This window comes from Asticcacaulis sp. P2_C5, from assembly GCF_056404555.1.
Genome location: NZ_JBFUDU010000001.1, coordinates 805,102 through 859,016 on the forward strand (window position 1 = coordinate 805,102; position 53,915 = coordinate 859,016).

Below are 53,915 nucleotides of genomic sequence, written 5' to 3' on the forward strand. Positions count from 1 at the left end.
GTCCCTATGATATCCAGCTGACGGCGCAAAAGACCTCGAAGCAGCCAGCCCGCGCGGTGCAGATCTATGTCACGCAGGTGACGGGCGGCTTTAGCCTCTACCTGTTCGACGTCTCCGACCAGAAAAAGCTGGAACAGTCGCTGGTCCAGGCGCAGAAGATGCAGGCCATCGGCCAGGTCGCCGGCGGCATGGCGCACGACTTCAACAACCTGCTGACCGGGTTCAAGTTCCGCAACGACCAGCTGTTGCTCAACCATCCCCTGGGCGACCCGTCGTACGAAGACCTGAACGGCATCCGCCAGATCATCGCCCGTGCCGAAGACCTGGTGCGCAACCTGCTGGCTTTTGCCCGCAAGCAGACCGTCAAGCGCGTGACCTTGAACGCCGGCGAAATGGTCAGCGAGGCGGAGGTCCTGCTGCGCCGCCTGGTGCGCGAAGACGTCAAGCTGGAAACCGAATACGGCCGCAATCTGCCCAATGTCCATGTCGACAAGGGCCAGATGGAAATGGTCATGATGAACCTGGTCGTCAACGCCCGCGATGCCATGCGCGCCCAGGGCGGCGGCAAGGTCAGTATCCGTACGTCGTCCCTGTCCCAGGCCGATGCCATTGCGCGCGGCTGGGCCGAGGCGCCGGTCCAGGGGGCCGCCCTGATCGAGGTGTCCGACACCGGCCCCGGTATCCCGCCCGAGATCATGGGCCAGGTGTTCGAGCCGTTCTTTACCACCAAGCCGCTGGGCGAAGGCACAGGCTTGGGCCTGTCGACGGTGCATGGCATTATCAACCAGGCCGGCGGTCATATTGTTATCGATTCCAAGCTGGGCCAGGGCGCGACCTTCCGCATCTTCTTGCCGGTGTGGGTCGATGAGGGTAAGGGCGACGCACCGGTGGCGCGCGAACCTGCCGCCAAGCCGGTGCCGAAGGACCTGTCGGGCGTCGGCCGCATTCTGTTCGTCGAGGACGAGCAGATCGTGCGGGGCATCGCGGCGCACCTGCTGCGCCAACGCGGCTACGAGGTCATCGAGGCCTGTGACGGCGAGGAGGCGCTTGAGATCATCGAGGCGGAGAATGGCAAGTTCGATCTGCTGATTTCGGACGTCATCATGCCGGGTCTGGACGGGCCCTCTATGCTGAAGCGGGCGCGGCCGATGATCGGCAATGTGCCGGTGATGTTCATCTCGGGCTATGCCGAATCGGAATTCTCGGACCTGTTGGAAGAAGAAAAGAACGTGTCGTTCCTGCCCAAGCCGCTCGACATAAAAACACTCGCGGAACGCGTCAAAGAACAACTCGCCGCCTAGGAAAATCCCGGTCTTTGGCCGTCTAGTGCGTCGGCTGCGCTGGCAGGTACCAAGTGTACCTGCGGCGCTTGCCTCCTGCTATACGTCTCAAATCTCGGAATTTTCCGGACGGTTCTGTACCAATATTTTGCCCACCCCGTTTACGGGGAGGGGGGCGCGAAGCGCCGGGCGGGGCTCTTGACAATGCATCCTTTGAACGCTGACGACATTATCGCGCAACTCAACCTCCAGCCCCATCCGGAAGGCGGCCACTATGCCGAGACCTTCCGCGATCCACGCTTGATCAATGGCCGCGCGGCGTCATCCGCCATCTATTATCTGCTCCGCAAGGGCGAAGTCTCGCATTGGCACCGTGTCGATGCCGTCGAGGTCTGGCACTGGTACGCCGGCGCGCCGCTGCAACTGGGCATTCACGATCGCGGCGTTACCGAGGTCATCGTTCTTGGTCCGGACATCACGGCAGGCCAACGCCCGCAAGGTATAGTCCCGACCGGCGCCTGGCAGGGCGCCGAATCAATGGGTGACTGGACGCTTGTCGGCTGCACTGTAGCGCCGGCCTTCCACTTTGCCGGCTTCGAAATGGCGCCGAAAGGCTGGACGCCCTAGCACGCGGTTCCGCCCTTGACCGGCACGGTCTGGGTCATGCCCTTATAGGTCACGGTCAGGCTGCCGGACATGTCGACGCTGTCGGACTCCGGATGCTGTTCACCCATGGTCAGGTCCTCGACGATCGACAGATTGCCATCGCCTGACGCGAATAGCCGTTTGCCGGTGCTCTTGGCTTCATCGAAACTGTTGGACGTCAGTCCTACGCGCACCACCTGGCCATCGAGCTTGAGGAAGCCCTTGGCGCCGGTATCAACGCCGTCTTCCAGGAAGATATAACCCACCGCGTCGTCGCCCTTGGCCAGCATGGTCGTGCAGCCCTGGATATCGGTCTCGCTCTGGTCGATCGCGCCCAGCGTAAAGCTTGCCGGTGCTGCGGACGACGCCGCGACATCGGTTGGTTTGGCGGCCGGCGTGCATCCACTCAGGGCCAGTAACACAACACCGGCCAATCCGACAAACTTCATGGGAAACCTCCGCTTTTCGTCAGCCTAACACGGCGTCGACGGAGCGGCAATGCGGGACAAACGCGCGATCAGGCGGTCCTTTTCGACGGTATAGCCTTTGTAGTCGATCTCGTCGGGCGACAGATCGTTCAACTGGTCGATCAGGGTGCGCGCCAGTTGCGGACCTTCGAGATGGCTTTCCATCGCCTCCATCGGGTCGATCATGATGCGGATGGTGAACAGGATGTCCCCGCCCGGCAGCTTGCGCAGGGTCTGGCGTTCCAGACGGAAAAAGACGCGATCGGCGATGGCGCCGTCACCGAAGCGGCGGTCTATATTGCCGGACTCGGGATGATACAGGACGTCATCGCCGTACAGCGACCAGTTCCAGCGAATAACCGGGACCTGCAGATTGTCGAACATGCGGTTGATCAGGTCGTTATTGCGTGTGCCGGCGCCAAAACCCGGCACCGGGCCATGGACCTCATGCATCGGCTTGCCGAACTTGTCGCGCAACCGCCAGGACGACGGAAAGCACAGGCAGGCCGCTGCCAACCGCCAGCCGGTCTCGTCCTTGCGCATCAGGACCAGGTCGTCCTGGACCAGTTGCGACGCGGTCAGCAGGGGCGGGACGAAATCGTCGAGGCGCACGCGCCGATAGGCCTGGGGCAGGGCGATAGCGTTGCCGTCGAGGTGATAGATGTCCGGATAACGCTCCAGCAGATGCGGCACCAGCAGGTCGAGCACTTCGCGCTGGGCATCCTCCGTCCCGGGTTCGGCGGCAAAGGCCTCTTCCGGATGCCGGGCCAGGACGCGATCCTTTTCGTCGAGATGAGCGCGCAGATTCTGATCGACATCGATCCAGTCATCGGGATCGAGCGGTTTCAAGCCGATGGTGAAGAGCTTGGACGAACCGTCATAAGGGGTGTGCATGACGATTCCATAGCACGGTTGCAGCGCACAAAAAATCCGGCGCAGAGAACTGAGCCGGATTTTGAAACTGTGTGTCTTCCGCAGCTTACTTCTTGAGGAAGCCCGAGAACTTGTTATTGAAGCGCGAGATGCGACCGCCGCGGTCGAGCAGGGTGCCCGTGCCGCCGGTCCAGGCCGGGTGCGTACGCGGATCGATGTCGAGGTTCAGGACAGCGTTTTCCTTACCGTAGGTCGAACGCGTCTTGTAGGTCGAGCCGTCGGTCAGGGTGACGGTGATCCAGTGATAATCGGGGTGGCCTTCTTTTTTCATCTTGTGTTCCTTCACGTCCGCCAGCATTTGCGCGCACGCCGAATGGGCTAAATAATTGAAGGGCGGCTCATACATGATGGCGCGTTGCAGCGCAAGCCTTTCCTCTGTAAACCCCTGCCATGAACGAATCCTCCCCGCAAAGCGAGACCACCCATAGCGATCGCCCGGGCGCCGGCGCCGAACTGATCGGCGACATGCGCGCAGCGGCGGCGCGGCGCGGCAAGACGCGTAACCTGCGGCCGCTGGCCCGGCTGGGGCCTTACCTGTGGCGGCAGAGGGGCAATGGCCTGCTGATGCTGCTGTTCCTGATGATCTCGGCCGTCGCCACACCGTCCATGACCTTTGTGGCGCGCGAACTGATCGACAAGGGGTTTGCTTCGGGCCATATCGCCGAGCTGAACAAGTGGTTCCTCATCATGGGCGGTGTTGCGGTGGTCATGGCCATTGCCACGGCGCTGCGCTACTTCTTTATTACGCGGATGGGCGAACGCATCGTCGCCGACCTGCGCGAAGACGTTTTCGCCCATATCCTGCGCCTCGATCCCGGCTTTTTCCTGCAGATTCGCACCGGTGAGGTCATTTCTCGCCTGACGGCTGATATCCAGATCATCGAGAACCTGGTGGCGGCGTCGATCTCGATTGCGCTGCGCAACCTGCTCAGCTTCTTTATTGGCCTGGTCATGATGATGGTGGTCAGCCCGAAACTGACCGGCCTGGTCTTGCTGATCTTCCCGTTTATCCTGATCCCGCTGATCACCTTCGGGCGCCAGGTCGGGCGGGTAACACGCGAAACCCAGGACATGTTCGCCCGCGCCGTCGGCTTTGCCTCCGAATCGCTCGACGCGCTGGAAACCGTCCAGGCCTTTGTCCGCGAACGCTTCACCCAGTCGCGCTTTAACGACAGCGTCGAGGCGACCTACAAAAAGTCGGTCGGCCGCATGGCGACACGGGCCACCATGACCGCCATGGTGATCACCCTGGTCTTCGGCGGCACGTCCTTCGTCCTGTGGCTGGGCGCCCAGGACGTCATGCATGGCGCCATGTCGAACGGCAAGCTGATCCAGTTCGTCCTGCTGTCGATCTTCACGGCCGGATCGGTCGCCAATCTCAACGAAACCTGGGGCGACGTGCAAAAGGCCGCCGGCGCCATGACGCGCATCGACGAACTGCTGCATTCCGAACCCAATATCAAGGCGCCGGAACACCCGGCGGTCCTGCCCGTACCGGCGCGCGGCGAGATCAGCTTCGGCGATGTGCGTTTCGCCTATCCGTCGCGGCCGGACCAGATCGTGCTGGATGGTTTCAGCCTGACCGTGAAGGCGGGCGAGACCGTCGCCCTGGTCGGGCCCTCGGGTGCCGGCAAGTCGACCGTGTTCAAGCTGCTGCTGCGTTACTATGACTATGAGCAGGGGACGATTGCGCTCGATGGCGTCGATATCCGCACGGCAGATCCCAAGGCAGTGCGTGAACGCCTGGCCCTGGTCGCCCAGGATACGGCGCTGTTTTCGGGCTCGGCCGCCGACAATATCCGCTTCGGCCGTGAAGCGGCGACCGACGAAGAGGTGCGCCTGGCGGCCGGCAAGGCCCAGGCGATCGACTTTATCGAGAGTCTGCCGGAAGGCTTCGACCACGCCCTGGGCGAACGTGCCAAGTCGCTGTCGGGCGGCCAGAAACAGCGCCTGTCGATCGCGCGCGCCCTGGTGCGCAATGCGCCAATCCTGCTGCTCGATGAAGCGACCTCGGCTCTGGATGCGGAGAACGAACGCCTGGTCCAGGCGGCGCTGAACGAAGCCATGGCTGGACGGACCACCCTGGTCATCGCCCATCGTCTGGCCACCGTGTTGAAAGCCGACCGTATCGTGGTGATGGAGCATGGCCGCGTGGTCGATATCGGCACCCACGACCAACTGGTGGCGCGCGGCGGTCTGTATGCCCGGCTGGCGGCGTTACAGTTCCACGGCTAGAGGGTCTTTCTTACGAAATCCACGCTGCGCGAATTTTTTACCGCAGCCGTGTCGATTCCGGCCATCCCCGTTCGATGTGTTGACAAGGCCGACCGCGGTGACATGGTGTCATCGGGCGCCGACATCGAGGAAGTTCGCTATGAAAGTTTTGGTCATTGTCAAAGCCACCCCTGAATCCGAAGCCAATGCCCCGCCGTCACGCGAGATGATGGAAGCAATGGGCAGGTACAACGAAGAACTCGTCAAGGCCGGCATCATGCTGGCCGCAGAAGGTTTGAAACCGTCCTCGGCCGCGGTGCGCATGCATTTCGACGGCACGTCGCGCACCGTCACCGACGGTCCGTTCGCGGAAACCAAGGAACTGATCGCCGGCTTCTGGCTGTGGCAGGTGCGCAGCATGGAAGAAGCCGTCGAATGGCTGAAAAAATGCCCGAATCCGATGTTAACCGCCAGCGATGTCGACATCCGTCCGCTCTTCGAGGCCGAGGATTTCGCGCAGTGGGACATGGGTGACGAGCTAAACCAGCGCCGGGAAAAGTTTGAACAGAGCCAACGCGACCAGGTCGCTTCGGAAGGCTGACCTTTGGCGTGACGACGGCCCATCGTACCATCGACGCCATCTGGAAAATGGAGGCCGCCCGGATCACCGGCGGCCTCGCTCGGATGGTGCGCGATTTGGGCTTGGCCGAAGACCTGGCCCAGGACGCGTTGATCGCGGCGCTCGAGCAATGGCCGGTCAAGGGCATCCCGTCCAATCCGGGCGCCTGGCTGATGGCGGCGGCGAAGAACAAGGCGATCGACCGCTTTCGACGCGACGCGCGATTCCGCCGCAAGCTCGAAGAGATTGGCCGTGACGCCGAAACCTTCCAGGAGCCAGAGGTCGAGCATGAGACGGTCAGTGACGATGTTCTGCGGCTGATCTTCACAGCCTGCCACCCAGTCCTGGCGCATGAGGCGCAGATCGCCCTGACCCTGCGCATTGTCTGCGGCCTGACACCTGCGGAGATTGCCCGGGCGCAGTTGGCGTCGGAGACGACCATCCAGCAGCGCATCGTCCGTGCCAAGCGCCGGCTGGGCGAGGCGGGCATCGGTTTCGACGATCTTGCCCCGGAAGACGGCCCCGCGCGCATGGACGCGGTGTTGCAGGTCGTCTACCTGATCTACAACGAAGGCTATGCCGCCAGCACTGGTGAATCGTACCTGCGGCTGTCCCTGTGCGACGAAGCGCTGCGGCTCGGCCGGATGCTGGTCGCCATGGCAAAGGACCAGTCCGAGGTCCACGCCTTGCTGGCCCTGATGGAACTGCAAGCCTCGCGCGCCGCTGCCCGGGTTGATGCCCATGGCGCGCCTGTGTCACTGCCCGAGCAGAACCGCGCCCGTTGGGACCGGCTGCAGATCGCACGCGGGCTGAAGGCGTTGGAGATGGCCAAGGCTCTGCCGGGCGCACCGGGTATCTACTATCTCCAGGCGGCGATCGCCGCCTGCCATGCTCGGGCGCTGACGCCGGAAGCCACCGACTGGCCGCAGATCGCGGCGATCTACAACCTGTTGTTCGACATGACGGCGTCTCCGGTGGTCGGTGTCAACCGCGCCGTGGCGGCCGGCATGGCCTACGGCCCGGAGGCGGGCCTGCGCCTGCTGGCGCCGTTGCAGACCGAAGCGGCGCTGAAGGACTATTATCCGCTATGGGCGGCGCGCGGCGAACTGCTGAACCGGGCCGGCCAGCCAGAGGCGGCGAGGGCGGCGTTCAATATTGCTGCCAAGATGACGCGTAACCACCGCGAACGCGAGGCCCTGCTGCGCAAGGCGGCAGGTTGTGGGTGAAGAATGGCCGCTATGTAGCAGCGTCTGACGCGCTTCCACCCTCACGCGCGTAACGGCGGCGCAGCCACCGATTCAGAGGATCACCTACGAATCGCGCCGCTGCCCAGGCCGCCAGCGCCGACAGCGCGAAGAACAGCGCCAACATGGGCAGTTTCCAGTCGTCGGCCATGGCCGCCCTTGGGACAAGCTCAAGCATGATGCCGAGCACGACAATATGAAACAGATAGATTTCGTAGCTGTGGTGGCCGAGCCAGGCCAGGGGGGCGCCTATCCGGCGCGAGATCTGGCCGGCAGGAAGCTGTGATGCGGTTACCAGGAAAACGGCCGCAGCAACGCCCAGGAAGGTTGCGCCAAGCGCCTCATTGCCGCCGATGCCGCGCATATAGATCCAGCCCATGATGAGACTGGCCAGCACGGCACACACGACCCGTATCGTCTGGCTCAGTTTCAATCGGCTGGCCACAATGGCTGCAAGACATCCGTAGGCCAGCATATCGATACAGGCCAGGTTGCCGTACATGAAGAAGAGCTCATTGTCCCTGTGCAGGCCGCGATAGACGGGCCCGACAACAAAGCAAAGACCTGCCAGGGCGGCGAGCATCCAGCCACGGCGAAATACAAGCAGGACCAGGGGATAGAGCAGGTAGAAGACTTCTTCGACCGACAACGACCAATAGATGTTCATGGCGTAGTTGAAATAGCCGACCTGCTGCATGAGGATATTGTGCCAGAAGGTGAGCACCGACAGGTCCCCGATGACAAAGTAGCCATTTCCGAGGTTCTCACCCTTGACGATGTTGGAGAATTTCGAAAGCCCGGCAATACCCAGGACGGTAATCAGCACCAAGGCCAGAACGATGAGCGGATAGAGGCGAAAAAAACGGAGCTTATAAAAATGCGCGACATCGATCTTAGCCAGCGATCCGTAGCGGCTGACCATTGTGGACGTAATGAGAAAGCCGGAAATCACAAAAAATACGGAGACGCCGTAGTTGCCGTTATAAAACAATGCGCGCAGGATCGGCGCGGGAACCCATTGCGCCAACGGACTGGCCACCAGCTTGTAGGCGAGTGTGTAATGCAGCAGCAGGACCACAAGGATGGACATGCCGCGCAACAGGTCGACATAAAGGTTGCGGCCTTCGCGTCCTGCATCTGGCGCAGAGGGTGAAGTCATCGAGTATAGGTCCTCTCCGCGCCCGGTCTTCCGGGTCGCCATGCGGCTATGTTGCAGGTCTTGGTGCGCCTCGCAAGATATGGCAGTGCGGGCGGCAAAATCGCCCGCTATACTGGACATTTCCGCACGCGACCGTACGTAACAGGTCGACAATGGCGGAATTTTCCGCTCCGGATGGCACCGCAAGGGGTGTATAAGCTAGTGAGTCAGACCTTCCGCCATGGGAAGGCAGTGATGGGGGCATCATGATCAGAGCGAGATTTTTGTGGCTGGCCGGCGTGGTCATCGTCGTGGCCGGCGGGGCTATTATGGCCAGTCAGCACCTATCGAAGAAGCCTGCGCTGGTTACGCCTTCGACCTTGGCTTCCGCGCCGGCGATGGACGCTGACGAGGTGAAGCGCGAGGCCGTCTGCCGCCGCGTCGGCCGGCCGGTGATTCCGGCCGCGGATCGTCCAACGCCTGAAGAGGCCGTGGGGTTGAAGGACTGCGACGCGGAAAGCCTCTACTATGGCGAAGGGACGGCGCCCGACTACGTTAAGGCGCGCCAGTGCGCCGTTCTGGACAGCGAGCGCGGCGAGAACGATTTCTTCTTCGGCAACACCATCCTGATGCAGCTCTACGCCAACGGACAGGGCACGCCCCGCAATAACGACCTGGCCACTGCCCTGGCGTGCTCGGACGATATACCGCACGATGGGAAGACCGACCGGGTCCTGCGTCTGCAATCCATGGCGGCGAAGCCCGTCCATTTCGATATTTGCGACGACGTCGTCACCGACTACGGCATGGCGGCCTGTGCGGCCCGCGATTCCCGTGTGGCCGACAGCGCGCGCAATCGCAAGATCGACGCCCTCATGCAGGGATTTCCGGCCGCCGCCGCGCCCCTGTTTGCAGACGTCAGAACCGCCTTCGACGCCTATGTCGAATCCCATGCCAATGACGAGGTCGATCATTCCGGGACGATCGGCGCGCTGATCACGGTCGGGGAACGCGACGGCGCCCGCGACCAGTTCGTGAAGGACCTGACCCGCCTGGCCGATGGAACCTGGCCGCCGGCCAGCAGTGACGACGCGCAGGCGGCGGACAAGGCGCTCAATCAAGGCTACGCTAAGGCGCTCAAGGTCTGCCCGGGAGATGCGGAATTTCCGGCCACCATAACGCCCGACATCATCCGCGCGACGCAAAAGGCCTGGTTGATCTATCGCGACGCCTATGTGAAATTCGCGACCGTCGCCGCGCCTGCCGTCACACAGGATGCCGTACTTGCCCGACTGACGAAACTCAGGACGGCGGAACTCGACAGCCTGGAATGCGGTGAAGATCGGTAGGCAGGAAGCGGAGAACGTTCGTCATGACCAAAACCAGGTTTGCACTTCTCGCATCGGCCATCGCCCTCATGGCGGGTGGCGCCGTTGCGGCGACCCAGGCGATCTGGAACTGGGGCACGGCCGACGACGAATATGCCACCGATCCAGGGTTTGCCGAGAGCAAGGCCATCTGCCGCCGCCTTGGCCATCCGGTCATCCCAGTTGCCGACCGCCCAACCGCGGCACAGACCGCCGCGCTGAAAGGCTGCGACTCCGAAGCGCTCTACTATGGCGAAGGCATGGCGCCCGATTACGTAAAAGCCCGCCAGTGCGCCGTCCTTGAACAGGGCAGCGAAGAGGGTTTCTTCGCCGGCACGACCATCCTGATGCAGGTCTATGCCAATGGCCAGGGGACGGCCCGCAATATCGACCTCGCGACGGCCCTGGCGTGCGAGATCGAGGGGGCGCCGATGGAGAACGACGGCCGCGTGCTGCATCTCCAGGCGCTGGCGGCGAAACCCGGTCCCTTCGACGTCTGCGACGATATCACAAGTGGCTATGCCGGGGGGTTTTGCGCCTTACGCGAATCGACCCTGGCCGGGTTTGACCGCGAGACAAAGATCGCGACCGTGGCGCAGCGCTTTCCGTCCGCCTCCGCGCCCCTGTTTACCGAAGTGAAAACGGCCTTCGCAGCCTTTGCGGAAGCCCATGGTGGCGGCGAAGTCGACCTGTCCGGCACGGCCAGGGGCGCGTTTGTGGTCGAAGAAGAGGATCGTGAACGCGATCAATTCCTGAAAGACCTGACGCGCCTCGCCGACGGGCAATGGCTGAAAGCCGGCCATGCCGAAGCGGTCTCGGCCGATGCTGCGCTCAATCAAAGCTATCGCAAGGGCCTGACAGCCTGCGTAGAGCGCGACGCCAACTACAGCACGGTGCGCGCCGAGGATATTCGCACGACGCAAAGGCTTTGGCTCGTTTATCGCGACGCCTATCTGCGGTTCGCGGCGGTCGCCGCACCGACGGTCACACGCGACGCCATCCTGACCCGGCTGACCAACCTCAGGACGGCGGAACTCGACAGCCTGCCGTGCGAGTAGGTGTTCGCTATTAAGCGCTGTTGTCGACACGTTCGTGCACCCTTAGCCTCGATTTCGGCTACTCGGCCAGCTTCCAACATCGGTGGGAGGCGGGGCGGCCATAATACAGAACGCTTGACCGAGACTCGGGTTGGCAAGGTGGCAGCGAATAGGCTTCTCGAAAAAGGCTCCAGCCGGTTTGTCATAGGCATTGGCAGGACGTTGGGCAATTGTAGTTCGCCCGGTCGAGAATCGGGGTGGCAGCGGAAGTGACTCTGAGCCCTTTGTTTCTTTGTTTTGCCGATTTTCGTCGAATACATTAGAGTGCGGCGGACATGCTACTCAAATCACGGCAAAGTTCGTCAGTCCTTACCGGATCGCGATGCCGCAGCACGCGATCGAGAGAACGTATTGCCGCGATTTCGAGGCATTCGCGGTGCGTAACCAAATATTGAGCGGCCTTATTCCAACTGCTGACTTCGATTTCCTTCTCCACATCGGCGACGACAGGTTCAATGGGGGGCGCCATCTCCGACTCGCGCGAAAAACTTGTGAAAAAATCTGGCATTGCCGTTCTAGACACAAACTGCACACATTCGTCGCTGCGCGCGGAAGTAAATGAGCAGCGAATGAGGAAGTTTGAAAACATTCCCCTTTTTGATCGCGTGACAGCTCTGGTATTTTTCGTCGCGGAAAGTTCCATGACGCTGTCGGTGTCACGCGACGGTTTAGCCCAAAAAAATATCGCGAACGTGTTGGCACAGGGCATCTCATACCTCATGAAAGGGATTGTCATGCTGGTCTCCAATTACTTTGAAGGGTCGAACGTCGACGCTAAGCGCGCAATTCCCACGACGGGATCACCTTCGTCGATGGAATGTATTTCCGGAGTTGTTTCGAACAATGAGACGGCCCTCTTGGCATGAGTAACAGCGCCGATCAGTGAAGCTCTAACTACAGCCTCACCTTCATCCGTCAATTCCGCGAACCGCGGCGCAGGGGCCAAAGACGCGGTCCTGCGTATTAAAAAAATGATTTCCAAAGCCTGCAGGCTCTTTTGCATATTTGTTTCCGATACCCCCGAGAGCAAAGCCAGGTTCGACTGGTTGGTCCTTGGATATTCGAGATTTGCTCTTTGCACATCTTGTCCTCGGCCGCCGCGCTCTTCGATCAAGCCGAGATAGGTCTCTCGATCCTTGTTCAAGAATATTTTCAGATAATAGAGCCAGGCGATGATTCTTTCGGTGTCAGTGTGCTCCAGATGACTGCGAACCGACTGCAGGCCGTTCTCATATGAAGTAATGGACTCGGTCTTGTACTCGAATTTATTCCAAGTAAAATTTCCACACCGCCCAATGGTTGCCAAACAGGTCAACAAATGGCCCATTTGTGCCTTGCTTCTTCCGAGATGCGCAAATGCATCAAAATAATCGATGTCTTTCATCTGATCCTCACTTACGAAGGTCCCGCTAGGAGCGGAAATCGCAACTATCCCACTATGAGACGCTCTCAGGCATATTGAACAGAATTCTTAGGGTCGTATTCTTTGAAACTATGTATTTCGCGCAACTCGCTACGTGCTTCCGGCAAGCAAGTCAAAAATTCGTCCGACTATTTACAAGCTGAAAGTGGACCAATTCTCGAAAAATAACACTTCACACTGAATTGAACCGTCTCACAAAGGAGTTATCCATTCCGGGAGACGAGACAATGTCCAAACACTTTCCCACTTCGTCGAGATCCATCAGCGCCTTTGGCGCTTTCAGTTTACTCGCTGAAGCGTATCATGCCTTACGTGTCACGGCTGAGCCGTTCAAGCACTGTCACACGATCACAAATTACATGAATATTTTAGGTGAATTGTCTGAGCTTGAACTCGCCGGCCTATTTGCATGGACGGGAATCCTTATGACATCGCTGATGGCGGGGATGTTGCTTGCCTTCAATGTGTATAGGTCGCACAGATTTGCTGTTACCAAAAAAGTGATGAGGGGCAAAATTATTCCGTTACCGAAAGCTACGCAGCTGGCCCCATCCGCGCGCTTCGCCCGACAACCCGGCAAAAGCCACACAGCTAAAAAGTGAACTTCGCAGTTTGGAGCTTTCGGAGCTTCTGGAGCTTCGGTGACAACATGGTATCAATTGCGTAATCTCGCGTGGTAATATTTTCGCGGCGTTCGCATTGTCGCAACGGCCAACTACGTGCGTAACCCGCCTCCCGAACGTCATTTCAGCGCTGTCCACGCCTAAAGTGACGGCGTGGTTTGATCACTCTCGACGTTATCAGCCCAGCCCCAATTATACGTCCGCTATCGCCCACCCAATCAGAACACGCCCCTGACGACGAACTTGCAGACATTATCCAAACGGCACAACTCACGCGCTCGGGCGATAACAACGGCCGATCCTCCACGTGCTATCAAAATTCCGTCGACAATCATCTGCGAGCCTATTGCTGAATATACATAAATCCCGGCTGCGGGCTCCTGCGGGCTGTGTCCTGCAGCGATCCTGTACCAGGCCCCCGCCTCGACGATCGAGGCCTTAACGCCCACGCCAGCTTCGTACATCTTGCCTAACTGGAACTGAGCGTTGAAATAACCTTGATGCGCCGCTTTTTCCGTCCAGATGAACGCCTGTTTCCGGTCCTCCGAACCGCACGAGCCCCGGGCCAGGTCATCGCCCAGTCGGGTTTGCGCATCGACATTTCCCTGCGCTGCCGATTGCTCCATGTAGGTACGCGCTTCGGTGCAGGGTTGAGCGTCCATCAGGATGATGGCCAGTTTGACCTGAGCCTCTGCGTCGCCGCCGTCGGCAAGTTTGCGCAGCCAGGTCTGATGGGCGGCGCTCTGGTTGTCGGCCTGAGTGAGTTCGACCAGATGCCAGCTTGCCTGACGACTTCCGGCATTGGCGGCGCGTTCATAGTCCGGGATCAGCGCGCCGACCTCTGCTTCTGAAACCGCCATCATCTCCTTGCGCCGCGTTTCCGCATATAGCGCACGACCGGGATCGTCTGCCCCAGCGGCTGTGCCACCGTTGCGCCGGATGTCGTCAGCGGCCTCCTGTGTCGGATCGAACAGGGCGATGGCCGCTGCAACGCCGGCGACTGTATCGCCGTCCATCGGATCATGGCCGCAAACGGCTTGCCGCAGCACCTGTCCGGCACCGCCCGGAAAGGCCCATTCGGTGCCGCCTGCGCGATTGGCCTCGCCGATGGTCTCGCCCGATTTGGAAATCTGCGTCCGGCTGAGCCGGTCCATGTACGGCCGATCATCGGCGCAATTGACAGCAAAGGCCGAGCGCTCGTATCTCGGCAACCCGCTAAAACCAGGATCGCGCAGGACCGTAATGATCCTGACCTGAACCTTATCGCTGTGGCTGCGGTCGATACTGGCAGGATCGATGAAGATGCCTTCGCCAGACGTGAAATCCGCCCCGGCAAAATGCAGTGGTGCGACGTCCAGTGCCGGATCAATCACCGGCGCCGGCGGGCGCGGCGCCTTTGCCGGCGTCTTGGCAAGACACCCTGAGGCCAGGCCAGCGACAGCCAGCCCGATCCCGATCAAGCCAGCCGCCTGGATCAAAGTCTTGCGCATATACGAAAGTCCCCCGTCTATCTGAGAAGGTTGGCACATGTGCCACCACCTGATGACAACCTAGCGCAGCTTCAGCGTGACCGGAAGGGAAGATATGCGATGAAGAAATGGGGTCAGAGTCGGGTGTTGACTCGATATGCAATGTGCCATTCGGCCTCAGACCGATTATTAAAAAAAGCTGGAGATACGACACCGCCTCCGTGACGGCGCGCCCGTTGGGAAGTGTAGTTCGCCACGTCGAAAATCGGGGCGGCAGCGGGAGTGAGTCGGACCCATTTGCTTCCAATGGGGAGAAACTCGCAGTGTCGGTCACTTCGTAAGACCTGGCGCACCAGCCTGCATTCTCTCCTTGCGCGCCCCTGCAAGCTGTTGCACTAATAAAAGTAACTATCATAAGGGAGAAAAGCATGAACCGCCGCGAATTGTTCAAGGGCGCGAGCGCGCTGGGTTTGGCCGCATCGACTCCGGGTTTCGTGTCGCGCGCCGTCGCCGCGACAACCTCACAGTCCATAGCAGCCCCCGTTGCCTCGCCTCGCGAAGTACTGTTGCTCAATACGGGCTGGCGCTTCTTTGCCGGCGACATCCCCTTCCCGCCGATCATGGGGCATGACGACACCTATAATGCTGCCAAGGCCGGCGCGGCGCGCGCAGCGGCTTCGCCCAAGTTCGACGACAGCGCCTGGCAGCCGGTCTCCCTGCCGCACGATTTTGTCAGCTTCCAGCCGATCGAGGAGAGCGGCAATGTCGATCAGGGCTACCGCCGCCGTGGTGTAGCCTGGTATCGCAACATGTTGCGCTTCGAGCCGCAGGACGACGGCAAGCATATCGAGCTGCAACTGGACGGCGTCGCCACCTTCGCCACCGTGTGGTTCAACGGCACGCTCGTCAACCGCAACTGGAGCGGCTATAACTCGATCTATATCGACCTGACGCCCTACGCCACCTACGGCGACCAATTGAATTCGCTTGTGGTGCGCGTCGATGCCGAAGCCATGGAAGGCTGGTGGTACGAAGGCGGCGGACTTTACCGCGACGCCTGGATCGTCAAGCGCAATCCGGTGCATATCAAGACCGACGGCGTCTTCGCGCATCCGGTAAAGGACGAACATGGCTGGCATGTGCCGGTCGAGGTCACGATCTACAATTCCGGCGACAAGACCGAGACCGTCCGCGTTCATACCGAGATAGGCGACGAACAATCGGGCGACGCAAAATCGCCGGCAGGCGCGCGTCCCGCCGTGACAAAGCAGGTCAGCGTCGCGCCGCTCGGTTTAACCGTGGTCAACTACGATATACCTTTTGCCAATCCCCAATTGTGGAGCGTGGACACGCCGCACCTTTACCAGGTGACGACATCGCTCACGAGCGTGACCGATGCAGTGCTTGACCAGGTTACCACCAATGCCGGATTCCGAACCCAGCGTTTCGATGCGCAAAAAGGCTTTTTCCTCAACGACCAGCCGGTGAAACTCAAGGGCGTATGTCTGCACCAGGATCATGCCGGCGTCGGAAGCGCCGTACCGGATGGCGTGAACGACTTCCGTCTGCGTCGCCTGAAATCGCTTGGCTGCAACGCCATCCGCTTCTCGCACAATGCCCAAAGCAAGGAACTGATGGAGGCGTGCGACCGCCACGGCTTCCTGGTCATGGCCGAGAACCGCAATTTCAACGCCTCGCCGGACTATATGGCTCAGCTTGAATGGCTGGTGCGGCGCGACCGCAATCACGCATGCGTATTCCTGTGGTCGGTGTTCAACGAGGAGCCGATGCAGGGTACCGCGGCCGGCTATCAAATGGTCCGGCGCATGAGTTCTGTGGTCAAGTCGCTCGACACCACGCGCCCCGTCACCGCAGCGATGAGCGGCGGCCTGTTCACCCCGCTTAATGTGTCGCACGCTGTCGATATCGTCGGCATCAACTACCAGCAGAGCCAGTACGACCCCTTCCACGCGGCGCATCCGGACAAGCCGATGTTCTCATCCGAGGACAGCTCCGCTCTCATGACGCGCGGTGCTTTCGTGACGGATCAAAAGGCGCAAGTCCTCGCCAGCTATGACGACGAAGCTGCCGGCTGGGGCGAGACGCACCGCGACGCCTGGAAGCAGATCGATACGCGCGATTTCGTCGCCGGCACCTTTGTCTGGACCGGGTTTGACTACCACGGCGAGCCGAAGCCGTTCTCGTGGCCGTCGAACAGTTCCTATTTCGGCATCATGGACCTGTGCGGATTCGACAAGACCGCCGTCCACATCCACCGCGCGCAATGGATCCAGGACAAGCCTGTGCTCGGCCTCGTGCCGCACTGGAACTGGGCCGGCAGTGAGGGCAAGCCCATCATGGTCATGGCCTGCACCAATGCCGAGGAGGTCGAGCTGTTCGTCAACGGCAAGTCGGCCGGTCGTCAGAAGACCGATAAATACGACATGAACCGCTGGACCGTGCCCTATGCGGCCGGCCGCATCGAAGCCCGGGCCTATAAGGGCGCAAAGGCGGTCTCGACGGTCATCAATGAGACCACCGGCGAGCCGGTGGCGCTGCGCTTGACACAGGACCGGCCGGCGCTCATTGCCGATGGCCGCGACGCCCAGCCGATCATGGTCGAAGCCGTGGACGTCAAGGGCCGCACTGTGCCGCTCGCCAATCACATGATCACCTATGAGATCGCGGGCGGCGCCATCATCGGCCTCGGCAACGGCGATCCGGTCTCGCTTGAGCCCGAAAAAGGCAACCGCCGTTCGCTGTTCAACGGCCTGGGGCAGGTCATTGTGCAGTCGATCGAGGCGCAAACCGGAACGCTCAAGCTGCGCGCTACGGCGCCCGGGTTGAAGCCGGCGGAACTGTCGATCCCCGTCAAGGCAGGGCCCATTCCGCCGTCGCAACCGACGCGGGCCTGAGCCTATCCGCCGGTCGAGTTCCGGTCGGTTGGGGGGCTGTTATGCCTATGAGGCTGGACAAGTGTAGTTCGCCCGATCGAGACCTGGCGGGAGCGGAAGGAACGCTGACCCCTTTGTTTTTCGCTGACCCAAATGGCCTTAGTATTTTGATTTCGTTATGAAATAACCTGTGGGGCAGCAGTGTCTCTGACCCCATTTTTGTGACACCACGTGGCTCCCCAAACCGCACATACTTCATCCATGGCCAAATCAACGTATCGATGGCAGCTATTATGTCTTTGCTGAGTGCAATTAAGCTCTAACGAATTATTCGCACGTAAATGCTATTATGTATTCTGACTCTCCAGTATATGGATCGGCGGGCATGGAATTAAATTTTTTCCCTCCGTATTCTAATACTGTGTCACCCTCCCAGGTTTTTACACCATTCACAGTAGCTGCAGACATCCATATATTGTTGTCATCCGCTTTAATATATTTTCCTTCATATTCTAAAATAATGGGTTTATTTTTTACAATATCAAGCCATATGTTGGAGCGCCATTTCCCCCCCTCTAACCAATACAAGAGGACGTAAACATTTTGTTTGCAAGTATTGTAGGCGACAACATGTCCGGTGAATTTGCCGCCTGGTGACGGGATAATTTTGTGTCTCTTAGTGACTATAACAGTATCAGCTGATTTTGTGTCCGAAGTCGAATTAACTGTGGGTGTAGACGTAGAAGGTGCATTTGAGCAATGGTTCGCTCCGTAGATAATAAGTGCCATAAAAACAAATCCACCAACTAATTTAGCGAACCAAGAATTACTGGAAGTTTGTGCAACATCTAATTTGGATTTATTTCGCTTCCGGCTGTTGTTTTGCCTCTGTTGCTCTTCCTTATTTTGGCGCTTTCGTTTCTGCTCTTCGTCTCTCTGCTGTTCTCTCTCCTGCTCAGCTTTCCGTTTTTGCTGAGCATCTTTTTCCGCCTGCTTTAGACGTTCGCGTTCCTTCGCCCTCTTTTGACGTGCCCTGTCGTCTGCGTCCGCACGTTGACGCCTCTGAAATTCCGAGCTGGCTCTGCAGTTCCAGTTTAGGCACTGGCCACCAACCAATTCCCGACCGCAAAAAGCGCAGTGATCACGTCTAATCGCCATGAAACCCTTCCTCAGCTATCACAAACACTTCACATTGCTTCTAAACTTGGTACAGTAACGGCGTTCTCTCTGTTTACCACAATTTTTTGCAACTTTCCGTAACAGCGTCGATCCAACGACCAAACCCGTCACCCGTAACCCTTAGGCGTATGTGCTCAAGGTTGCGTTAGGCTGGGCAACGCATGTGACACTGCTCAAAAAAACATAACAACTTTGGCGTGGTTTATTGCGATGCTGGCCGCTCAAAGTCGATACAATCCACAACGGCGCCCACCGCTGCCCCAGGAGTTTCATTGACTCCGGTTGGGCCAAAATTAACTGTATATCACAGCGCGCCCTGTCAGCACGCTACGCATAATTGAGGGGAGTAATAGGTCCCCGTAATCCAGATAACCGGGCGTTATATCGTTGCGCTCGACGCTACGATGATTAATGCTTCAGAACGGGGGCTCATTTCGAATTGTTGAGATCATGATCCAACTTCTTGACCTGGCTTCACTGTATTGCGTGTCTGCAACATTTTGACCTTGTCGGTCGGAGGAAAGTTAAGAGGGAGCGAGATGTCCAACCATATTGTCAACCAATCTGTTTTCGAATTGTTTGACGGTGGCGCTGTCACAACCTTCTCTGTCGAGTAGAAGGTCGATATCATACTCAATCGCGAACATGTCAGTCGCCAAACCATAGATATTTAAAAGCCCCGACACCACTACTGGGCCGTACATGTGATTAATCGAATAGGCGTAAGCATCTGCCATCTTTGGCTTAACTTCGATTCTGTCGGTAACAATTTCTTTGAAGGTGCGCTCTACATATATCCGATTTCCAAATCCTGGTGTGTAGTTTGTTGATGCGAGTACTTTTCCCTTAGTTTGAAAAACAATCGGTTTAGCTCCAAGTGACCGAGGACATTTGGAGTAAAAACGTCTCACATAGATAACCGTAAAGGTATCAAGAGATTCGCGCGGAAGGCTGGTCCAATCGCCCTCATAAATCGCATCCATTCGATCTTGAGATTTATATGTTTTTTCAAGTGCGGGCGCTGCTCTGCCCGACGCTTTAGCCTGACGTCGCGACGACGCAAGGCTGCGTCCTACGGCCAAGTCAGACTCTGTCGCACTTCGAAACTCGGCCGCAGTTAACTCCGCTAGACTAATCGGCGTTTTCCAATTGCAGCTCTTATAAGTACTTTCCTCATCCGAGTTCATTGCTTCGACCAAAACAAATTTCTTAGGCTTAAATGCCATGTACTCTGCTGCGCAAGCTATTTCTGTCTCCGTTGCCTTCTCGTCGCTGCAATATCGTTGTCCATCTGTCATTGCCACTAGGGAAAAGCACCGGTGTCCATCCGAGAAGCACGGCTGGCGGCTGTTGTTATCACGATGGTATGCGGATGTGTGACCGTCGTAATAATGAAGTAGTAAGGTGTCGCTTGAAATGCTCGCCCCGATTAGACCAAAATTCTTGAATTTATGACTATCATCAGGTGATTGCGTAATGCTAAAATACTTACCATTTAGCGAAGATGTATCTGCAACCAAATATCCAGAGGAACTAAAATTGGTTTGTTTTGGCAGTTCGCTCGTTATGAAATCTGATATGCCACAAAAGGACGCTGTGGATTGCCTCTTCATCTTTTGCATTGCGTCAAAAGCATTTATCTGAGATTGCCTAGGGCGTGTCTGATCCGTTTCATCTTCGATGTATTCATGACCTGCTAACTTGCAATACTGACGCTCAATCGTGAGATCGTTGGCAGGGACATACCAGGAGCACGATGTGTATTTGCGTTGTTCTGTCTTGCGCGACGGGTTCCGACGCGGCGTAGGTATCTCCCATGGTGCATTCGTCTGTGTCTGTTGTTTTGATCCATGCCTTACACGGGGGTTTATCGGAAGCCCATGGGGTCTGGCGGCGGTTCCGAAGCCAACAAGTGTAATGCGATGGGCGTTTGCCAAAGCTTCATCTAAAGGCAGGGACGTGCATACAAAAGCGCAAAGCAAAGCTGTCGTGAGTAAGCGAGTTCTATAAAATCTGATATTTGACATGGAGCCCCCGCACAGGTGATTGCGAATTATACGAATCTTACCATCCAAAAAAAACGCCTGACACTACTAGCGGACGGCTAGCACGCCTTAAGCAGTTTGTGAAGCTCAACCCCGAATAATCAGTTCCGAATGGGGTCAGCAGTTCCGGGTCAGCAGTTCCGAAATGGGGTCAGAGTCACTGCTGTCCCACAGGATATTTTGCAATAAAATCAGAATATTAGTGCCATTTGGCTCTTCGGTTCCGGCGGCGGTCCGGTTTCTCCTTTGAGTAATTCCAAGAGATCGCGCCGCAGAAACAGGTTTAGCTGCAAGAGGCGAGCGATTTGTTGCATCGTCAAATTAACGCGGGAGCTGAACTTGAGGAAGGCGACCAATAGGCAGACGCATAGAGAAGGCGGTGTCAAACCTGCAGAAAAGGGGTCAGAGTCAGTTGTTGACTCGATATGCAGGTTTGCCTCCGCTGCTAGCCGATGGCCCACACCACGTCGCCCGGCCCGTCACGTTGCTCCGGGCGTTCGTCGCAAAAATCGACGCACTGCGTCGATTTTATCCGGTTTGCGTTTACGCAAACCGGCGCTTCTCACCCTTTAAACGCCACAGTCGGCAGGCCCGTATGCCCTCTTAACCACGACTTGGGCAGTTCAAATAAGGTTCCGGCCAGCTTGTCATCGGCGTCGACCGGCGGCTGGGCGGCTGTGGTGCAGAAGACCCGGTCGAGATTGGGCCCGGCAAAGGTCAGGCTGGTCGACTGTTTCGCCGGCACCATCACATCGAAATCGGCCGTCCCGTCCGGCAGATAGCGCGTCACGCGGCCGCCATTGTAATGCGACACCCACACGCCGTCCTGGGCATCGACCGCAATGCCGTCGGGCAGGCCGACCCCATCGCCGAACTTGGCGAAGATCTTCTTGTTCGACAGGCTGCCGTCAGGCGCCACATCGAAGGCATAGACCAGGCGTTCCGCGGTTTCGTTGTGATACATCCGGCTGCCGTCACGATTGAAGCCCGGACCGTTGGTGCACAGATAGGGCGCGTCGACCATATGCACGCTCAGATCGGTGTCGATGCGGTACAGGGCGCAGTCCTTCTTGTTGAACGGCATATGCATGGTACCGGTCCACAGACGGCCCTGCGGATCGACCTTGGCGTCATTGAGCCGGTTGTCAGTCTTGTCCGCCTCGATGGTGAACAGGGGCGTCAGGCTGAACGGCTCCAGGGTCAGGGCATGCACCGTGCGCAGGATGGCGACCAGGAAGCCGCCGCTTTCGCGTAGGACGATCCAGTCGATCAGGTCGGGCATGTCCCAACTGGGCTGGCTGCCGTCGCTGAGGCGATAGGCGTGCAGCTTCTTGCCGCGGATATCGACCCAGTAGAGCGTGTTGTCGCGCGCCGACCATAGCGGGCCTTCGCCCAGTATGGCGCCGGGCGGGCTGATGGCGACGGGGGCGTCTTCGGCGCGGGCGAGGGCGGGCATGGCAGCCAGGGACAGGGCGCCTGTGAGGGCAGAGCGGCGGGACAGGATCATGGCGGTTTCCTCTCGATTTTTGCCGAAAGAAGGCGCGCAAAGCTTTCATCTGTCAAGATTTTTGCCTGATAATACAAATGGATGATTTATATTAGAAAAGAAGGGAGTGCCCCCTCCGTCGGCTTCGCCGCCACCTCCCCCGTAACGCTTCGCTACGGTGGAGGACTGGCATTGTTTAAGCTCACGTGATTTGGTGGTTCAACTTCTAAAATCTGTGCCAATCTGTGAAAATCTGTGGGGAATCTCTTTCTTTTTCAATTCCTTGGCAGACCGGCTATACCGGAACTGTGTCCATATGGTCGGATCCGTGCTATCTGGACCGGGGGAACTGTCACATGTCCGATCCTGCCTTTATTGCTCTGCTGCAGACCATTGTCGCCGGTGATACGGCGGCTGTGCTCGAGCGTCTGCAAGACCTGCAACTCGTCCTTGCCAAGGCCACTGAGACGCACTTCTTTGACGACATAAAGCACTACATCTATGCCGGCGATACGGCACTGCATATGGCGGCGGCGGCGTTTCGCAGCGATATTGCCCAGGCGCTGATCGACCGGGGCGCGGACCTGGCCGCGCGTAACCGGCGTGGCGCCCAGCCGCTGCACTATGCCGCCGATGCCCATCACTGGGACCCGGACGCCCAGGCCGCGACGATATCCTGCCTGATCGCGGCCGGCGCCGACCCGAACGCCACCGACAAGAGCGGTGTCGCGCCCCTGCACCGTGCCGTCCGCACGCGCTGCGCCGCCGCCGTGGAGGCACTTTTGGCCGGAGGCGCCGACCCGCTGCGCAAGAACGGCAATGGCTCGACGCCCCTGCACCTTGCCATGCACAACACAGGCAAGGGCGGTAGCGGCACGGAGCGCGCTCACGACCAGCAGCGCCGGATCGTGGCGCTGTTAGACCTGTGACCCGACAAGAGCACGGCTGGACCTGACCAGGGCGCCGGCCATGGTTTCCGCCGGCACAGCGACCTGGCCCAGTATCCACGGTTCCAGCAGCGCAAACTGAGCGGCGGCGATCTGTGCCGCCAGCAGGCCGTTCGGCAGGCTGCCGGCCGCCGGTAAACGCGCCTCGATCAGGTCGGCCAGGGTCCGGTGCAACACCTTGCGCGTCGGCTCAACGAACAGGACCCGGCCCAGCGTATGGTTCTCGCGAAAATGATGCACCCACCACAGCAGACCGGGCGTCTGCCCGATCACGCAGTCCGCCAGGGGCGTGAAGGGCATGACCAGGGCCGCGCGCAACAGGTCGAGTTTGGTCGGGAAATGTTCGTAGAAGGTCGAGCGGCCGATGTGCGCGCTCGCAACCACATCGGCGACGGTGATGTCTTCATAGCCGCGCTCAAGCAGCAGCGAACTGAAGGCGCGGACAATGCCGTCTTTGGTCTTCTGCTGACGGTAATCGCGGCGGGTATCGGCAGACATTCGGTGCTCAGTGTCCGGAAAGCGGACAAACACCATGCAATGTTTGGCAGCGAAATGCACGGCCTTTGCTAGCCATGGACGCTTTCCATCCTGAAGGAGACCGCCATGTCCAAACCCACCGAAGATCTGCCCAGACTTAATCTGAACGGCCGCGTTTACGGCATCCTGTTGGCGCTTTCGACCCTGCTGACCGTGATCGTGCTGGCCCATCACCCCGTGTCCGGCGACCACAGCTCAACCGAGGTCAATCGCCTGGTGCACGGCGGGTTGATCGCCCTGATCCTCCTGACCTGCACCGGCATGTCGGGCTTTGCCTGGCGCCTCGGCGTCGAACATCCGGCCGTCATGGCGGGCTGGATCGCCTATCTGCTGGGCACGCTGTTCCTGATCATCGCCGGCCTTATCAATGGCTTTGTCGCGGGCGATGCGGCCGAGTTCAAGGCGCTGCTATGGGCGTTCAACCAGACCTTTGCCCGCACGGGCCTGATCCTGCTTGGTTTTGCCCTGGTCATGTGGGGCCATGCCCTGCTGCATCATCGCGGCCTGGCCCGCCCGATCGCCGTTCTGGCCATGGCGATTGGCGGCATCTCAGCCGTCTATGTGCTGACCAAGTCGGGCACGATCGATCTGCCGGTCCTGTTTTTCGTCATGACCGGCCACGTTGCTTGGAACCTGACCGTGGCCTTCTGGATGATCCTTGGCTTAAAGCGGCCTACTTCGCCAGCTTGAGCTTGTCCATCAGGTGCTGATACAGCTCCATATTGGCAGCGACCAGGTCACCGGTGATCAGCGGTGAGCGCTCGTCGTCGATGGAACTGAACGTGCCGCCGGCCTCGGTGATCAGCAGCAGTCCCGCCGCCATATCCCATGGCTTCAGACCGCGCTCCCAGAAGCCGTCGAACTGGCCGGCCGCGACATAGGCCAGGTCGAGGGACGCGGCGCCATTGCGGCGGATACCGACCGTGCGCTGCATCATCTGGTGCAGTTCCTTCAGCGCCTGGGCGTGGCCGGCCTTGCCGATAAACGGCAGGCCGGTGCCCAACAGCGATTCGTCGAGCATCTTGCGCGCCGATACGCGAAGGCGGCGGTCATTGTGATACGCACCCTTGCCCTTTTCGGCCCAGTACAGGTCGTTGGTGATCGGGTTGAAAGTCACGCCGGCGACGATTTCGGCGTCGCGCTCCAAGGCCACCGTGCAGGCAAAATGCGGAATGCCGTGCATGAAGTTGGTCGTGCCGTCGATCGGGTCAGCGATCCAGCGGTGGGTCTTGTCGCTGCCGAAGGTCTCGCCGGTTTCCTCGCCCAGAAAGCCGTAGCCCGGACGCACGCGGGTCAGTTCTTCCAGCAGGGCGGCTTCGACGCGCTTGTCGGCGGCCGTGACGAAATCACCGGGGCCCTTTTTCGATACCTGGAGCTCGGTGATTTCGCCGAAGTCACGCGCCAGGCCCTTGCACGCCTTGCGCACTGCGCCGACCATGACCTGTATGAGGGAAGATTGAAGTACGGTGACCATGGCGGCGGACCTTAGCTGGATTTACAATGTGGGGAGCGGTGCTATCAGACCGCTAGTCGTTCTTGATATTACTTTTCGTCTTGACCTTCTGACCGTTGACGGGCTGGGGCGCGGACGAAGACGACGAACTGCTGGCCGACGTCACGGTGTTGTTATATTCGTAGCTGTTCGTCTGCGACGCTTCGCTCGAACTGCCTTCCTGAGCGGGAATGCCATTGATGGTGAGGCTTTTGCCGCCGCTGCGGAAAGCCGTCGACGGCGTTGGATTGTCGGCCGCCATGGCCATCTGGGCCCCGACGGATAATGCTAACAAGACAAGGGCTGCACTCAACTTTTTCATCGTCGCCTCCTGTGGTCTGCCGGATCGGCCTCGCCCTATAGCACGACTGAGGGCCAGCCGATACCGGCCAGTTAGGAGACCTCAGGCTCAGTCGGCGCGCTTCATATATTCGCCGTCGGCGGTCGAGACGACGATCTTTTCACCGACCCCCATGAAGGGCGGGATCATGACGCGCATGCCGTTGGAAGCCTTGGCGGGCTTGTAGGACGAAGAAGCGGTCTGGCCCTTGATGGTTGGTTCGGTCTCGATGACCTCCAGGATAACCGTGTCGGGCAGGCTGATCGAGATGGGGCGCTCTTCGTGGAATTCGAGGATAACGACCATGCCGTCGTGCAGGAATTGAATCTGGTCTTCGCCGACCCAATCCTTGTGCAGGCTGATCTGCTCGTAGTTTTCCTGATCCATGAAAACCAGCATGTCGCCGTCTTCGAAGAGATAGAGGTGGTCCTTTTGCTCCAGCGTGACGCGCTCGACGGTTTCTTCGGAGCGCAGGCGTTCGTTGAGCTTGGTGCCGCTGATCAGGTTTTTCAATTCGACCTGGGCGAAGGCGCCGCCCTTGCCTGGCTTGACGTGGTGCGACTTGACGACGGACCAAAGGCCGCCCTGATATTCGAGCACCATGCCGGGCTTGATCTGATTGACGTTGATTTTCATGGATATACGACTTGTCAAAGAGGAAATTCGGTTGGCGGCGTTACTACGTGTAAAGCCCGTGAAAGGCAAGGGGAACTACGCCAGCGCCGCCTCGACCGCGGCCACGGCATGCAGCGCCGTGGTGTCGAACAGCGGCACAACGCTGTCGTCCGGTCCTATCAGGAGGCCGATTTCGGTGCACCCCAGAACAATGGCCTGCGCGCCCTGGTCGGCCAGCCGTTTGATAATGCCGATAAAGGCTGTTCGTGACTCAGGCCGAACCTGGCCCAGGCACAACTCGTTATAGATGACGCGGTGAACCAGGGCGCGGTCGTCATCATCGGGAATAAGGACCGTCAGACCATGGTGGATCAGGCGGTTGCGGTAGAAATTCTGCTCCATAGTGAAGCGTGTTCCCAGCAGCCCGATCTTGGTCAAGCCTTGGGCGGCGATGGCCTGCGCCGTCGGATCGGCGATATGCAGTAAGGGGATCGTCATAGCATCCTCGATCGCGCCTGCGACCTTGTGCATGGTGTTGGTCGCCAGAACCAGGATCTCGGCTCCGGCGCCTTCCAGCACGCGTGCGGCATCGGCCAGCAGACGGCCGGCGGCGTCCCAGTCGCCGTCGCGCTGCATCTGTTCGATGTCGTGGAAATCGACACTGTACAGGATGATTTTGGCGCTATGCAGCCCGCCCAGCCGCGCCTTAACACCTTCATTGATAAGGCGATAATAGGGAATGGTCGATTCCCAGCTCATGCCGCCGATCAGGCCGATCGTCTTCATCATGGTTTGCCTTTGGCCTACTCCGCATCAAACGCGGCGATATCGTCGATCAGTCCCTTGACCGAAGCGGCGATGATCTGCTGGCCGTGCTCGACGGTGGCCAGCGATGAGTCCGAGCCGATGCGGCCGTCGGCAAAGCGTGAGCGGTAATCGAGCGCGTCGCGGATCGGGCCATTGGGCGCGATTTGAGGCTCCATGGCGTGCGATTTGACACGATCGGGATAGGCGGCGAAGGTAACGGCGATTTCCGACGGCGTGGCGTGGGTGCCGTGGCCGGTCGGATACAGCCGGGCGCACAGGCGGGCAATGCCGGGCAGGTCCCACCAGTTGCGCAGTTTCAGAATGAAGGGGCACGGTTCCGCCGCATAGGAATAGTCCGAATAGATCTCCGAAAACGCCGCCTCGATGCTGGCGACATTGCCGCCATGGCCATTGAGGAAATAGATGCGGTCGAAGCCATGCCGTGCCAGGGAATTCACCCAGTCGGAAATAGCGGCCATAAAGGTCGACGGGCGCAGTGAAATGGTTCCGGGAAACCCGAGATGATGCTGCGCCATGCCGATATTGAAGGTCGGTGCGATCAGCAGGTCGCCTTCTCTTTCAGCGGCGTGGGAAATGATCTCCGGACACAGCCAGTCGGTGCCGAGCAAACCCATCGGCCCGTGCTGCTCGTTGGAGCCGATCGGAATGATTACGGTGCGCGACGACTTCATCCGCGTTTCGATTTCGCACCAGGTGGAAAGGGCCAGCATCATGGCAAATGTCTCCATTGTCGCAATTTGCAACGTCATTAACGCGCCTGCGTACGCGACGCGACTGATTTTTCGCATTGGTCTTATGGACTTCGGATTCGCCATTCCCTAAGGTCGCGCGCAATGAAAACCCCTTGCGACACAGCGAGGGTGAGACCGAGGAAATACCGTCATGTCCGATACCTTTTTCCGCGTTCCGGCTGAGTTCGTGCGGCCCGGCACCCTGACCGCCGACGGCCTGGCCGCCCAACGCCAGCGCTTTGCCGCCGATCCTGAACATTACTGGAAGTCCCTGGGTGATGCCCTCGACTGGATCGAGCCCTACAGCAAGGTCAAGGACGTCTCGTACGATCGCGCCGACTTCCGCATCCGCTGGTATTATGACGGCATTCTCAATGTCTCGGCCAACTGTATCGACCGCCATCTGCGCACCCGCGCCGATCAGACGGCCATTATTTTCGAAGGCGATGATCCGGGCGTCAGCCAGCATATCACCTATGCCGAACTCAGCGTGGCGGTGAACAAACGCGCCAACCTGCTGAAAAGCTATGGTGTCAAGAAGGGCGATCGCGTCACCATCTACATGCCGATGGTCCCGGAAGCCGCCTATTTCATGCTGGCCTGTTCGCGCATCGGCGCCGTCCATTCCGTGGTCTTTGGCGGTTTTTCGCCCGACAGCATCGCTGGCCGTATCCTCGATTGCCAGTCCGATATCGTCATCACGGCCAATGAGGGCCTGCGCGGCGGCAAGACGATTCCGCTGAAGGCCAATGTCGACCTGGCCCTGCTGCAATGCCCCAATGTCCGAACCGTCCTGGTGGTCGAACACACCCAGGCCCCTTACCTGACCCACAATGGCCGTGACGTCAGCGTCGCAGAGGCTCTGAAAACCGTTTCGGCTGACTGCCCGCCCGAGCCAATGAACGCCGAAGATCCGTTGTTCATTCTCTATACCTCCGGCTCGACGGGCAAGCCGAAGGGCGTGCTGCACACCACGGGCGGCTATCTCGCCTGGGCGGCCTATACGCACAAGACCGTCTTCGATTACCAGGACGGCGACGTCTTCTGGTGCACGGCCGATATCGGCTGGGTGACCGGCCACTCGTATGTGCTATATGGTCCGCTGGCCAATGGCGCCACCACTTTGATGTTCGAAGGCGTGCCCAACTACCCGACCGTCAGCCGCTTCTGGCAGGTGATCGACAAGCACCAAGTTAATATCTTCTACACGGCGCCGACAGCCATCCGCGCTCTGATGCGCGACGGCGAAGCGCCGGTGAAGGCGTCGTCGCGCGCCTCGCTGCGCCTGCTGGGCTCGGTCGGCGAACCGATCAATCCGGAAGCCTGGCTGTGGTATCACCGCGTCGTCGGCGACGAGCGTTGCCCCATTGTCGACACCTGGTGGCAGACCGAAACCGGCGGCATACTGATCTCACCTGTACCTGGTGCGACCCCCACCAAGCCCGGCTCGGCGACCCAGCCCCTGCCGGGCATTGTACCGTCCCTGGTCGATGCCGAGGGCAATGTCCTGGAAGGCGCCACCGAAGGTAATCTGTGCCTCGACGATTCGTGGCCGGGCCAGATGCGCACGGTCTTCGGCGATCATGCGCGTTTTCTGGAAACCTACTTCTCGACCTATCCCGGCAAGTATTTCACCGGTGACGGCTGCCGCCGCGACGCGGACGGCTATTACTGGATCACCGGGCGCGTCGACGACGTGCTCAATGTCTCGGGTCACCGCCTGGGCACGGCCGAGGTCGAAAGCGCCCTGGTCGGCCACAGCGGCGTCACCGAAGCCGCGGTCGTCGGCTATCCGCACGACATCAAGGGGCAGGGCATCTGGTGCTATGTCACGCTGAAACAGGGCGTTGTCGGCACGGATGCGCTGAAGCTGGAACTGCGGGCTTGGGTGCGTCAGGAAATCGGCCCTATCGCTACGCCGGACGTCATTCAGTGGGCGCCGGGTCTTCCCAAGACGCGTTCGGGCAAGATCATGCGCCGTATCCTGCGCAAGATCGCCGAAGGCGCGTCGGATCAGTTGGGCGATATTTCCACCTTGGCCGATCCATCAGTCGTGGCTGATCTTATCGAAGGCGCACGGGGACTGGGCTAACTCTACTGTGACGGGCTGCAAATAATCATCTTCCTCCGCGCCCTTGCTCTTGTACCAAAGTACACGTCGCTGCGGGTGCTCGGAAGCTAATCATTTTCACCGCGTCACAGCGAGTTATCCCTACGGTGGAATAAAGGTGGCCTTTATCGGTCGTTTGTAACGCGTCTTTGGTTCCTCACGCCGGACTTATCTTCGTGCGCCTATACTGACGGTTTCGCTGTTACAGGAGAACCGTTATGGACAAGGTACGCGACGACAGTTTTACGACCGGCAGCCGCATCCCCCAGGAGCCGGACGAGGCGCGGGCAGGAGACGATCCGCAGGCGACGGCAGCAGCCGACGTCGCGGCCGATACCGGCAATACGATCCAGGCGCCCGACACTTCGGATGAGCCCAATGCCGTCGATGCCGTGACCTACGTAGGAAAGCGGGTGTTTTCGCCGCACGAACTGAACCAGTCGGGCGAGGACAAGGAATATTTCCACCCGGACAAGGGGCATAAATTCGATGCGCCTAAAGACGCCAATGATCACGCCCTGACCCCCGACATAGAGGTCACGCCGGACAACACGATCAAGAAGATCAGCTAGTTTCATCCTGAATCCAGTTGGTCTACAAAGCCGGGACTCACCACCCCGGCTTTTCCATGCTCAATCCGCAATCTCCACTGGCCCGCCTGATGACGGCACCCGTACGTCCGGGCCGCGTGACGTGGATCGGCCTGCGCCCGGCCCGCCAGTCACCCATGGCTTCTGTCGAGCAAGCCAGTTTGTCCACCGCCCAAGGCCTGATCGGTGACCGCTATTCCGGCCGCAGCGGCAGCCGCCACGTCACCCTGATCCAGGCCGAACACCTGACGGCGATTGCCGCCTTTCTCGGCCTGGATGTCGTCCTGCCCCAACAGCTTCGCCGCAATATCGTTGTCTCCGGCCTTAACCTGCTGGCCCTGAAGGACCGACCATTCCGCCTTGGTTCCGCCCTTCTGGAAATGACGGGCGATTGCCATCCCTGTTCACGCATGGAGGAGATCTTCGGGCCCGGCGGTTACAATGCCGTGCGCGGCCATGGCGGCATTACCGCCCGTGTTCTGGAAGACGGTGAGGTCCGGGTGGGCGATGTTGTAACACCGGCCGCAATTCGAGCATAATAAGGCCGGATTCACGCAGCACTCTGATTACCATAACAGGGGCGAATCGTATGAAACACTGGCTTGTGGCTATGACCCTCATGAGCTGTCTGGCGACAGTTCCGGCTTTTGCCGATCCTGCCGGCGATGTGAAAGCCGTCGTCGATCAGGCAGCGCAAAAGTTCCTTGCCGCCAATCCCCAGTCGGTCGGTTTCTCGATCGGCATCGTCAAGGATGGCCAGACCTACGCGTACAATTATGGTGTTACCACGCCAGGCGGCACGATGGCGCCGACCGCCGATACCCTGTATCCGATCGCTTCGGTCACCAAGACTTTCACCGGTATATTGTTGGCCCAGGCGTCTCTGGACGGCAAGCTGAAGCTCGACGACGATGTGCGCACCTATCTCGACGGCGACTATCCCAATCTGGCCGTCGAGGGCCACGGCATACGTCTGTTCGACCTGGTTGATCATCGCTCGGGTCTGCCATTTATCCTGCCTGATCGTCCGGAAACGCGTCCGGATTTCGTCACCGACATTCCGTGGTCGAGCCGGTTGGCCGACATCTACAAAACCTATCACCGCAAGGATTTTTACAACGATCTGCACAAGGTGACGCTGAAGTTCGAGCCCGGCTCGGCGTTTCAATATTCCAACGCTGCTGCCACCCTGGCCGGCTATATCGTCGAGCGCGTCTACGCGAAACCATACGAACAGGTGTTGAAGGACAAGGTCCTGCTGCCGCTGGGCATGACCGCGACCACCATCACCGTAAGCCCGGCGCAGTCGGCGCTTCTGGTCCACGGCTACGACGGCAAGGGCGACCTGATGCCCTATGTGCCGGACGAGTTCCAGGGCGCCGGCGCGCTGAAGTCCAGTGTCAACGATATGCTGAAATATGTATCCTGGCAGATCGCCGAGACCGATCCGGCGGTTCAGCTAGCGCACAAACCGTATTTCACCTCGGGCAGCTATGCCGCCGGCCTGAACTGGCAGATGCTGAGCGCGCCCGGCAAGCGGATCATCTGGCAAAGCGGCGACTTCGAGGGCTTTCACAGTTACTGTGTCGAGGAGCCGGAACGTCATCTGGGGCTGGTGCTGCTGGCCAATCAGGCGGACCCAAAATCAAGCCAGGGCCATGGCGCCATGGTCAATGAGATCCTGCACGGGCTCGACCCGGAGGCCATGTTGTTGCCCTAAGGCACATCATCGAGCGCATAGGGCCGGAAGGCCGGGCGCTGTTTCAGCCGTTCGTAATAGGCCATGACCGCCGGCCATTCGGTGTGCTGCATCGGTGTCTTCAGCCAGCGATGGACCGACAGGCCGATGGCGATATCGGCCAGGGTGAAGGCATCTGCCGCCACATGGCCGCCGGTCCGGGTCAGTTGTCCGTCCAGGATACCAATGGCTATGTTCCATGCCTTTACCGACTCGGCGACGCGCACCGGGTCATTGTCGGACGAATTGCGCGCGAGGGCCGGAAAGGCATAGCGCCAGGCCGTGTTGAGATTGGTCGCCTGCCAGTCCAGCCACTGATCCACGCGGGCACGCGCCATGGGCTCGGCCGGATAGAGATGCGCGCCGTAGCGATTGGCGAGATAGCGGACGATGGTGTTCGATTCCCACAGCACGAAATCACCGTCGCGGATTACCGGCACGAGGGCATTGGGGTTGAGCGCGATATAGTCCGGGACATAGGTGTCGCGAAACCCCGAGCCCCAGTCTTCGCGCACAAATGGCAAGCCCAGTTCGTCGCAGGTCCAGGCGACCTTACGGACATTGATCGACGACAGCTTGCCGAGCAGGGAGATCATGCGGCGCGGCATAATCCCGATCCATGCGCCTCGCAACCCTTATCCGAAACTTATCGTCCTGGAGCGTTACAACCACGTCGTCCTTAGGGGCGAAGGTTTACAGTGGGCGAGTCCAAAGGAGGCCGCCATGCCCACCGACATTCATTATTTCGTTTTCGACAGCCTTTCCGACTGGGAGGCTGCCTATGCCATAGCTGGTATCAACACCGGCCAGTACCAGCGTGAGCCCGACGCCTGGCGCATCCGAACGATGTCGCCGAAGGGCGAAGAGGTTACGACCGCCGGCGGGTTGCGTATCCGTCCCGACCTGTCGATGATGGCCGATTTCGATCCCGCCGACTGCCGTCTGCTGATCCTGCCGGGGGGTACGGCGTGGGATAAGGGCGAGCATGGCGATATGGCTGCCCTGGCCGGCAAGGTGTTGGCCGCCGGCGGTGCGGTTGCAGCCATCTGCGGCGCCACTGCCGGCCTGGCGCGCGCCGGTTTGCTGGATACTGTCAGGCACACCAGCAACGCCAAGCCCTATCTGGCGGCCACCAATTACAAGGGCGGCGCCCTGTATCAGGAAGCTCCGGCAGTGACCGACGGGCGGCTGATCACGGCTTCGGCAACGGCGCCGGTCGACTTCGCCTATCACATCTTCCGCGAACTCTACCTGTTCACGCCGCAGGTCCTGGATGCGTGGTACGGCCTGTTCCGCACCGGCAAGGCGGAATATTTCGCGGCCTTGTCGAAAGCGGCCTGACCTGCCTACGCCGTCGTCATCTCGACGTCTTCGAGCACGTCCAGCGGAAACTTGCGCTGGGCCGCGGTGCCGAAATCGTGGGCGACAAAACTGGTTTGCTCACTGCTCAGGTGGTGGATCTCTATGCCATCATAGGTATCACGCGTCAGTCGTTGAACGGCGCGGCGCGCGACATATTCATCCAGAACGAGGGCGCATAGCGCGTCCCAGTCCGTCGGCGTCAGCCCGATAACAATGTCCTGGCGGCTGAACTGCCGAAAGACTTCGAGCGTATGATCGATACGTTGCTTGACGGTATGCATGGCGTCCTCCCAAGGCTCACTGCAGACTATCGAAAGGGTTGTAAGTAATCAATTCCAAGTGTTTGGTTGATCAGGTGTTAACAGCCCAGGTTCAAGGTGCGTCAGAGGACGCGTTCCATCTCGCCGCGCTTGACCGCGCCGTACCATGCCCACAGCAGATGCGCGGTTATGGAACGGTAGGGCGACCAGATCTTCGCCCGTTCCGCCGAGTATTTTTCGTCCGGCCTGGCGTCCAGCCGGTCAAGCCAGCCCAGGGCCTCCCGCAAGGCGACGTCGCCAACGGGAAACAGGTCGAGGCGCCCTTCCGAAAACATCAGATAGACCTCGGCTGTCCAGCGGCCTATGCCTTTCAGTGCCACCAGCTTGGTCGCCGCCGCCTCGACATCGAGGGCGGTCAGGGTTTCGGTGTCGAAGTCACCGGCGTGCATGGCCTGGGCCAGCGCCCGGGCATAGCCGATCTTTGGCCGCGACAGGCCGTAACCGCGCATCAGCTCGTCATCATGCGCCAGCACGGCCTGCGGGCTGACTTCACCCGACGAGGCATGCAGACCGGCATGGAGGCGTGCGATGATCGTGTCCGCAGCCTTGACCGAGAGTTGTTGTTCGACAATCAGCCCCAGCAGGGCGGGAAAGCCGCGTTCCCTCAGTCGGTACTGGATATGGCCGAAGCGCTCACACAGAGGTGCGAGTTTGGGGTCGGCGGCGGCAAGGGCCTTGAGGTGCAGGGGATCGAGTGGGGTCATGAGGACGGTGTATCGCCGGATTCGCCGTAAATTGGCAGCAGGCCGTAACCTGATCAAACCGAGGTCTCTTGTCGGTGCTCGGCTACAACTATTCAAAACATACTGAGTTTACAGTAATTTTTATCGCGGAAAGCGCCGAAAAGTCGGAAAGACGCGGAAAAAGGAGGAGTAAACATTCTTGCCCGAAGGGCTGCCATTCCAACACATAGGCATGCTGCACAGAATGAAGGCGCTTCGCGCGGAAGAGGCTAAACCCAAAATTTTTGCGTCTTTCCGACTTTTCGGCGCTTTCCGCGTTAAAAATTACTGCAATTTCAAAATATTACGCGGCAATCAATGCAGCCCATAAACGGCTTGCACCGTCACAGGCAGACCTACGACTTGATACAGCCCACCTGAACGACGCGGTATTCCCGCCGCAAGGTATCCGCGACGATACCGTAATTGGTCTTGGTGATCACCGCTTCGCTTTCGAAGTCGGGCTTGCCTTGCGCCGTACCCGCCAGGGCGCCCAGGGTCTGCGGCGTCGAGGTATAGATCCGCCCGCGGCGCGGCTTTTCCTTGATGGTCACCCCGATCAGGTGCGAATTGTCGTCCAGCACCGGACCGCCCGACATCTGGTTCAGATCGCCCTTGATGCCATGTGTCCGGCCGGCCTGGGCCCAGGCCAGGACCGTTTCGTTGCGCTCGCCGCGCTTCGACTTTTCCAGCACCATGGTGCCGATCAGCCGCGCCGTGGCCTCGCCCGGCTGCCCCGCCGGGTAGCCCGGCATGAAACCGCGGACACCCGGCTTGACGCTGGTCGGATCGACCATGCCGAACGGCCGTCCGCCGCCCGAGGTCGTGACCAGGATATAGGGCGCCTTGTCCAACGAATTGGCGTCGGCTGCGGCTTGGCTGGCATTGAACGGCACGCCGAGATTGCCACCGATATTGATGAAGGGGTGCGGGCAATTGGCCACGCTATGGCGCGCCACGACCCACTGGCCGGGAGCAATCGCGAAGCCGGTGCCGGTCATTTCCTTGCGGTCGTCGAACGGCAGGTTGATGATGGCGCCGGCCGAGAAGGGCGTAAAACTGGCGAACAGCGACATCTCACCAACGCCCGGCGGTGGCGGGGCTTCCGGAAGTTCGGAATTTTCATGCCAGTTGTTGGTGACAAGCACCAGGGCAGCAATACCGCCAGCATAGAGGAGCCAGTCGAGCTTCATGGCCCAGTTTCCCCTTAACCGGCGACGGCGGCGGCAAGAACCAGGGCGGCGGCCAGCTTGGCCGAAACCAGCAGGACGGCGGCGGAGACTTCGCCATCGTTGATCCGCGCCGGCAGGCCGGCCAGCAGGAAGTCGATCAGGCGGAAGACGAGAAGTTGCAACAGGATGGTGGCGCCGCCCCACAGGACGATTTCGCGCAAGGAGGTCGAGGCGGCCATCGAGGCGGCCAGAGGCAGGGCCAGGCAGATGATCACCCCGCCATAGGCAACGGCGGCAGCCGAATTGCCTTCGCGGATCTGCTGGATTTCCTTGTACGGCGTCAGGATCGAATAGACGAAGGCGCCGACGAACAGCATGAACAGGGTCGCCCCGGCATGCAGCAGCGTAATCAGGAAACCGTTGGCAAAAGCCTGGATCTCGGGACGCAGGATTTCGGGTGACAGGAAGTCTAGGTTGAAATTATTCGTCATACGTCTGCAGGTCCCCTGGCACTTTCTGTACGAGCCTGATGACAGGCGGCTCATTCATGAGGGATTGTCCCTGCAAGATCAAGTCCAACCCTTAGGGACTGTGGACAATATTTCAGTTGCAACCAGAAAAGCCAAAAAACGCAATACCTTGGTTAGTCGACCATGCCTGCGGCGAGATGCGCGAAGGGCAGGCTGTCATGAAGATCGCTGTCTTCGTTTGAGCCAGTTTCCGCAAGCTCGTCCGGCTTTTGCCGGCGCAGGGTCGAGGCCCGTTGCTTCTCGCTCTCCGACTTGAGCTGGCCACAGGCCGCCAGGATATCGCGGCCGCGCGGCGTGCGTATGGGCGAGGCATAGCCGGCCTTGTTGAGGATAGAGGCAAAGACCTCGATCGTCTTCCAGTCCGAACACTGATAGTCGGTACCCGGCCATGGATTGAACGGGATCAGATTGACCTTGGCCGGAATACCTTTCAGCAGCTTGATCAGGGCGCGCGCTTCGGCCGGGCTGTCATTGACGTTCTTCAGCATGACATATTCGAAGGTCACGCGGCGGGCATTGGACAGGCCCGGATAGGCGCGGATGCCGGCCATCAACTGCTCGATATTGTATTTCTTGTTCAGCGGCACCAGGACGTCGCGCAGGTCGTCATTGGTGGCGTGGAGCGAAATGGCCAGCATAGCGGCCGTGCGGTTGCCCAGGCCTTCCAGTTCAGGGACGACGCCCGAGGTCGAGACCGTGATGCGGCGGCGCGACAACGAGATGCCTTCTGGGTCAGAGATGATGTCGATGGCGCCGGCGACATGGTCGAGATTATAGAGCGGCTCGCCCATGCCCATGAAGACGATATTGCTGAGCTGACGGTCTTCCTTGGGCGACGGCCATTCGCCGAGGTCATCGCGCGCCACCTGGACTTGGGCGACGATTTCGGCGGCGGTCAGGTTGCGCACCAGCTTTTGCGTGCCGGTATGACAGAAGGTGCAGTTCAGCGTGCAGCCGACCTGGCTGGACACGCACAATGCGCCGGCGCGGCCGACACCGGGAATGAAGACGCTCTCGACCTCGATGCCGGGTGCCATGCGGATCAGGTATTTGCGTGTCCCATCGCGGCTGATCTGGCGTTCGACGATTTCCGGCCGGGCCAGGGTGAACCGATCGGCGAACAGCGCGCGTTGTTCCTTGGCGATATCGGTCATCAGGTCGAAATCGGTGACGCCGTAATGGTGCATCCAGCGCCACATCTGCTTGGCGCGCATGCCGACCTTGCGCGCCTCGACCACGCCGGACTCCGTCAGGACCGTCTTCAGGCCTTCCATGGACAGGCCGGTAAGGTTGACGAGGGCAGCTGGTTTTACAGACAGGTCGAGCGTATGGGCCAAGGATGCGGCTTTCGAAAACGGGTATTTAAGGAATGGCGGTTCCTATACACGAACCACTGCGCAATGTCTAACGCGGCAGAGATTGACCATCGGACAGACCTTGCACTACATTGCGGTTCTCATAAGTGTTGCCCGGGGGCTGCCATGAAATTGTTTGTAAAATCACTTGTTGTTGCTGCGATTGCGACGCTGGGTCTGGTCGCGGCAGCGCCGACGATGGCGGGGCCGGCAACTACCGCCCTGAGCCAGTGCCTGGTCCGTTCGGCCACGCCGCAGGACAATATTGTGCTGGTGCGCTGGGTATTCATGATGATTTCCAAACACCCCAAGGTCGCCGATCTGGCCGCGATTACTCCGGCCGAGGACGAAGCTATCAATCGCGAAATGGGTGGTCTGTTCACCCGCCTGCTGGTCGAAAGCTGTGGTACCGAGACGGTGGCGGCCATCAAGGCCGATGGCGACGATGCACCGGGAAATGCTTTCGGCGTCATGAGTGAAAAGGCGTTCAACGATCTGACCAATGATCCGGCGGTCAATGAGGTGTCGACTCAGTTCGTGAAATATGTCGACCTGAACAGGTTCGCCCAGATTATCATGACCCAGCCCTCGAAATAGGCGGCCGTGCCCGGTGCACGGACCGCCCGGTTGTTATCCGACCAGATATTCCCGTACCAGTAACCGCGCGCGATGCAGCCGGGCCTTGACGCTTTCGCGTGTCAGGCCAAGGCGCGTCGTTATCTCGTCGATCGTCAGTTCTCCGACATCGCGCAACAACAGGACATCGCGATAGTGGGTGGGCAGGGACTGGATCGCTGCCGCCAGGTCCAGACGCAATTCCGCTTCGGGCCATTCGGCGAACCGCGTATCGTTTTCCAGAGCCGCTATATCGACAAAGAGCATGCCCTGCCGCGCCAGTTTCAGGCAGGCGCGCTGGACCACCTGGAACAGCCAGCCGGAGAAGGCGCCCAACTTGCGCAATCCACCGATCCGGCGATAGACGACCCACAGGGTTTCCTGGACCGCGTCCTCGGCATCCGACGAAGACTTGCAACTGCGCCGGGCGTAGCGGCGGATGTCGCCATCAGCCTGCGCCATGACGGCCATTATGGCGTCATGGTCACCGGCGACAGCCGCCTCCATCAAGTCGCTCATTCGCGTCCCTTCAGCCTGTTGTCTAGCTGCCGGCCGGCGAGGGCGCACATCGGACAGAAACCGACAAACCCGGTCAGGACGATCATAGCACCGCTGGCGCAGAGCGCGTAGGCCATCCAGCCCTTTAACAGCCCAAAGCCACCCAAAATCAGCAATAGGCCGAGCACAATGCGCGCAACACGCTCCCACGCCGGTACATTCCTGGCATAAACCATGACAAAACCTCTCCCTATCGCGCCACAATCGGCCGTCGATACAGGTAAGAGGCGCGCAACCACAGAAACGGTTCTAATTAATTTATTACGCCTCATGTTTATCCAAAAACGGGGCCGCCCGTGCGGTGGCGTCCACTTTTTGGCATGAGGCTTATCTCCCAATATATCTTTCAGGCTTATGAAACCAGATCAGGACGCCGCTCATCGCCACAGCCGAGATCAGCGAGTAGGCGACGGCATGCCAGTTCAACACCACAATCGACACCGACAGGATCAGGGCGTCGCACATCATCTGGGTCTTGCCGGCATTGATGCCGCGCCGCTTTTGCAGGTACAGCGCCAATACACCCGTGCCACCGGCGCCGGCGCCGTGACGCGCCAGGGCCAGTATGCCCATGCCGATAATGGTCCCGCCGAAGATGGCGGCAAACAAGGGATGGACGCCCGACAGATTGAACATATGCGGCGCCAGGCTGGCCAGGCCCATAATCGCCAGGTTGACGATCACCGTCTTGATCATGAAGCGCTTGCCCATGGCCGGCCAGGCAAACAGGAAAAACGGGATATTGATCAGCATGAACAGCACGCCGACCGGCAGGGGCACGACGTAGGAGACCAGCAGGGCAATACCGGCCACGCCACCCGTGACCAGCCCGGCCGATTTCAGAAAGACAATCCCCAGCACGACAAAGGCGCAGCCAATCGCAAAGGCGTAGATATCCTCGATCAGGGTATGTTTGACGACGGGATACAGCGCATCGGCGCCGTCCTTGTCGATGGTAGCGGGCTTGGTGATTGCGGTGGCGGAGGGCGGCATGACGATCTCGGGCGGGGCGGTTGACCAGCCTTCGCGACGCTTCTTGTCCTGCATGCGTGCCGCTTATGTTGCGGTTGCAACCACCCTACCATGAAGCTGGGCTACGATAAAGTCCGCTATTCTCGGGGTGTCAAGGTTTTGAGATAGGCGATCAGCGCGTGACGGACCTTGGGATCGTTGAACATCATCGGCATATCGGTACCGGTGTACATGTGTTGCGGTCCCGACAGGAACCTGTCCAGGCGCTTTTCCGTCCATTTGTGTCTCCAGAAATTTGCCTTCTTCAGGGCCGGAGAATAGTCGAAGCCCTCGACCGAACCGACGCGGCGCCCGACGACACCGAACAGGGCCGGGCCATTATCGTTCAACATATGCTCGCTGTCGTCATGACACAGGCTGCAGGCCCTGAAATAAAGAGCGGCACCGACCTCGACATCGGTCAGGGCAGGCGAAGCGCTGGTTTCCGGTGCCGGCGCCTGGGGCGTCTGGGCGGGCGCGGCAGTGCTTAATGTCAGAAAAGCCAGTATGGCGAGTGCGGGCATTTTCATAGGCATAGTCTCCGTTTGGGGGCGACTATGGGCTTGCCTGAGGGGGTGAGTATATGACTTCGATCAATTGCCGGCAATCTTGACGACGATACCAAGGTGTTGACCAAATTCGCTTGCGCATCTATATTCGGTATTGGAGGTTCTGCCTGACCGGAAGCCCTTGTGGAGTACGTTCGGGGCTTTACCTCCTTCCTCTCTTTTCAGGACGCCCGTGACTGGTATGGATCGCGTACCAGCACTATGCCGTAGGACCTGAATGCGCGGTCTTCGCGGCCAGCCGGCATCTCACCAATCCATTGTAGATTCCGCAATTTGGGACCGAATTCTTCGGCTATTTCATCGCGAACGGTTGATTCCGCCTCCCAACCGGGCACTCTGTATCCCCAGTTCAAGCAGTAAAGGCATATGTCGGCAGCTTGTACGGCGTAGCTCATGTCGGAGGCAACGAACAACGGTGAGGGGACGATGCTGAGCGCACGATTACGGCCCGTTTCCGTTTTTTCAAAATAGGCTTCGAGCTTCTTGACAAACCGTCTGTCGGCCGACTTTTCGGTCTCATCCATGACAAGCAGGCCGTGTTTATGCACGCCGTCGAGGAAATAGAAATATCTTTCCAAAAGGAAAACCTGATCCTTGCGAAGATAGTCTTCTCGAATAAATCCGGGAGGTGGCTTCGTGCCACGCGGAATGAAGGATGCAAAAAGTTTGGCGTCATGGGCGCTCAGCAAATCGAATACGCCGCGCGCCATCTCCAGCGAGGCCTGACCATAGGCTGTGAAATGATCCCGGTTAGGCGCTATTTTATCTCGCCCCCTTTCCAGAAAAGCGCGAGAGAGCTTTCGCCTTTCTTCCGGGGACATTTTGGCGCCTTGCTGAGCCCATTTAAAGCGGTCCTTGTCCAGAAGCTTTTCGCCCTTCGCCTCCTTACCGTAGTCGCTCAGGACGACGCCGAAACAGTCCAATTCCAAACGTCGCCAGCCCTGGATGAAATACCATAGCTTCGTCACGGAAAGCGCCACCCCACCGCGGATTTCGTAAGGCATGTTCCGATGATCGTGGCCGCTTTCGTCCATAAACAGAAACCAGCTCATTGCGTTTCTCCGCACACCGGACAGTTCGGATCGGGCGCCAGTCCGACAATCCGGCTTTGCAGGGTCAAACCGTCGAAAATCAACAGCTTGCCGCGCAGGGTTTCGCCGGCGCCGGTCACGCGTTTGATGACTTCCAGTGCCGCCAGCGTGCCCATGACGCCAGCCAGGGCGCCGACAACGCCGACGCGCTCGCAGGTTTCGGCATCGGGCGGCAGGTCCGGCACGAGGCATTGGTAGCACGGCGAACCCTCGAACAGCGCCAATTGTCCGCTCCATCGCCCGATCGCCGCCGAAACCAGCGGCTTTCCCAGGTCATGGCACACGCGGTTGACCAGCAGGCGCGTCGGGAAGTTGTCGCAACCGTCGAGCACGATGTCGTAGCCGGACAGAATTGCCGCCGTATTGTCCGCATCCAGCCGCGTTGCGTGCACCCGACAGTCCGTATGCGGATTGAGCAACCCTAGCCGGTCATGTGCGACAGAGGACTTGCCGCGCCCGATCTCGTCCGTGTCATACAGGACCTGCCGTTGCAGGTTGCTGAGCGACACCGTGTCGTCGTCGATCAGGCCGAGCGTTCCGATCCCGGCCGCTGCCAGATAGAGGGCTGCCGGCGAGCCGATTCCGCCCATGCCGATTATGGCCACGCGCGCGGCCTTCAGTTTCATCTGGCCCTGGCCGCCGATCTCCTTCAGGACGAGGTGGCGGGCATAACGGTCGATTTCGTCATCGCTGAGCATGCACAGCGAAATGGCATCTTCACCCTTGAATAACAATCCCAAAACCGCCAATTACAACGCCATGACAGACTCGAATTTTCCCAACTGGCACGGCACGACGATCGTCGCTGTGCGCCAGAACAACAAGACCGTCATTGCCGGCGACGGCCAGGTGTCGATGGGCCCGACCATCGTCAAGGGCGGCGCGCGCAAGGTGCGCCCGCTTGCCGGCGGCAAGGTGATCGCCGGTTTCGCCGGCGCCACGGCCGACGCCTTTACCCTGCTGGAACGCCTCGAAGCCAAGCTGGAGCTGTTCCCGGATCAACTGGCCCGCGCCTGCGTCGACCTGGCCAAGGACTGGCGCACCGACCGCTACCTGCGCCGCCTCGAAGCCATGCTGCTGGTTGCCGACAAGAACCATATCCTGACCCTGACCGGGGTCGGTGACGTGCTGGAGCCCGAAGACGGCGTCGCCGCCATCGGTTCCGGAGGCGTCTATGCCCTGTCGGCGGCGCGCGCCCTGCTCGAATACGAACAGGACGCCGAGGTCATTGCCCGCAAGGCGATGAAGATCGCCGCCAGTATCTGCGTCTACACTAATGACCACCTGACCCTCGAAGTCCTATGATCCTTATCGACCAGGCTCTGCGCACCGGACAGCTTTGGGTCAAGATGCCGCCGACCCTGATCCTGCTTGCGTCCGCGGGGGTTACGCTGCTGGCGCTTGGCGCCCAGGTCCAGCCGCCGTGGATTTATTTGTGCTGGTTTATCGGCCTGTCCGGCTGGCCGATGTCGGTCGTCTATCGCGCCTATGCCACGGCGCGCTGGAAGCTGTGGGCCTATCGCAATGGCGTCAATGTCGCCGCCCTGCGCCACGCCGCCCAGGTCGGGGGCATCCTGTTGCCGGAAAAATCACCCTTCGCCAAGCTTGAACTGTGCTCGGCCGCCGACAGCGCCGAGATTGCCAGGTTCGAAGGCCGTTCGGTATGACCTACGACTTTCGTCCGATGACGCGCGCCGACATGCCGATGATCCGGCAATGGCTGGCGACGCCAGGGCCGCAGCAATGGTGGGTCGATCCGGAAGGCAATGTCACGGTCGATGAGGACGACCTCGACGAACCCGGCATGGCCATGTTTATCGTGTCGCATAGCGGCGTGCCATTTGCCTATATGCAGGACTGGGATACCCATGCCTGGCCGGATCATTACTTTGTCGACCGGGCGCCGGGCGTGCGCGGCATTGATCAGTTTATCGGCGTGCCGGAGATGATCGGTCTCGGCCATGGCCAGCGCTTTATCCGCCAGCGCGTCGAAGCGCTTTTGGCGGCAGGCGTGTCCGAAGTGGTTGTCGATCCCGATCCGGCCAATCTGCGCGCCGTCCGCGCCTATGAAAAGGCCGGCTTTGTCACCTATGGCGAGCACAACAGTCCAGAATGGGGCCATGTCCTGCTGATGTCGTGCACGTCATGAGCACAAGAAAGTTCATCCACAGATTACACAGATTACACAGATTTTTCAGAGCCGACCCGGCAGGCATGAGGGCGTCGATCGAAACGGCGCGCTCGGCGCACTGAGAATCTAATCTGCGTAATCTGTGTAATCTGTGGATACCCTCCTTCTTTGGATCCGAATATGACCACCTTTTCTCCCCGCGAAATCGTCTCCGAACTGGACCGCCACATTATCGGGCATCACGACGCCAAGAAGGCCGTCGCCGTCGCCCTGCGTAATCGCTGGCGGCGCAAGGCAACCGACGCCTCGATCCGCGACGAGATCACGCCCAAGAATATCCTGATGATCGGACCCACGGGCGTCGGCAAGACCGAGATCGCTCGCCGGCTGGCCAAGCTGGCCCAGGCGCCCTTCATCAAGGTCGAGGCGACAAAGTTCACCGAAGTCGGCTATGTCGGCCGCGATGTCGACCAGATCATCCGCGACCTGGTCGAAGCCGCCATGCTGATGGTCAAGGAGAAGAACCGCGCCGGCGTCCATGCCAAGGCCGAGGCAGCGGCCGAAGACCGGATCATCGAAGCCCTGGTCGGCGCCACGGCGGCCCAGGCGACGCGCGACAGCTTCCGCAAGAAGCTGCGCAACAACGAACTGGATGACAAGGAAATCGAGCTGTCGGTCACCGAAACCGGTACGCCCGTCGGCATGATCGAGATTCCCGGCCAGGCCGGCAGCAATTTCAATCTCGGCGACATGCTCAGCAAGGCCATGGGCGGTCGCAAGAAGACGATCAAGACCACGGTCAAGGCCTCATGGCCGCTGCTGATCGCTGAGGAATCCGACAAGCTGCTCGACCAGGATTCGGTGGCCCATGAGGCGCTTCGCCTGGCCGAAAACGAAGGCATCGTCTTCCTTGATGAAATCGACAAGGTGGCGTCACGTTCGGAACGCGGCGGCGCGGATGTGTCGCGCGAAGGCGTCCAACGCGACCTGCTGCCGCTAATCGAAGGCACGACTGTCTCGACCAAGTACGGCCCGGTCAAGACCGACCATGTCCTGTTCATTGCATCCGGCGCCTTCCATGTCGCCAAGCCGTCGGACCTGCTGCCCGAGCTGCAGGGCCGTCTGCCGATCCGAGTCGAGCTCAAGGCCCTGACCCAGGACGATTTCCGCCGCATCCTGTCGGAGCCGGAAGCCAACCTGATCAAGCAGAACCAAGCGCTGATGGCCACCGAAGGCGTGACGCTCGAGTTTACCGAAGGCGCGATTGCCGAGATGGCCGCCGCCGCCGCCACGGTGAATGCCAAGGTCGAGAATATCGGCGCGCGGCGTCTGCACACCGTCATCGAAAAGGTGATGGAGGACTTAAGCTACACCGCGTCCGACATGGCGGGCCAGTCGTTCACCATCGACGCCGACTATGTCAAACAGCGCCTGGGCGAAATCGCCGGGGATGCCGACTTGAGCCGTTACATTTTATAGGTTCAGCCGCGCTTACCCTGCTCTACGAACTGGTCGTAATTGCGCACATAGTCGTCGTAATGGGCCTGGAACATGGTGCGGCACTGATCGAGGTAGTATTGCGTGGCTTCCTCGCGCTTGCCGGCCAGGGCCGCCAGGTCGGGTGCGCCGGCCGCCCATACCCAGGCGTGGAAGCGTGCGGCGGCCTCGTTCATCGAAATGCTGACGGCGGCGGGCTGGGTGGTCCCGAGATAGCCGTTGGCCACATCGAGAAAGGCGGCAAACCGGCCGCCGAATTCGCTGTCGGGCGTGCCCTGCATGAAACTCTCCTGAAATTGTACTGACTCAGATAACATATGGTATCAGTCGTTATCGAAAATCACGGCGAAAATCAGACAAGCTTTGTCAATAGGGCATCGCTGGCGCGCTCGCACAGTCGATAGACCGCTTCGAAGTCGCGGCTATCACCGTAATAGGGATCGGGTACATCGCGGACCTCTCCCAGCGCCTCTTCCAGGTACAGGGCGACACGCGCCGACGATCCCGCCGGCTGCATAGCCTTCAAGTGGCGGACATTGTCGCGATCAAGACCGAGGATCAGGTCGAAACGGTCGAAATCGGCGGGCTTCACCTGGCGCGCGCACTGGTCGTCGATAGGCGTGCCGTAACGCGCCGCCACGGCGATCGAACGCCGATCGGGTGGCTCGCCGGCGTGCCATCCGCCGCAACCGGCCGAGTCTATCTCGAAGCGGTGGGCTACGCCTGCGGCCTGGGCGCGATGGCGAAACACGCCCTCGGCCAGGGGCGAGCGGCAGATATTACCAAGACAGACAAACAATATGGCGGTCATCGAACCTCGCCCAACCCAATCTAGGCCTGGGGCTTGGGCGCCTTGGCTTCGAGCTTTTCCTTGGCCTTTTTGGCGGCCAGTTGCGCCGCGGCATGGCTTTCGGCAACGCCGCTGGCCTTGGCCGGCCCGCCGTCTGTTGGCCATACTTTCCAGCCGCAACGGCTGGGGCCCTGGGCATAGATGCGGATTTCGTAGGTTTCGGTTTCGTTTTGCATTTCGGCTGCTTACCAGAGAATATCACCGACTGCACGGGCGATCTGACAAAAAACGCCGATGTGAAATTCCAACGGTTGTTGAATTTTCTACCACAGGGGCTTAGTCTGCCCGGAACAGAGACATAAAGGGTGGGGAACATGATCCGAAATATTGCTTTGGCTGCCATGCTGTTGATGGCCACACCCGCGTTTGCCGAGCCGATCGTGGCGACGCCGGCCGAACAGGCGCAACTGGATGCGTTGCAACAGCCGGAAGACTGGTTCATCGCCCATCTGAAAGGTGAGCGAGAGGTCCAGGGTGGGGTTGCCCTGGATGTCCGCCTGCAATGGGTTCTGGAAAATGTGACGCGTCCGGCGTCAGCCCCCGCTGTTCAAACCTGGCTGCGCAACAGTTACAAGACAGCGGACGGCCGCGCCGCCGCGCGCGCCGCACTGGATCGATACTGGTTTCTGCATACCGCCGCCGGGCCAGATATGAAATCTGTCGAGGATCGAAGCGTGACGGGCCGTGACGGCCAAGCCATTCCGATCCGCATCTATTACCCCACAACAGGCCGCTCTCATCCGCCCGTCATCGTTTATTACCACGGTGGGGGTTTCATGTTCGGCAGCATTGACGCCTGGGACCCGGCGGTCCGGCTGATCGCCGACCAGGCTCGCGCCATCGTCATCTCTGTGGGCTATCGGCTGGCGCCGGAAAACCCGTATCCCGCAGCGTGGAATGATGCCGAGGACGCCTATTTGTGGGCTGTCGATCACGCTGAAAGTCTGGGGGGAGCCGGAGTCGCCCTGGCCGGTGACAGCGCGGGCGGCACACTGGCGATTGCCACTGCCCTGCGTGTTCGCAACAGCCATCGGACCTTGCCTGTTGGTTTGCTGCTTTTTTATCCTGGCGTGGACCGCGCCGGCGACTATCCGTCTATGCATCAGTTCGCCACGGGGTATGGGCTGGATGCCGACAATCTGAAATATCTGGCTGACCAGGTCTATCCGGCGGGCGTTGTCACTGCACTTGAAGACACCTCGCCTATGCAGGCGGCCGACCTGTGCGGCATGGGTTACACAGACGTCGTCGAGGCAGGCTTCGATCCGCTGCGAGATTCCCAGACCGCCTTCGTCACCAAGCGGCCGGGGTTTGGCGTGTCGTGTTCCGGTTCAGGTGTGTCGACGCTATATGGTTCGTTGATTCACGGCTTCCTGCAGACGACCGCCTATGTTCCCGACGCGCGTCGGGCGGCCGGCGAGAGCGCTGAGAGCTTTGGTAATCTGCTTTTTACCGCGATACCCGACAAGCCATAAACGGCCTTGCGGCACGGGAGATTCGCCCGTAAACCTGCTGGAACATCTCCAGAACCTTGCCGTGCGACATGACCTTGCCAATCCCCAATCTCGAAGCCTTTATCGACCGATTGAAAGCCATTTCCGACCGTTATGAGCGCGTCTACGACGTCGACCGTGGCGGCGACTGGCACCTGATCAAGGTCCAGGAAGAAATGGGCGAACTGACCCAGGCCTATCTGGCCATGACCGGCCGCTCGCGCCGCAGTGTCGACGGCGCCCGCCACGACGTGGCGATGGAGATGGCCGATGTCGTCTGCATGGTGCTGCTGATGGCCCGCGCCGAAGGCATCGACCTCAACGCCGCCATTACCGAAAAGTGGCTGAAGTGGGAGCAGGTCATGACGGACGAGGGCGCGCCAGAACTCCTGCCGCAAACATGATCATCCTGACCACGGAGCGGCTGACGCTCCAGCCGATGACCCCGGACGATTTCGCGCCCCTGTGCGCCTTGTGGTCCAATGCCGACTTTACCCGCCAGATCGGCCTTGCGGCCATGACGCCGGAAACCGTCTGGCTACGGCTGTTGCGCGACATCGGGCACTGGCAGGTGATGGGCGTCGGCAACTGGGCCATGCGCCGGCGCGACGATGACGTCTGGCTGGGCACGGTCGGTATCTTCGATTACCGCCGCGACCTAGTGCCTGCGTTCGGCGATCTCGAGCTCGGCTGGGGCCTGCATCCGGATTTCCACGGCCACGGCTATGCGCTGGAAGGTGTTTCCGCCGCCTTGCATCATGCCGATGAGGTTCTCAAGCTGCGCCGGACCACCTGCATGATTTCGTACGATAACGCGGCGTCGCTGAACCTGGCGCACAGGGTTGGTTTCACCGACTGGTGCGATGGCGACCTGCGCGGCGAAAGCCTGCAATTGCTGGAGCGCGTACGGTCATGAAGCCTTCGCCGAAACTGATTGCCGCCCTGTTTGAGCGCTTCGAGGAGGATAAGCCCGACCCGCGAACGGAACTGAATTTCAGCAATCCCTTTACCCTGGTCGTGGCGGTCGCCCTGTCCGCCCAGGCGACCGATGTCGCGGTCAACAAGGCGACAGCGCCGCTGTTCAAGATCGCCGACAACCCGGCCGATATGCTGGCCTTGGGCGAAGAGCGGCTGATGCAGATGATCGCCACGATCGGGCTGTACCGCAACAAGGCGAAGAACGTCATGGCGCTGTGCCGCATCCTGCTCGAGCGCTACGACGGCCAGGTGCCGCTGACGCGGGAGGGCCTGCTGGAACTGCCTGGCGTTGGCAACAAAACGGCCAGTGTGGTGTTGAACGAGTTGAATATCGAGCCGGCCATCGCGGTCGACACGCATGTTTTCCGGGTTTCGCACCGTCTGGGGATCGTCGATGCCTCGGCGAAAACGCCGGACAAGGTCGAGCAGCAGCTGATGGCGGTCATCCCGAAAAAATGGCTGACCCGGGCGCACCACTGGCTGATCCTGCATGGCCGCTATGTCTGCGTGGCGCGCAAGCCGAAATGCGATATCTGCATCGTCAGCCATCTGTGTCCGCGGATCGGGTTGTAAAGTACATCCGCGTTCGGCTACCCTTTCCATAAGTGCATTGAATTTACAGCTATTTTCAACGCGGAAAGCGCGGAAAAGTCGGAAAGACGCGGAAAAAAAGCAGTCCCGGAAAAGACCTGCGCCCGAAGGGCATTTGTTCTGCGTTCGCGGTATCAGCTTCGATATTTGGCGCTTCGCGCGAAAGAAGCAAAACCCTAAATTTGACTTCGCCGAACTTCGTTTCCGCGTCTTTCCGACTTTTCCGCGCTTTCCGCGTTGAAAATAGCTGTAAATTCAGAGCATTACGCAGGAGGCCAAGCCGCCCATAAACGGCTGCCATCAGGCCCGCAGCAACCGTCCCACCCAACCCATTACCTTGCACGGCTTGCGGTCGGCCAGCATGACCGGCCGCGTCTCGCCCATCCACGCCAGTTGCGGTCGATAGCCGAGATGATGCGGCAACCGGACATCCCACGCCAGGCCGGCGGACTCAAAACCCTTGATCAGCCAGTAACCCGGATCGCTTTGCCCTTCATACAGACCGATCCGCGCCGATCCCGGAAAGGCGTGGTGATTGTTGTGCCAGCCTTCGCCCATGGTGAGCAGTCCCGTTAATTCTACATTGCGCCCCTGGACACCGGCGCCGCGTACCTGCCAGTCATCCGTATGCGGTTGATGAGCGAACCAGCCGATCAGCCAATGGCCGGTCACGGTCACGGCGATCTGCGCACAGACGCCCCAGATGACCCAGGCCCAGCCGCCGATCAGCCCGAACCCGATCACCCACGGCAGATGCGCTGCGATCCAATGCCGGTCGATCAGGCGATAGAACCGGTCCTCCGCCACGTCGCGCTCGATATGCAGCCGCGGTGGCTCCGCCAGGCGCAGGTCGCAATGCATTTGCCACCAGGCATCGATCAGGGGCGGGCGGCGATGGGCGAAATAGTCATGGCACTTCGGCTGGCGCTGGGCCCAGTCGCGGAAATCGTGCGTACGGATCATGGCGAACGGCCCGCCCAGCCCGACGAGAACGCCGAAATAGACCAGCACATGCTCCAGCCACTTGGGGCAGGCAAAGCTCTTATGGATCAGTCGGCGATGCATGCCGACACTGTGCCCCAGCAACAGGACCGCGACGGTCTTGACGGTAAACAACAGCACGGTATCGAGGCGCAGGTAACGCCACAGGCCATAGGCGGTCGCTGCATACATGGCCAGCAGGAACAGCGACTTGACCGGCGCATAGACGACGCGGCCGGTGACCGCATCGCCACTGCCGTCTTCGATCCGCGCCATGTTTTCGAAATTTGCCACGGTCATCACCATCATTTAGCTAATTATCTAACTAACTAATCATGGAAAGGCACGATCGTCAATCGTCTCTAGTCTTCGGCGCAGAGGAACAGATCTTCGCCGCGCGTTTCCAGCTTCAGCGAGCGCACTCGCGCCACCGCTTCACACAGCTTTTCATAGTTCAGCGGCTTGACCAGATAGTGCACGGCGCCCTGTTCGCGCGCGGCCACGACGTCGCCTTCGAAGTCGGATCCGCTGAGGATAACAACGGGAATATCGTTCAGCGACTCTTCGGTCCGCAGCTGTTTCAGGAAACCGCTGCCGGGAATACGCGGCAGGTTCAGGTCGAGGAAGATGATATGCGGCCGCGGCGCGGTCTCGAAACCCTTTTCGTGGCGCAGAAAATGGAAGGCGTCTTCGCTGGTCGTCACCCAGTGGCCGTCGAACTGGACGCGCGCCCGGTTGAGAAGTTCGGTCGCCAGGTGGATTTCGGCGGCACTGTCTTCGACGAACAGAACCTGCGCGACCGGCGCCGGTTTCGCAGAAGCATGCGCGGGTTCGGTCATGCGGTACACCTGAAATAAGCCGAAGGACGTCGGAGCGGCGGCGAGTAAAGCGCCGTAAAATTAACTTATCAAGCGATTTCTACACGACTCCGGTTGCGAAATGCGACTGTCGGTGGATTTATGGTTAGTGAAATCTTGAAGCCATGCAAAGCTCGGATCGAAAAGTAAAAAGTCCATATGTATGTGACAGTTAAGGCCATGGTTTTGCAATAAGCAACGGCGGCCGTTTTACTTTTCAGGTAAGCTGTTGCACATGAATTGCCCAATTCTGCGCCAAGCATTCATTTACCTCTGTCTGTCATACTATCGTCAATAATGGTCGAAAATCGACCCAAGCGAAGGTGCCAGGCGTGTTTAAGAACGGCTTCATGCGAGACGCGGGGGGGAATGTCGCGACCATCTCCGCCCTGTGCGCCGTGCCGCTGCTTTTTGCCGCCTTCGGCGTCGTCGATCTGATGGGCGCGTCCAACGAGCACGCAACCCTCCAGGCGGCGGTCGATGCCGGGGCGCTGGCCGGCGCCGGCCGGTTGTCGGTGGCCCAGGCGATGGGCAATACCAATGTCACCGAAACCGCCATTCGCATCGCCCAGCAAACGCTTGACGCGGCCCATATCACGGATCACGTCACCTTTACGGTCGCCATAGCGTCGGACGGTAACTCGGTCACGGTCGAAGGCCGAACCGCACATAAGCCAATGATCGGCTTTCTGCACGACGGCGACGAGACCCTGTCCGTCTCTGCCACGGCGGAAAACCTGGGCAGTGTGCCTTTGTGCGTCTTGCAGACCGGAACAACGGGCGGGATTACGCTGGACAACTCGGCACGCATCCGCGCTACGGGTTGCGCCATCCATGCCAACCAGAACATCACGGTCAAAAGCAGCGCCATGATCCAGGCTGACCGCACCCAGGCCACAGGCAAGGTCAGCGGTCCGATTTCACCGGCCGGCAATTCGGGCGCCATGGCCATACCCGATCCGTTCGCGTCGATGAATCTCAAGCCGCCGACGGCCTGTGTCGGCAAGCCGGAGGAGATCAAGGAGAAAACCGGGGTCGTGTTCACATTGGCACCTGGCGTTCACTGCGAACACTTCAAGATCGAAAAGAATGCCACCCTGATACTACAGCCGGGCGAGCACTATTTCATGGACGATCTGGAAGCTCACGAAAATGCTATTATCCAAGGTGACGACGTTGTCCTGATTTTCGGCTCGACCAAGAAAATCAATTTTGCCGACAAGGCTTCCGTCCGCTTGGGAGCTCGCAAGTCTGGTACCTTTGCCGGATTTCTGATCGTTACAACCCGCGACAATCATGAAATTTTCAGCATCAGTTCGGATCACGTCTCGAAGCTTCTGGGCACTATCTATATTCCCAGCGCCCAACTGGCCGTGTCCACGGTCGGCAGTGTCGGCCAGGACTCGGCGTGGAGCATCATCGTCGCCGACAGTCTGCGCCTGACCCACAATCCGAATTTGGTGATCAATAACAATTACAGCGGCACCAGCGTGCCTGTGCCCGACGGCGTCGGCCCCAACCGCAACGCGCCGGTGCTGTCGCGGTAGGGGATCGCTGGCCACGCTTCCTTATACATCCCTGGCCCGAAGGGACGGGGAGGGGGACCGCACGAGACAAGGCGTAGCGTCAGCGAAGCTTGGCGAGATGTGGTGGTGGGGTTTCTTGCTTTCTTATTTCAGCGGACAAAATAGAGTGCATAGGCCTGTTTGCCGGCCGACTACTGCGCAAGGTTAGGTACGAGAAAACCGACCCATGTTACGTCAATATAGCCCGAGCGTTGATTAACTACTTCTTTTCAGACGATGATTTGCTCAACGCGATATAAGTAAGCAGACTGATCAGGATACCCAACGGAGCGCTCGCTTGAGCTAAGATCTCTATATTTGTCGCCAGCGCAGTCGCGGCACTCGCGGCCCCAACCGCGCCAGCCTTACTCGTCATTTTCAGTTTGTTAAAGATGTATACACTGGCGTCCGTTGCATAATCACCTGTCTTGTCAGCATGTTCTCCGCCCTTATTTTGAAGACTTTTCAGAGCGCGATTGCCGAGTTCTCCGAGGATATTGCTTAGCCCGCCCAGCATGTTCTCGACGCTGCCTATACTTCGCCTGCTATTTGAACTTAGGCTGCCGATCCAAGGCCCAAGGTCGTCAGAGACAGCCTGATGGCTCTCGCGTACAGCTTCGACAATGGACATATCAATAACCGGTGACACTTCGTCTGCTTGTAGACTTTCGATAATTTGAGCGCCGATTTCTTCCAACGTCTGCACCTCATGCAGAGTACGTTCGGGTTTTGGTACCGCCGTCATGAAATCTTGTATGTCTGGAAAGGTCCTCAACAGGTTATCAAGCTGAGCGACGAGAGCATGGTACTGTGCACCATATTCTGGCTTCCATTCCTCTCGAACGGTGACTCCATAATATTGTAAAGCCAGCAGCCGGTTGGTAAGTCGAAAAAGCTTCTTCCGATCCAGACCAGCGGCCGAAATTTGTTCGGCCGTGGCGTTAAGCAGGCCGAGTGCGCTTTCGGAAATATTGGCCTTGCCGCTCATGCTGTCGGCCAGAGTGGCGAAGTCCCCGCCGATGCCCTCGAGCAGTGCGTCAAGCGATGCAAGCGAGGCATCCGAGGAAATACCGTCGTCTTGAATGAGTTTATTGTTGTGCCAGACAGGTTTGACGGATGCAGGTTGCCGGACCGTTGGTTCAGGCTCTTGCAATCTTGCCACCTCAACCCTCGCACAAATATCGGCATTGACCTCAGCGGCTGGTCGGTCCCAAAAATTTAGTGTTTCAGACGAAATTTGAGTACTAATTTGACGATCACTGTTTTCGTCTAGATTTTCAAAGACGTTGAAATATCCATCAAATCGCCTGCTGAGCCACTCTTTCCAAATATTCCAGTTCAGTTCGGGTTTCTTTGCTTCAAGTTGCCTTAAAAAATCATCTTTCGACATTGTGATCATACGGTTTGGCGAATTCCACAATCTTCTAGATATTAATGAGCTTGATTCTATGTATTCATTTGTAGTAAAATTTAGAGATAATATATCCAAATCTATATTAATGTTTGACCAAAAATCAAATTTTGTGTGAACTTCATGAGTGCCTACTGATCGCGTAGTAAACTCTTCACGTTCTGGCATATATTCCGAAGATTTTTTTATCGCTGCAAGAATAAGT

Annotated in this window: 60 protein-coding genes and 1 pseudogene (2 of these 61 only partly in view); 26 read left to right on the top strand and 35 right to left on the bottom strand. The window is 59.5% G+C overall.

What is annotated here, in order from left to right; all coding sequences use genetic code 11:
* A protein-coding gene (gene cckA, locus AC1DXO_RS03340; protein ID WP_476976737.1) for a cell cycle histidine kinase CckA crosses the window boundary here: on the top strand, positions 1 to 1,301 show its 3' portion. It extends 796 nt beyond the left edge of the window; only the last 1,301 of its 2,097 coding nucleotides appear in the window; its start codon lies beyond the left edge, outside the window; its stop codon occupies positions 1,299 to 1,301.
* Between the two features lie 183 nt (positions 1,302 to 1,484).
* Complete coding sequence (locus AC1DXO_RS03345; protein WP_476976664.1) at positions 1,485 to 1,907, top strand: cupin domain-containing protein; 423 nt, start codon at positions 1,485 to 1,487, stop codon at positions 1,905 to 1,907.
* Here the strand turns inward: AC1DXO_RS03345 and AC1DXO_RS03350 are convergent.
* The 3 genes from AC1DXO_RS03350 to rpmE form a co-directional block, all read right to left on the bottom strand.
* Positions 1,904 to 2,374, bottom strand: a complete 471-nt coding sequence (locus AC1DXO_RS03350) for a hypothetical protein (protein WP_476976665.1) — start codon at positions 2,372 to 2,374, stop codon at positions 1,904 to 1,906. The genes AC1DXO_RS03345 and AC1DXO_RS03350 overlap by 4 nt on opposite strands.
* A 24-nt stretch (positions 2,375 to 2,398) precedes the next feature.
* Positions 2,399 to 3,286 carry a heme-dependent oxidative N-demethylase family protein gene (locus tag AC1DXO_RS03355; RefSeq protein ID WP_476976666.1) on the bottom strand — a complete coding sequence of 296 codons (888 nt, stop codon included), beginning with the start codon at positions 3,284 to 3,286 and terminating at the stop codon, positions 2,399 to 2,401.
* A gap of 85 nt (positions 3,287 to 3,371) precedes the next feature.
* On the bottom strand, positions 3,372 to 3,596 hold the full coding sequence (rpmE, locus tag AC1DXO_RS03360; RefSeq protein WP_476976667.1) for a 50S ribosomal protein L31: 225 nt from the start codon (positions 3,594 to 3,596) through the stop codon (positions 3,372 to 3,374).
* A 119-nt stretch (positions 3,597 to 3,715) separates the two neighbouring features.
* Between rpmE and AC1DXO_RS03365 the strand changes: the two genes are divergently transcribed.
* The 3 genes from AC1DXO_RS03365 to AC1DXO_RS03375 all read left to right on the top strand — a co-directional run bounded on the left by AC1DXO_RS03365 (position 3,716) and on the right by AC1DXO_RS03375 (position 7,384).
* Entirely contained in the window at positions 3,716 to 5,560 is a 1,845-nt protein-coding gene (locus AC1DXO_RS03365) for an ABC transporter transmembrane domain-containing protein (protein ID WP_476976668.1), read from the top strand.
* Between the two features lie 139 nt (positions 5,561 to 5,699).
* Positions 5,700 to 6,140 (top strand): YciI family protein, encoded by a 441-nt coding sequence (locus AC1DXO_RS03370; RefSeq protein WP_476976669.1) that lies wholly within the window; start codon positions 5,700 to 5,702, stop codon positions 6,138 to 6,140.
* Positions 6,141 to 6,148: 8 nt separating this feature from the next.
* Positions 6,149 to 7,384 (top strand): RNA polymerase sigma factor, encoded by a 1,236-nt coding sequence (locus AC1DXO_RS03375; protein WP_476976670.1) that lies wholly within the window; start codon positions 6,149 to 6,151, stop codon positions 7,382 to 7,384.
* A 10-nt stretch (positions 7,385 to 7,394) separates the two neighbouring features.
* Here AC1DXO_RS03375 and AC1DXO_RS03380 read toward each other — a convergent pair whose 3' ends face one another.
* On the bottom strand, positions 7,395 to 8,561 hold the full coding sequence (locus AC1DXO_RS03380) for an acyltransferase family protein (RefSeq protein WP_476976671.1): 1,167 nt from the start codon (positions 8,559 to 8,561) through the stop codon (positions 7,395 to 7,397).
* Positions 8,562 to 8,806: 245 nt separating this feature from the next.
* Between AC1DXO_RS03380 and AC1DXO_RS03385 the strand changes: the two genes are divergently transcribed.
* A complete protein-coding gene (locus AC1DXO_RS03385; protein WP_476976672.1) occupies positions 8,807 to 9,889 on the top strand; it encodes a lysozyme inhibitor LprI family protein in 1,083 nt (360 codons plus the stop codon).
* Positions 9,890 to 9,912: 23 nt separating this feature from the next.
* Positions 9,913 to 10,965 carry a lysozyme inhibitor LprI family protein gene (locus AC1DXO_RS03390; protein ID WP_476976673.1) on the top strand — a complete coding sequence of 351 codons (1,053 nt, stop codon included), beginning with the start codon at positions 9,913 to 9,915 and terminating at the stop codon, positions 10,963 to 10,965.
* Positions 10,966 to 11,263: 298 nt separating this feature from the next.
* On the opposite strand, the gene AC1DXO_RS03395 is transcribed toward AC1DXO_RS03390, so the two are convergent.
* A complete protein-coding gene (locus AC1DXO_RS03395) occupies positions 11,264 to 11,740 on the bottom strand; it encodes a hypothetical protein (RefSeq protein ID WP_476976674.1) in 477 nt (158 codons plus the stop codon).
* A gap of 12 nt (positions 11,741 to 11,752) precedes the next feature.
* A complete protein-coding gene (locus tag AC1DXO_RS03400; protein WP_476976675.1) occupies positions 11,753 to 12,388 on the bottom strand; it encodes a hypothetical protein in 636 nt (211 codons plus the stop codon).
* Positions 12,389 to 12,654: 266 nt separating this feature from the next.
* On the opposite strand from AC1DXO_RS03400, the gene AC1DXO_RS03405 reads away from it, so the two are divergent.
* On the top strand, positions 12,655 to 13,029 hold the full coding sequence (locus AC1DXO_RS03405; RefSeq protein WP_476976676.1) for a hypothetical protein: 375 nt from the start codon (positions 12,655 to 12,657) through the stop codon (positions 13,027 to 13,029).
* Between the two features lie 239 nt (positions 13,030 to 13,268).
* Here AC1DXO_RS03405 and AC1DXO_RS03410 read toward each other — a convergent pair whose 3' ends face one another.
* Positions 13,269 to 14,540: a tetratricopeptide repeat protein gene (locus AC1DXO_RS03410; protein ID WP_476976677.1), complete on the bottom strand. Its 1,272-nt coding sequence runs from the start codon at positions 14,538 to 14,540 to the stop codon at positions 13,269 to 13,271.
* 407 nt (positions 14,541 to 14,947) lie between these two features.
* On the opposite strand from AC1DXO_RS03410, the gene galA reads away from it, so the two are divergent.
* Positions 14,948 to 17,434: a beta-galactosidase GalA gene (gene galA / locus AC1DXO_RS03415; RefSeq protein ID WP_476976678.1), complete on the top strand. Its 2,487-nt coding sequence runs from the start codon at positions 14,948 to 14,950 to the stop codon at positions 17,432 to 17,434.
* Between the two features lie 306 nt (positions 17,435 to 17,740).
* Here the strand turns inward: galA and AC1DXO_RS03420 are convergent, their stop codons facing one another.
* From AC1DXO_RS03420 to AC1DXO_RS03435, 4 genes and pseudogenes are all read right to left on the bottom strand, one after another.
* On the bottom strand, positions 17,741 to 18,571 hold the full coding sequence (locus tag AC1DXO_RS03420; protein ID WP_476976679.1) for a CCDC34 family protein: 831 nt from the start codon (positions 18,569 to 18,571) through the stop codon (positions 17,741 to 17,743).
* A gap of 545 nt (positions 18,572 to 19,116) precedes the next feature.
* Positions 19,117 to 20,619, bottom strand: a complete 1,503-nt coding sequence (locus AC1DXO_RS03425; RefSeq protein WP_476976680.1) for a hypothetical protein — start codon at positions 20,617 to 20,619, stop codon at positions 19,117 to 19,119.
* A gap of 209 nt (positions 20,620 to 20,828) precedes the next feature.
* Positions 20,829 to 21,011: pseudogene (locus AC1DXO_RS03430) on the bottom strand (IS4 family transposase); the annotation flags it as partial.
* A 188-nt stretch (positions 21,012 to 21,199) separates the two neighbouring features.
* Complete coding sequence (locus AC1DXO_RS03435; RefSeq protein WP_476976681.1) at positions 21,200 to 22,144, bottom strand: SMP-30/gluconolactonase/LRE family protein; 945 nt, start codon at positions 22,142 to 22,144, stop codon at positions 21,200 to 21,202.
* Between the two features lie 335 nt (positions 22,145 to 22,479).
* Here AC1DXO_RS03435 and AC1DXO_RS03440 point away from each other — a divergent pair, with 335 nt between their 5' ends.
* Positions 22,480 to 23,052, top strand: coding sequence for an ankyrin repeat domain-containing protein (locus AC1DXO_RS03440; RefSeq protein WP_476976682.1), 573 nt, complete (start codon positions 22,480 to 22,482; stop codon positions 23,050 to 23,052).
* Here AC1DXO_RS03440 and AC1DXO_RS03445 read toward each other — a convergent pair.
* A complete protein-coding gene (locus tag AC1DXO_RS03445) occupies positions 23,041 to 23,568 on the bottom strand; it encodes a TetR/AcrR family transcriptional regulator (protein ID WP_476976683.1) in 528 nt (175 codons plus the stop codon). The genes AC1DXO_RS03440 and AC1DXO_RS03445 overlap by 12 nt on opposite strands.
* Positions 23,569 to 23,673: 105 nt before the next feature.
* On the opposite strand from AC1DXO_RS03445, the gene AC1DXO_RS03450 reads away from it, so the two are divergent.
* Positions 23,674 to 24,297 carry a hypothetical protein gene (locus AC1DXO_RS03450; RefSeq protein ID WP_476976684.1) on the top strand — a complete coding sequence of 208 codons (624 nt, stop codon included), beginning with the start codon at positions 23,674 to 23,676 and terminating at the stop codon, positions 24,295 to 24,297.
* Here the strand turns inward: AC1DXO_RS03450 and AC1DXO_RS03455 are convergent.
* The 5 genes from AC1DXO_RS03455 to AC1DXO_RS03475 all read right to left on the bottom strand — a co-directional run bounded on the left by AC1DXO_RS03455 (position 24,281) and on the right by AC1DXO_RS03475 (position 27,595).
* Positions 24,281 to 25,081: an inositol monophosphatase family protein gene (locus tag AC1DXO_RS03455; RefSeq protein ID WP_476976685.1), complete on the bottom strand. Its 801-nt coding sequence runs from the start codon at positions 25,079 to 25,081 to the stop codon at positions 24,281 to 24,283. The two genes, AC1DXO_RS03450 and AC1DXO_RS03455, sit on opposite strands and share 17 nt — an antisense overlap.
* A 52-nt stretch (positions 25,082 to 25,133) precedes the next feature.
* A complete protein-coding gene (locus tag AC1DXO_RS03460) occupies positions 25,134 to 25,421 on the bottom strand; it encodes a hypothetical protein (RefSeq protein ID WP_476976686.1) in 288 nt (95 codons plus the stop codon).
* Between the two features lie 87 nt (positions 25,422 to 25,508).
* Positions 25,509 to 26,075, bottom strand: a complete 567-nt coding sequence (gene efp, locus AC1DXO_RS03465) for an elongation factor P (RefSeq protein ID WP_476976687.1) — start codon at positions 26,073 to 26,075, stop codon at positions 25,509 to 25,511.
* Between the two features lie 75 nt (positions 26,076 to 26,150).
* Complete coding sequence (locus AC1DXO_RS03470; protein ID WP_476976688.1) at positions 26,151 to 26,843, bottom strand: aspartate/glutamate racemase family protein; 693 nt, start codon at positions 26,841 to 26,843, stop codon at positions 26,151 to 26,153.
* Positions 26,844 to 26,857: 14 nt separating this feature from the next.
* On the bottom strand, positions 26,858 to 27,595 hold the full coding sequence (locus AC1DXO_RS03475) for a creatininase family protein (RefSeq protein ID WP_476976689.1): 738 nt from the start codon (positions 27,593 to 27,595) through the stop codon (positions 26,858 to 26,860).
* A 169-nt stretch (positions 27,596 to 27,764) separates the two neighbouring features.
* Here AC1DXO_RS03475 and acs point away from each other — a divergent pair, with 169 nt between their 5' ends.
* The 4 genes from acs to AC1DXO_RS03495 all read left to right on the top strand — a co-directional run bounded on the left by acs (position 27,765) and on the right by AC1DXO_RS03495 (position 32,033).
* Positions 27,765 to 29,705 carry an acetate--CoA ligase gene (gene acs / locus AC1DXO_RS03480; RefSeq protein ID WP_476976690.1) on the top strand — a complete coding sequence of 647 codons (1,941 nt, stop codon included), beginning with the start codon at positions 27,765 to 27,767 and terminating at the stop codon, positions 29,703 to 29,705.
* A 236-nt stretch (positions 29,706 to 29,941) separates the two neighbouring features.
* The gene (locus tag AC1DXO_RS03485) at positions 29,942 to 30,295 is read left to right on the top strand and encodes a hypothetical protein (protein WP_476976691.1); all 354 of its coding nucleotides are present in this window, start codon (positions 29,942 to 29,944) and stop codon (positions 30,293 to 30,295) included.
* Between the two features lie 17 nt (positions 30,296 to 30,312).
* Positions 30,313 to 30,852, top strand: coding sequence for an MOSC domain-containing protein (locus AC1DXO_RS03490; protein WP_476976692.1), 540 nt, complete (start codon positions 30,313 to 30,315; stop codon positions 30,850 to 30,852).
* A 50-nt stretch (positions 30,853 to 30,902) separates the two neighbouring features.
* Positions 30,903 to 32,033, top strand: coding sequence for a serine hydrolase domain-containing protein (locus AC1DXO_RS03495; RefSeq protein WP_476976693.1), 1,131 nt, complete (start codon positions 30,903 to 30,905; stop codon positions 32,031 to 32,033).
* Here AC1DXO_RS03495 and AC1DXO_RS03500 read toward each other — a convergent pair.
* Positions 32,030 to 32,659, bottom strand: coding sequence for a glutathione S-transferase family protein (locus AC1DXO_RS03500; protein ID WP_476976694.1), 630 nt, complete (start codon positions 32,657 to 32,659; stop codon positions 32,030 to 32,032). The two genes, AC1DXO_RS03495 and AC1DXO_RS03500, sit on opposite strands and share 4 nt — an antisense overlap.
* A 115-nt stretch (positions 32,660 to 32,774) precedes the next feature.
* Here AC1DXO_RS03500 and AC1DXO_RS03505 point away from each other — a divergent pair, with 115 nt between their 5' ends.
* Positions 32,775 to 33,392 carry a DJ-1/PfpI family protein gene (locus AC1DXO_RS03505; RefSeq protein ID WP_476976695.1) on the top strand — a complete coding sequence of 206 codons (618 nt, stop codon included), beginning with the start codon at positions 32,775 to 32,777 and terminating at the stop codon, positions 33,390 to 33,392.
* 5 nt (positions 33,393 to 33,397) lie between these two features.
* On the opposite strand, the gene AC1DXO_RS03510 is transcribed toward AC1DXO_RS03505, so the two are convergent.
* From AC1DXO_RS03510 to rlmN, 5 genes are all read right to left on the bottom strand, one after another.
* Positions 33,398 to 33,694: a hypothetical protein gene (locus AC1DXO_RS03510; protein ID WP_476976696.1), complete on the bottom strand. Its 297-nt coding sequence runs from the start codon at positions 33,692 to 33,694 to the stop codon at positions 33,398 to 33,400.
* A 101-nt stretch (positions 33,695 to 33,795) separates the two neighbouring features.
* Positions 33,796 to 34,437: a DNA-3-methyladenine glycosylase family protein gene (locus AC1DXO_RS03515; protein WP_476976697.1), complete on the bottom strand. Its 642-nt coding sequence runs from the start codon at positions 34,435 to 34,437 to the stop codon at positions 33,796 to 33,798.
* 374 nt (positions 34,438 to 34,811) lie between these two features.
* Positions 34,812 to 35,648 carry a S1 family peptidase gene (locus tag AC1DXO_RS03520; RefSeq protein ID WP_476976698.1) on the bottom strand — a complete coding sequence of 279 codons (837 nt, stop codon included), beginning with the start codon at positions 35,646 to 35,648 and terminating at the stop codon, positions 34,812 to 34,814.
* Positions 35,649 to 35,662: 14 nt separating this feature from the next.
* On the bottom strand, positions 35,663 to 36,118 hold the full coding sequence (locus AC1DXO_RS03525) for a DUF350 domain-containing protein (protein ID WP_476976699.1): 456 nt from the start codon (positions 36,116 to 36,118) through the stop codon (positions 35,663 to 35,665).
* Positions 36,119 to 36,270: 152 nt separating this feature from the next.
* The gene (gene rlmN, locus AC1DXO_RS03530; protein WP_476976700.1) at positions 36,271 to 37,494 is read right to left on the bottom strand and encodes a dual-specificity RNA methyltransferase RlmN; all 1,224 of its coding nucleotides are present in this window, start codon (positions 37,492 to 37,494) and stop codon (positions 36,271 to 36,273) included.
* A gap of 144 nt (positions 37,495 to 37,638) precedes the next feature.
* Between rlmN and AC1DXO_RS03535 the strand changes: the two genes are divergently transcribed.
* Positions 37,639 to 38,109, top strand: coding sequence for a hypothetical protein (locus AC1DXO_RS03535; RefSeq protein WP_476976701.1), 471 nt, complete (start codon positions 37,639 to 37,641; stop codon positions 38,107 to 38,109).
* Between the two features lie 33 nt (positions 38,110 to 38,142).
* Here AC1DXO_RS03535 and AC1DXO_RS03540 read toward each other — a convergent pair whose 3' ends face one another.
* From AC1DXO_RS03540 to AC1DXO_RS03565, 6 genes are all read right to left on the bottom strand, one after another.
* Positions 38,143 to 38,646 (bottom strand): RNA polymerase sigma factor, encoded by a 504-nt coding sequence (locus AC1DXO_RS03540; RefSeq protein ID WP_476976702.1) that lies wholly within the window; start codon positions 38,644 to 38,646, stop codon positions 38,143 to 38,145.
* Positions 38,643 to 38,861, bottom strand: a complete 219-nt coding sequence (locus AC1DXO_RS03545; RefSeq protein WP_476976703.1) for a YgaP family membrane protein — start codon at positions 38,859 to 38,861, stop codon at positions 38,643 to 38,645. Before AC1DXO_RS03545 ends, AC1DXO_RS03540 begins: the two co-directional genes overlap by 4 nt.
* Positions 38,862 to 39,012: 151 nt before the next feature.
* On the bottom strand, positions 39,013 to 39,732 hold the full coding sequence (locus AC1DXO_RS03550) for a YitT family protein (protein ID WP_476976704.1): 720 nt from the start codon (positions 39,730 to 39,732) through the stop codon (positions 39,013 to 39,015).
* Positions 39,733 to 39,794: 62 nt separating this feature from the next.
* Complete coding sequence (locus tag AC1DXO_RS03555) at positions 39,795 to 40,226, bottom strand: c-type cytochrome (RefSeq protein ID WP_476976705.1); 432 nt, start codon at positions 40,224 to 40,226, stop codon at positions 39,795 to 39,797.
* A 200-nt stretch (positions 40,227 to 40,426) separates the two neighbouring features.
* On the bottom strand, positions 40,427 to 41,317 hold the full coding sequence (locus AC1DXO_RS03560) for a DUF3800 domain-containing protein (RefSeq protein WP_476976706.1): 891 nt from the start codon (positions 41,315 to 41,317) through the stop codon (positions 40,427 to 40,429).
* Complete coding sequence (locus AC1DXO_RS03565; RefSeq protein ID WP_476976707.1) at positions 41,314 to 42,054, bottom strand: HesA/MoeB/ThiF family protein; 741 nt, start codon at positions 42,052 to 42,054, stop codon at positions 41,314 to 41,316. Before AC1DXO_RS03565 ends, AC1DXO_RS03560 begins: the two co-directional genes overlap by 4 nt.
* 61 nt (positions 42,055 to 42,115) lie before the next feature.
* Between AC1DXO_RS03565 and hslV the strand changes: the two genes are divergently transcribed.
* From hslV to hslU, 4 genes are all read left to right on the top strand, one after another.
* Complete coding sequence (gene hslV, locus AC1DXO_RS03570; RefSeq protein WP_476976738.1) at positions 42,116 to 42,661, top strand: ATP-dependent protease subunit HslV; 546 nt, start codon at positions 42,116 to 42,118, stop codon at positions 42,659 to 42,661.
* Complete coding sequence (locus tag AC1DXO_RS03575; protein ID WP_476976708.1) at positions 42,658 to 43,023, top strand: hypothetical protein; 366 nt, start codon at positions 42,658 to 42,660, stop codon at positions 43,021 to 43,023. Before hslV ends, AC1DXO_RS03575 begins: the two co-directional genes overlap by 4 nt.
* Positions 43,020 to 43,505: a GNAT family N-acetyltransferase gene (locus tag AC1DXO_RS03580; RefSeq protein WP_476976709.1), complete on the top strand. Its 486-nt coding sequence runs from the start codon at positions 43,020 to 43,022 to the stop codon at positions 43,503 to 43,505. The genes AC1DXO_RS03575 and AC1DXO_RS03580 overlap by 4 nt, the downstream gene beginning before the upstream one ends.
* 162 nt (positions 43,506 to 43,667) lie before the next feature.
* Complete coding sequence (hslU, locus tag AC1DXO_RS03585) at positions 43,668 to 44,966, top strand: ATP-dependent protease ATPase subunit HslU (RefSeq protein ID WP_476976710.1); 1,299 nt, start codon at positions 43,668 to 43,670, stop codon at positions 44,964 to 44,966.
* A gap of 2 nt (positions 44,967 to 44,968) precedes the next feature.
* Here hslU and AC1DXO_RS03590 read toward each other — a convergent pair whose 3' ends face one another.
* The 3 genes from AC1DXO_RS03590 to AC1DXO_RS03600 form a co-directional block, all read right to left on the bottom strand.
* Complete coding sequence (locus AC1DXO_RS03590; RefSeq protein ID WP_476976711.1) at positions 44,969 to 45,265, bottom strand: DUF3144 domain-containing protein; 297 nt, start codon at positions 45,263 to 45,265, stop codon at positions 44,969 to 44,971.
* 71 nt (positions 45,266 to 45,336) lie between these two features.
* Positions 45,337 to 45,795, bottom strand: a complete 459-nt coding sequence (locus tag AC1DXO_RS03595; protein ID WP_476976712.1) for a low molecular weight protein-tyrosine-phosphatase — start codon at positions 45,793 to 45,795, stop codon at positions 45,337 to 45,339.
* Between the two features lie 20 nt (positions 45,796 to 45,815).
* Complete coding sequence (locus tag AC1DXO_RS03600) at positions 45,816 to 46,010, bottom strand: hypothetical protein (protein WP_476976713.1); 195 nt, start codon at positions 46,008 to 46,010, stop codon at positions 45,816 to 45,818.
* A 138-nt stretch (positions 46,011 to 46,148) separates the two neighbouring features.
* On the opposite strand from AC1DXO_RS03600, the gene AC1DXO_RS03605 reads away from it, so the two are divergent.
* From AC1DXO_RS03605 to nth, 4 genes are all read left to right on the top strand, one after another.
* Positions 46,149 to 47,309 carry an alpha/beta hydrolase gene (locus AC1DXO_RS03605; RefSeq protein ID WP_476976714.1) on the top strand — a complete coding sequence of 387 codons (1,161 nt, stop codon included), beginning with the start codon at positions 46,149 to 46,151 and terminating at the stop codon, positions 47,307 to 47,309.
* A 68-nt stretch (positions 47,310 to 47,377) separates the two neighbouring features.
* A complete protein-coding gene (locus AC1DXO_RS03610) occupies positions 47,378 to 47,731 on the top strand; it encodes a pyrophosphohydrolase domain-containing protein (RefSeq protein WP_476976715.1) in 354 nt (117 codons plus the stop codon).
* On the top strand, positions 47,728 to 48,243 hold the full coding sequence (locus AC1DXO_RS03615) for a GNAT family N-acetyltransferase (RefSeq protein WP_476976716.1): 516 nt from the start codon (positions 47,728 to 47,730) through the stop codon (positions 48,241 to 48,243). Before AC1DXO_RS03610 ends, AC1DXO_RS03615 begins: the two co-directional genes overlap by 4 nt.
* Positions 48,240 to 48,878: an endonuclease III gene (gene nth, locus AC1DXO_RS03620; protein WP_476976717.1), complete on the top strand. Its 639-nt coding sequence runs from the start codon at positions 48,240 to 48,242 to the stop codon at positions 48,876 to 48,878. Before AC1DXO_RS03615 ends, nth begins: the two co-directional genes overlap by 4 nt.
* A 318-nt stretch (positions 48,879 to 49,196) precedes the next feature.
* On the opposite strand, the gene AC1DXO_RS03625 is transcribed toward nth, so the two are convergent.
* Both AC1DXO_RS03625 and AC1DXO_RS03630 read right to left on the bottom strand, forming a co-directional pair.
* Positions 49,197 to 50,171 carry an acyl-CoA desaturase gene (locus tag AC1DXO_RS03625; RefSeq protein WP_476976718.1) on the bottom strand — a complete coding sequence of 325 codons (975 nt, stop codon included), beginning with the start codon at positions 50,169 to 50,171 and terminating at the stop codon, positions 49,197 to 49,199.
* A 68-nt stretch (positions 50,172 to 50,239) separates the two neighbouring features.
* Positions 50,240 to 50,716 carry a response regulator gene (locus tag AC1DXO_RS03630; protein ID WP_476976719.1) on the bottom strand — a complete coding sequence of 159 codons (477 nt, stop codon included), beginning with the start codon at positions 50,714 to 50,716 and terminating at the stop codon, positions 50,240 to 50,242.
* Between the two features lie 368 nt (positions 50,717 to 51,084).
* Between AC1DXO_RS03630 and AC1DXO_RS03635 the strand changes: the two genes are divergently transcribed.
* Complete coding sequence (locus tag AC1DXO_RS03635) at positions 51,085 to 52,281, top strand: TadE/TadG family type IV pilus assembly protein (RefSeq protein WP_476976720.1); 1,197 nt, start codon at positions 51,085 to 51,087, stop codon at positions 52,279 to 52,281.
* A 238-nt stretch (positions 52,282 to 52,519) separates the two neighbouring features.
* Here AC1DXO_RS03635 and AC1DXO_RS03640 read toward each other — a convergent pair whose 3' ends face one another.
* Positions 52,520 to 53,915: the 3' portion of a hypothetical protein gene (locus AC1DXO_RS03640; RefSeq protein ID WP_476976721.1), read on the bottom strand. It continues 338 nt past the right edge of the window; only the last 1,396 of its 1,734 coding nucleotides appear in the window; the start codon falls outside the window, past its right edge; the stop codon is at positions 52,520 to 52,522.

What these genes read in the sequence shown, in the direction of transcription:
- nth (WP_476976717.1), top strand. Translation starts at nt 48,240, where the DNA reads ATGAAGCCTTCGCCGAAACTGATTGCCGCCCTGTTTGAGCGCTTCGAG.
- AC1DXO_RS03505 (WP_476976695.1), top strand. Translation starts at nt 32,775, where the DNA reads ATGCCCACCGACATTCATTATTTCGTTTTCGACAGCCTTTCCGACTGG.
- efp (WP_476976687.1), bottom strand. Translation starts at nt 26,075, where the DNA reads ATGAAAATCAACGTCAATCAGATCAAGCCCGGCATGGTGCTCGAATAT.
- AC1DXO_RS03630 (WP_476976719.1), bottom strand. Translation starts at nt 50,716, where the DNA reads ATGACCGAACCCGCGCATGCTTCTGCGAAACCGGCGCCGGTCGCGCAG.
- AC1DXO_RS03385 (WP_476976672.1), top strand. Translation starts at nt 8,807, where the DNA reads ATGATCAGAGCGAGATTTTTGTGGCTGGCCGGCGTGGTCATCGTCGTG.
- AC1DXO_RS03390 (WP_476976673.1), top strand. Translation starts at nt 9,913, where the DNA reads ATGACCAAAACCAGGTTTGCACTTCTCGCATCGGCCATCGCCCTCATG.
- AC1DXO_RS03540 (WP_476976702.1), bottom strand. Translation starts at nt 38,646, where the DNA reads ATGAGCGACTTGATGGAGGCGGCTGTCGCCGGTGACCATGACGCCATA.
- AC1DXO_RS03475 (WP_476976689.1), bottom strand. Translation starts at nt 27,595, where the DNA reads ATGATGCTGGCCCTTTCCACCTGGTGCGAAATCGAAACGCGGATGAAG.
- AC1DXO_RS03515 (WP_476976697.1), bottom strand. Translation starts at nt 34,437, where the DNA reads ATGACCCCACTCGATCCCCTGCACCTCAAGGCCCTTGCCGCCGCCGAC.
- AC1DXO_RS03495 (WP_476976693.1), top strand. Translation starts at nt 30,903, where the DNA reads ATGAAACACTGGCTTGTGGCTATGACCCTCATGAGCTGTCTGGCGACA.
- AC1DXO_RS03610 (WP_476976715.1), top strand. Translation starts at nt 47,378, where the DNA reads ATGACCTTGCCAATCCCCAATCTCGAAGCCTTTATCGACCGATTGAAA.
- AC1DXO_RS03450 (WP_476976684.1), top strand. Translation starts at nt 23,674, where the DNA reads ATGTCCAAACCCACCGAAGATCTGCCCAGACTTAATCTGAACGGCCGC.
- AC1DXO_RS03420 (WP_476976679.1), bottom strand. Translation starts at nt 18,571, where the DNA reads ATGGCGATTAGACGTGATCACTGCGCTTTTTGCGGTCGGGAATTGGTT.
- galA (WP_476976678.1), top strand. Translation starts at nt 14,948, where the DNA reads ATGAACCGCCGCGAATTGTTCAAGGGCGCGAGCGCGCTGGGTTTGGCC.
- AC1DXO_RS03435 (WP_476976681.1), bottom strand. Translation starts at nt 22,144, where the DNA reads ATGATCCTGTCCCGCCGCTCTGCCCTCACAGGCGCCCTGTCCCTGGCT.
- AC1DXO_RS03500 (WP_476976694.1), bottom strand. Translation starts at nt 32,659, where the DNA reads ATGCCGCGCCGCATGATCTCCCTGCTCGGCAAGCTGTCGTCGATCAAT.
- AC1DXO_RS03560 (WP_476976706.1), bottom strand. Translation starts at nt 41,317, where the DNA reads ATGAGCTGGTTTCTGTTTATGGACGAAAGCGGCCACGATCATCGGAAC.
- AC1DXO_RS03355 (WP_476976666.1), bottom strand. Translation starts at nt 3,286, where the DNA reads ATGCACACCCCTTATGACGGTTCGTCCAAGCTCTTCACCATCGGCTTG.
- AC1DXO_RS03595 (WP_476976712.1), bottom strand. Translation starts at nt 45,795, where the DNA reads ATGACCGCCATATTGTTTGTCTGTCTTGGTAATATCTGCCGCTCGCCC.
- AC1DXO_RS03635 (WP_476976720.1), top strand. Translation starts at nt 51,085, where the DNA reads ATGCGAGACGCGGGGGGGAATGTCGCGACCATCTCCGCCCTGTGCGCC.
- AC1DXO_RS03460 (WP_476976686.1), bottom strand. Translation starts at nt 25,421, where the DNA reads ATGAAAAAGTTGAGTGCAGCCCTTGTCTTGTTAGCATTATCCGTCGGG.
- AC1DXO_RS03445 (WP_476976683.1), bottom strand. Translation starts at nt 23,568, where the DNA reads ATGTCTGCCGATACCCGCCGCGATTACCGTCAGCAGAAGACCAAAGAC.
- AC1DXO_RS03510 (WP_476976696.1), bottom strand. Translation starts at nt 33,694, where the DNA reads ATGCATACCGTCAAGCAACGTATCGATCATACGCTCGAAGTCTTTCGG.
- AC1DXO_RS03555 (WP_476976705.1), bottom strand. Translation starts at nt 40,226, where the DNA reads ATGAAAATGCCCGCACTCGCCATACTGGCTTTTCTGACATTAAGCACT.
- hslU (WP_476976710.1), top strand. Translation starts at nt 43,668, where the DNA reads ATGACCACCTTTTCTCCCCGCGAAATCGTCTCCGAACTGGACCGCCAC.
- AC1DXO_RS03535 (WP_476976701.1), top strand. Translation starts at nt 37,639, where the DNA reads ATGAAATTGTTTGTAAAATCACTTGTTGTTGCTGCGATTGCGACGCTG.
- AC1DXO_RS03470 (WP_476976688.1), bottom strand. Translation starts at nt 26,843, where the DNA reads ATGATGAAGACGATCGGCCTGATCGGCGGCATGAGCTGGGAATCGACC.
- AC1DXO_RS03380 (WP_476976671.1), bottom strand. Translation starts at nt 8,561, where the DNA reads ATGACTTCACCCTCTGCGCCAGATGCAGGACGCGAAGGCCGCAACCTT.
- AC1DXO_RS03600 (WP_476976713.1), bottom strand. Translation starts at nt 46,010, where the DNA reads ATGCAAAACGAAACCGAAACCTACGAAATCCGCATCTATGCCCAGGGC.
- AC1DXO_RS03400 (WP_476976675.1), bottom strand. Translation starts at nt 12,388, where the DNA reads ATGAAAGACATCGATTATTTTGATGCATTTGCGCATCTCGGAAGAAGC.
- AC1DXO_RS03410 (WP_476976677.1), bottom strand. Translation starts at nt 14,540, where the DNA reads ATGCGCAAGACTTTGATCCAGGCGGCTGGCTTGATCGGGATCGGGCTG.
- AC1DXO_RS03525 (WP_476976699.1), bottom strand. Translation starts at nt 36,118, where the DNA reads ATGACGAATAATTTCAACCTAGACTTCCTGTCACCCGAAATCCTGCGT.
- AC1DXO_RS03370 (WP_476976669.1), top strand. Translation starts at nt 5,700, where the DNA reads ATGAAAGTTTTGGTCATTGTCAAAGCCACCCCTGAATCCGAAGCCAAT.
- AC1DXO_RS03485 (WP_476976691.1), top strand. Translation starts at nt 29,942, where the DNA reads ATGGACAAGGTACGCGACGACAGTTTTACGACCGGCAGCCGCATCCCC.
- AC1DXO_RS03345 (WP_476976664.1), top strand. Translation starts at nt 1,485, where the DNA reads ATGCATCCTTTGAACGCTGACGACATTATCGCGCAACTCAACCTCCAG.
- AC1DXO_RS03425 (WP_476976680.1), bottom strand. Translation starts at nt 20,619, where the DNA reads ATGTCAAATATCAGATTTTATAGAACTCGCTTACTCACGACAGCTTTG.
- AC1DXO_RS03350 (WP_476976665.1), bottom strand. Translation starts at nt 2,374, where the DNA reads ATGAAGTTTGTCGGATTGGCCGGTGTTGTGTTACTGGCCCTGAGTGGA.
- rpmE (WP_476976667.1), bottom strand. Translation starts at nt 3,596, where the DNA reads ATGAAAAAAGAAGGCCACCCCGATTATCACTGGATCACCGTCACCCTG.
- hslV (WP_476976738.1), top strand. Translation starts at nt 42,116, where the DNA reads ATGACAGACTCGAATTTTCCCAACTGGCACGGCACGACGATCGTCGCT.
- AC1DXO_RS03615 (WP_476976716.1), top strand. Translation starts at nt 47,728, where the DNA reads ATGATCATCCTGACCACGGAGCGGCTGACGCTCCAGCCGATGACCCCG.
- AC1DXO_RS03455 (WP_476976685.1), bottom strand. Translation starts at nt 25,081, where the DNA reads ATGGTCACCGTACTTCAATCTTCCCTCATACAGGTCATGGTCGGCGCA.
- AC1DXO_RS03590 (WP_476976711.1), bottom strand. Translation starts at nt 45,265, where the DNA reads ATGCAGGGCACGCCCGACAGCGAATTCGGCGGCCGGTTTGCCGCCTTT.
- AC1DXO_RS03580 (WP_476976709.1), top strand. Translation starts at nt 43,020, where the DNA reads ATGACCTACGACTTTCGTCCGATGACGCGCGCCGACATGCCGATGATC.
- AC1DXO_RS03520 (WP_476976698.1), bottom strand. Translation starts at nt 35,648, where the DNA reads ATGAAGCTCGACTGGCTCCTCTATGCTGGCGGTATTGCTGCCCTGGTG.
- AC1DXO_RS03365 (WP_476976668.1), top strand. Translation starts at nt 3,716, where the DNA reads ATGAACGAATCCTCCCCGCAAAGCGAGACCACCCATAGCGATCGCCCG.
- AC1DXO_RS03575 (WP_476976708.1), top strand. Translation starts at nt 42,658, where the DNA reads ATGATCCTTATCGACCAGGCTCTGCGCACCGGACAGCTTTGGGTCAAG.
- AC1DXO_RS03605 (WP_476976714.1), top strand. Translation starts at nt 46,149, where the DNA reads ATGATCCGAAATATTGCTTTGGCTGCCATGCTGTTGATGGCCACACCC.
- AC1DXO_RS03440 (WP_476976682.1), top strand. Translation starts at nt 22,480, where the DNA reads ATGTCCGATCCTGCCTTTATTGCTCTGCTGCAGACCATTGTCGCCGGT.
- AC1DXO_RS03405 (WP_476976676.1), top strand. Translation starts at nt 12,655, where the DNA reads ATGTCCAAACACTTTCCCACTTCGTCGAGATCCATCAGCGCCTTTGGC.
- acs (WP_476976690.1), top strand. Translation starts at nt 27,765, where the DNA reads ATGTCCGATACCTTTTTCCGCGTTCCGGCTGAGTTCGTGCGGCCCGGC.
- AC1DXO_RS03565 (WP_476976707.1), bottom strand. Translation starts at nt 42,054, where the DNA reads ATGCTCAGCGATGACGAAATCGACCGTTATGCCCGCCACCTCGTCCTG.
- AC1DXO_RS03395 (WP_476976674.1), bottom strand. Translation starts at nt 11,740, where the DNA reads ATGACAATCCCTTTCATGAGGTATGAGATGCCCTGTGCCAACACGTTC.
- AC1DXO_RS03545 (WP_476976703.1), bottom strand. Translation starts at nt 38,861, where the DNA reads ATGGTTTATGCCAGGAATGTACCGGCGTGGGAGCGTGTTGCGCGCATT.
- AC1DXO_RS03550 (WP_476976704.1), bottom strand. Translation starts at nt 39,732, where the DNA reads ATGCAGGACAAGAAGCGTCGCGAAGGCTGGTCAACCGCCCCGCCCGAG.